The 57671-nt window shown below is 44.3% G+C and carries 42 protein-coding genes and 1 tRNA gene (2 of these 43 cut by a window edge); 35 read left to right on the forward strand and 8 right to left on the reverse strand.

The genetic code is table 11. From position 1 onward, the window contains the following. The 6 genes from UQ64_RS01400 to UQ64_RS01425 form a co-directional block, all read left to right on the forward strand. Positions 1-815, forward strand: the 3' portion of a protein-coding gene (locus UQ64_RS01400; protein ID WP_060621763.1) for a sugar kinase. 202 nt of this gene lie to the left of the window's left edge; 815 of the gene's 1017 nt are visible here — the last part of the coding sequence; its start codon lies off the left edge, out of view; the stop codon is at positions 813-815. An 8-nt stretch (positions 816-823) separates the two neighbouring features. After that, entirely contained in the window at positions 824-1537 is a 714-nt protein-coding gene (locus UQ64_RS01405; RefSeq protein WP_060621764.1) for a GntR family transcriptional regulator, read from the forward strand. 246 nt (positions 1538-1783) lie between these two features. Further along, positions 1784-2776: an ABC transporter substrate-binding protein gene (locus UQ64_RS01410; RefSeq protein ID WP_156417417.1), complete on the forward strand. Its 993-nt coding sequence runs from the start codon at positions 1784-1786 to the stop codon at positions 2774-2776. After that, positions 2757-3533 (forward strand): ABC transporter ATP-binding protein, encoded by a 777-nt coding sequence (locus tag UQ64_RS01415; RefSeq protein WP_060621765.1) that lies wholly within the window; start codon positions 2757-2759, stop codon positions 3531-3533. The genes UQ64_RS01410 and UQ64_RS01415 overlap by 20 nt, the downstream gene beginning before the upstream one ends. 50 nt (positions 3534-3583) lie before the next feature. Beyond that, entirely contained in the window at positions 3584-4288 is a 705-nt protein-coding gene (locus UQ64_RS01420; RefSeq protein WP_245237827.1) for an ABC transporter permease, read from the forward strand. Then, positions 4285-5415, forward strand: coding sequence for a low temperature requirement protein A (locus tag UQ64_RS01425; protein WP_060621767.1), 1131 nt, complete (start codon positions 4285-4287; stop codon positions 5413-5415). The genes UQ64_RS01420 and UQ64_RS01425 overlap by 4 nt, the downstream gene beginning before the upstream one ends. 96 nt (positions 5416-5511) lie before the next feature. Here the strand turns inward: UQ64_RS01425 and UQ64_RS01430 are convergent, their stop codons facing one another. Beyond that, on the reverse strand, positions 5512-6459 hold the full coding sequence (locus tag UQ64_RS01430) for a serine hydrolase domain-containing protein (RefSeq protein WP_060621768.1): 948 nt from the start codon (positions 6457-6459) through the stop codon (positions 5512-5514). A gap of 169 nt (positions 6460-6628) precedes the next feature. Between UQ64_RS01430 and UQ64_RS01435 the strand changes: the two genes are divergently transcribed. Further along, positions 6629-8992 carry a YcdB/YcdC domain-containing protein gene (locus UQ64_RS01435; RefSeq protein WP_060621769.1) on the forward strand — a complete coding sequence of 788 codons (2364 nt, stop codon included), beginning with the start codon at positions 6629-6631 and terminating at the stop codon, positions 8990-8992. A gap of 96 nt (positions 8993-9088) precedes the next feature. Here UQ64_RS01435 and UQ64_RS01440 read toward each other — a convergent pair whose 3' ends face one another. After that, positions 9089-9910, reverse strand: coding sequence for a TerC family protein (locus UQ64_RS01440; protein ID WP_060621770.1), 822 nt, complete (start codon positions 9908-9910; stop codon positions 9089-9091). Between the two features lie 352 nt (positions 9911-10262). Then, complete coding sequence (locus UQ64_RS30600; RefSeq protein WP_060621771.1) at positions 10263-10460, reverse strand: ABC transporter permease family protein; 198 nt, start codon at positions 10458-10460, stop codon at positions 10263-10265. Between the two features lies 1 nt (position 10461). Here UQ64_RS30600 and UQ64_RS01450 point away from each other — a divergent pair, with 1 nt between their 5' ends. The 4 genes from UQ64_RS01450 to UQ64_RS01465 all read left to right on the forward strand — a co-directional run bounded on the left by UQ64_RS01450 (position 10462) and on the right by UQ64_RS01465 (position 14435). After that, complete coding sequence (locus tag UQ64_RS01450; protein ID WP_060621772.1) at positions 10462-10701, forward strand: helix-turn-helix domain-containing protein; 240 nt, start codon at positions 10462-10464, stop codon at positions 10699-10701. 71 nt (positions 10702-10772) lie between these two features. Then, entirely contained in the window at positions 10773-12470 is a 1698-nt protein-coding gene (locus UQ64_RS01455) for a glycoside hydrolase family 13 protein (protein ID WP_060621773.1), read from the forward strand. Between the two features lie 150 nt (positions 12471-12620). Continuing rightward, positions 12621-13355, forward strand: coding sequence for a class I SAM-dependent methyltransferase (locus UQ64_RS01460; protein ID WP_060621774.1), 735 nt, complete (start codon positions 12621-12623; stop codon positions 13353-13355). A gap of 39 nt (positions 13356-13394) precedes the next feature. Beyond that, a complete protein-coding gene (locus tag UQ64_RS01465) occupies positions 13395-14435 on the forward strand; it encodes an MBL fold metallo-hydrolase (protein ID WP_060621775.1) in 1041 nt (346 codons plus the stop codon). Between the two features lie 807 nt (positions 14436-15242). Here UQ64_RS01465 and UQ64_RS01470 read toward each other — a convergent pair. Then, complete coding sequence (locus UQ64_RS01470; protein WP_060621776.1) at positions 15243-15851, reverse strand: phosphatidylglycerophosphatase A family protein; 609 nt, start codon at positions 15849-15851, stop codon at positions 15243-15245. A 272-nt stretch (positions 15852-16123) separates the two neighbouring features. Between UQ64_RS01470 and UQ64_RS01475 the strand changes: the two genes are divergently transcribed. The 3 genes from UQ64_RS01475 to UQ64_RS01485 all read left to right on the forward strand — a co-directional run bounded on the left by UQ64_RS01475 (position 16124) and on the right by UQ64_RS01485 (position 18797). Beyond that, positions 16124-17245: a GerMN domain-containing protein gene (locus tag UQ64_RS01475; RefSeq protein WP_209445692.1), complete on the forward strand. Its 1122-nt coding sequence runs from the start codon at positions 16124-16126 to the stop codon at positions 17243-17245. Positions 17246-17395: 150 nt separating this feature from the next. Continuing rightward, complete coding sequence (gene rph / locus UQ64_RS01480; RefSeq protein WP_042130710.1) at positions 17396-18154, forward strand: ribonuclease PH; 759 nt, start codon at positions 17396-17398, stop codon at positions 18152-18154. A 1-nt stretch (position 18155) separates the two neighbouring features. Continuing rightward, positions 18156-18797 (forward strand): XTP/dITP diphosphatase, encoded by a 642-nt coding sequence (locus tag UQ64_RS01485; RefSeq protein ID WP_060621778.1) that lies wholly within the window; start codon positions 18156-18158, stop codon positions 18795-18797. A gap of 118 nt (positions 18798-18915) precedes the next feature. On the opposite strand, the gene UQ64_RS01490 is transcribed toward UQ64_RS01485, so the two are convergent. Then, positions 18916-21072 (reverse strand): glycosyl hydrolase family 18 protein, encoded by a 2157-nt coding sequence (locus UQ64_RS01490; RefSeq protein ID WP_060621779.1) that lies wholly within the window; start codon positions 21070-21072, stop codon positions 18916-18918. A gap of 77 nt (positions 21073-21149) precedes the next feature. Then, positions 21150-22805 carry a glycosyl hydrolase family 18 protein gene (locus UQ64_RS01495; protein WP_060621780.1) on the reverse strand — a complete coding sequence of 552 codons (1656 nt, stop codon included), beginning with the start codon at positions 22803-22805 and terminating at the stop codon, positions 21150-21152. Between the two features lie 597 nt (positions 22806-23402). Between UQ64_RS01495 and UQ64_RS01500 the strand changes: the two genes are divergently transcribed. The 12 genes from UQ64_RS01500 (at position 23403) to UQ64_RS01555 (ending at position 41318) form a co-directional block, all read left to right on the forward strand. Further along, complete coding sequence (locus tag UQ64_RS01500) at positions 23403-23831, forward strand: NfeD family protein (RefSeq protein WP_060621781.1); 429 nt, start codon at positions 23403-23405, stop codon at positions 23829-23831. Then, positions 23831-24766, forward strand: a complete 936-nt coding sequence (locus UQ64_RS01505; protein ID WP_060621782.1) for an SPFH domain-containing protein — start codon at positions 23831-23833, stop codon at positions 24764-24766. The genes UQ64_RS01500 and UQ64_RS01505 overlap by 1 nt, the downstream gene beginning before the upstream one ends. A gap of 102 nt (positions 24767-24868) precedes the next feature. Further along, positions 24869-25324 (forward strand): cupin domain-containing protein, encoded by a 456-nt coding sequence (locus tag UQ64_RS01510; RefSeq protein ID WP_060621783.1) that lies wholly within the window; start codon positions 24869-24871, stop codon positions 25322-25324. Between the two features lie 233 nt (positions 25325-25557). Next, a complete protein-coding gene (locus tag UQ64_RS01515; protein ID WP_060621784.1) occupies positions 25558-26508 on the forward strand; it encodes a carbohydrate ABC transporter permease in 951 nt (316 codons plus the stop codon). Further along, on the forward strand, positions 26509-27324 hold the full coding sequence (locus UQ64_RS01520; RefSeq protein ID WP_060621785.1) for a carbohydrate ABC transporter permease: 816 nt from the start codon (positions 26509-26511) through the stop codon (positions 27322-27324). A gap of 31 nt (positions 27325-27355) precedes the next feature. Then, positions 27356-29716 carry a glycoside hydrolase family 65 protein gene (locus UQ64_RS01525; protein WP_060621786.1) on the forward strand — a complete coding sequence of 787 codons (2361 nt, stop codon included), beginning with the start codon at positions 27356-27358 and terminating at the stop codon, positions 29714-29716. After that, positions 29700-30392 (forward strand): beta-phosphoglucomutase, encoded by a 693-nt coding sequence (pgmB, locus tag UQ64_RS01530; RefSeq protein WP_156417418.1) that lies wholly within the window; start codon positions 29700-29702, stop codon positions 30390-30392. The genes UQ64_RS01525 and pgmB overlap by 17 nt, the downstream gene beginning before the upstream one ends. A 152-nt stretch (positions 30393-30544) precedes the next feature. After that, positions 30545-32341, forward strand: coding sequence for a sensor histidine kinase (locus tag UQ64_RS01535; RefSeq protein WP_060621788.1), 1797 nt, complete (start codon positions 30545-30547; stop codon positions 32339-32341). Continuing rightward, the gene (locus UQ64_RS01540) at positions 32338-33942 is read left to right on the forward strand and encodes a response regulator (RefSeq protein ID WP_060621789.1); all 1605 of its coding nucleotides are present in this window, start codon (positions 32338-32340) and stop codon (positions 33940-33942) included. The genes UQ64_RS01535 and UQ64_RS01540 overlap by 4 nt, the downstream gene beginning before the upstream one ends. 111 nt (positions 33943-34053) lie before the next feature. Next, positions 34054-35328: an extracellular solute-binding protein gene (locus UQ64_RS01545; protein ID WP_060621790.1), complete on the forward strand. Its 1275-nt coding sequence runs from the start codon at positions 34054-34056 to the stop codon at positions 35326-35328. A gap of 78 nt (positions 35329-35406) precedes the next feature. Further along, the gene (locus tag UQ64_RS01550; RefSeq protein ID WP_060621791.1) at positions 35407-40248 is read left to right on the forward strand and encodes an S-layer homology domain-containing protein; all 4842 of its coding nucleotides are present in this window, start codon (positions 35407-35409) and stop codon (positions 40246-40248) included. A gap of 233 nt (positions 40249-40481) precedes the next feature. After that, a complete protein-coding gene (locus UQ64_RS01555; protein WP_060621792.1) occupies positions 40482-41318 on the forward strand; it encodes an aldo/keto reductase in 837 nt (278 codons plus the stop codon). A gap of 88 nt (positions 41319-41406) precedes the next feature. Here the strand turns inward: UQ64_RS01555 and asnB are convergent, their stop codons facing one another. Beyond that, positions 41407-43251, reverse strand: a complete 1845-nt coding sequence (asnB, locus tag UQ64_RS01560; protein ID WP_060621793.1) for an asparagine synthase (glutamine-hydrolyzing) — start codon at positions 43249-43251, stop codon at positions 41407-41409. 145 nt (positions 43252-43396) lie between these two features. On the opposite strand from asnB, the gene UQ64_RS01565 reads away from it, so the two are divergent. The 5 genes from UQ64_RS01565 (at position 43397) to UQ64_RS01585 (ending at position 51305) form a co-directional block, all read left to right on the forward strand. Beyond that, positions 43397-43753, forward strand: a complete 357-nt coding sequence (locus UQ64_RS01565) for a hypothetical protein (protein ID WP_060621794.1) — start codon at positions 43397-43399, stop codon at positions 43751-43753. Positions 43754-43923: 170 nt separating this feature from the next. Further along, positions 43924-43997 (forward strand) — tRNA-Arg (locus UQ64_RS01570). 179 nt (positions 43998-44176) lie between these two features. Further along, entirely contained in the window at positions 44177-44602 is a 426-nt protein-coding gene (locus UQ64_RS32505) for an integrase core domain-containing protein (RefSeq protein WP_060621795.1), read from the forward strand. Positions 44603-44927: 325 nt separating this feature from the next. Beyond that, positions 44928-45164 carry a hypothetical protein gene (locus UQ64_RS01580; protein WP_060621796.1) on the forward strand — a complete coding sequence of 79 codons (237 nt, stop codon included), beginning with the start codon at positions 44928-44930 and terminating at the stop codon, positions 45162-45164. Between the two features lie 189 nt (positions 45165-45353). Then, complete coding sequence (locus UQ64_RS01585; protein ID WP_060621797.1) at positions 45354-51305, forward strand: endo-beta-N-acetylglucosaminidase; 5952 nt, start codon at positions 45354-45356, stop codon at positions 51303-51305. Between the two features lie 294 nt (positions 51306-51599). Here the strand turns inward: UQ64_RS01585 and UQ64_RS01590 are convergent, their stop codons facing one another. Further along, on the reverse strand, positions 51600-52505 hold the full coding sequence (locus UQ64_RS01590; RefSeq protein ID WP_060621798.1) for a serine hydrolase domain-containing protein: 906 nt from the start codon (positions 52503-52505) through the stop codon (positions 51600-51602). Positions 52506-52908: 403 nt separating this feature from the next. Between UQ64_RS01590 and UQ64_RS01595 the strand changes: the two genes are divergently transcribed. The 4 genes from UQ64_RS01595 to UQ64_RS01610 form a co-directional block, all read left to right on the forward strand. Beyond that, positions 52909-53928: a LacI family DNA-binding transcriptional regulator gene (locus UQ64_RS01595; protein WP_042191311.1), complete on the forward strand. Its 1020-nt coding sequence runs from the start codon at positions 52909-52911 to the stop codon at positions 53926-53928. A 118-nt stretch (positions 53929-54046) separates the two neighbouring features. Then, complete coding sequence (locus UQ64_RS01600) at positions 54047-54796, forward strand: alpha/beta hydrolase (protein WP_060621799.1); 750 nt, start codon at positions 54047-54049, stop codon at positions 54794-54796. A 44-nt stretch (positions 54797-54840) separates the two neighbouring features. Next, positions 54841-57009 (forward strand): beta-glucosidase BglX, encoded by a 2169-nt coding sequence (gene bglX, locus UQ64_RS01605; RefSeq protein ID WP_060621800.1) that lies wholly within the window; start codon positions 54841-54843, stop codon positions 57007-57009. A gap of 47 nt (positions 57010-57056) precedes the next feature. Beyond that, on the forward strand, positions 57057-57671 hold the start of the coding sequence (locus tag UQ64_RS01610) for a GH36-type glycosyl hydrolase domain-containing protein (RefSeq protein ID WP_060621801.1). It continues 2730 nt past the right edge of the window; only the first 615 of its 3345 coding nucleotides appear in the window; its start codon is at positions 57057-57059; the stop codon falls past the right edge of the window.

A 57671-nucleotide genomic window follows, 5' to 3' on the forward strand; every position in this document is an offset into this window, starting at 1 on the left:
CGTATTTGCGAAAGCTGGGGATTTCTTCTAGCTTCGTTATACGAGGAGGAGAATATCTAGGCTTGTATTTCTTGGAGAATGGATTTGGTGCACGTCCAAGCAAGGTGACTTATAGTAATCGTCTGGAGAGTAGCTTCAATACGGCTCCTGAGGAAACTTATAATTATGAAGTGATTGCGCGAAGTCTGGATGTGATCCATTTCTGCGGCATTACGCTGGCTATGAACGATAGTGTACGTCATCATATGAAATCCTTGGCTAGAGCTGTCAAGCAGCAGGGTGGGACTGTGATCTTTGATTGCAACTATCGTCCGTCCTTGTGGGGAACGGAAGGCTATACACTAGCGAAGCCACATTACGAGGAGATGCTGGAGCTTGCTGATATCGTAATGATGAATGAGAAGGATGCGATCTTTATCTTGGGGATGAGCTCTGTACAAGCTGAACGTGAAGAGCAGCTGCTCGAACTTATTCCGGCAGTTGCGAAGCAGTTCGATATCTCGGTGATCGCAGGCACCCATCGCAGTATTCATGGCGACAATTCACATTCACTGCGCGGGTTTCTTTATAAGAATCAGAGCTTCTTCTTTTCGGATACGCTGAGATTTCTCGTCTATGATAGAATAGGGGCTGGAGATGCCTATACGAGCGGAATTGTGCATGGCGAGCTAACAGGATTTACACCTGAGCAGACAGTACGGTTTGCCGCTGCCGCTAGTATGCTAGCCCATACTGTCGAGGGCGACACTCCCATGGCTTCAGAAGCGGATATACTTCGAGCTATGACTCTATCCGTAGGCGATGTAGAAAGGTAGTGAACCTCTTGAGTTTGTCCCGAAAAGATAAGCCCTTATATGTGCAAATTGCAAATATTATAAAGGATCGGATTCTACACGGAGTCTATCCTATTGGATTGAATATTCCTTCCGAGCCTCAGCTGGAGCAGGAATTCAATGTCAGCAAGATCACTGTGCGCGGTGCCATTCAGGAGCTCGTCCAAGAAGGATTTCTGGAGAAGGGGAGCGGCAAGGGGACGAAGGTGATCCGTAATACCTCATCATCCAAGCTGTCCAAGTGGAAAAAGTTCACGGAAATTCTAGTGGATGAAGGGCATCAAATTCGGAAGCAATGGCTGAAGGCGGAGCGAGTATATAATGAAGCCGAAAGTGAAGCCTATCGTTTATTCGGCGAACGTTGTATACGCTTGGAACGCATATACAGTCTCAATGATATTCCATACGTTCATTACACGCATTATTTAGTAAATGGTATGGATGATTTGGATCTACTAGACTTAAATGCCCAGTCCTTATATGAACTGCTTGAAGAGCGGAGCGTTTCCTTAGAGAAACTGCGTGATGAATTTTCCGTTGCCGTTCCTCCGCCTGATGTAGAGGAGATATTGCTCCTTGATAAGAAGTGTCCCTTGTTGAAGCGAACTCGTTATTCTTATGATGAGCTGGGCAAGGTAACTGAATATAGTATCGGCTTTTACAATACAGAGCTGCAGAATTATGTAGTGAACTATGAGGTGTAGTTAGAGAAAATCCGGAGCAGTTTGCAGGGTGGATTCCTTGCAGGATGGTTCGGATTTTTTGCATCTTAGCATGTGATAAATATAACTATTTAAATTTATGAATATACAAGATGTGATGACTGATGTAAAATTACAATACCTGAAGCGTCCTGGAACAGCTTAAGGGCTTTTTGCATGCTCTTTTGCAGATTGCAAAGAATAGGGGCATGTCTACTATAGAAAGATTAATGGAGGTAGGAGAGTTTCATGAAGAAAAAAGCACTAAAAAGAATGTTGATGTTGTCGATGATGGTCGTTGTCATCGCTGTACTTACAGTAGGTTGTGGTTCAAAGAATAACACGAATACAGCAACGACAGAGGGAAACGCAGCAGAGGCCTCAAAAGAAGCTGTTACTTTGTCGCTTGGCTTACTGCCTTCGATTGATGCGATTCCTTTTGTAATTGCTCATGAACAAGGTTTTGATAAGAAACATGGAGTGAATCTAGACATCCAAACGTTCAAGAGTGCAAAAGACCGTGATGTCGCTTTTCAAGCAGGCAAGTTAGAGGGAATCAGTGCAGATTTGGTTGCGATTTCTATCTACAATGAAGCCGGACTGGATGTGAAGATCACAAGCACAACTTTTGGTGAATTCGATTTATTGACTGGGTATGATGCCGTCCAAGATGTGAAGGATCTGAAAGGCAAAACCGTGATTTTGTCCAAAAATACTTCCACACAATATACTGTGGCGATGATGCTGAAACAAGCGGGTTTGACAGAAGACGATATTACGGTAACTGAGGTTCCACAAATCCCTACCCGTTTAGAATTGCTTAAGAACAATAAGGCGGATGCAGCTATTTTGCCTGAACCATTTGTAACTATGGGTAAAGCTTCAGGCTTGCGCGTGCTTAGCTCCACGCATACAGCGGGAGTGAATCCATTTGTATTGGCCTTCCCACAAACCGCTATTGATGCTAAGGCAGATGCGATTCGCAATATGTATGCCGCTTATGACGAGGCTGTAGCGTATATGAAATCTCATGATCAATCCGAATATATCGATCTTGTGATCAAAGAAGTTGGTTATCCAGAAACGTTGAAAGATGAGATCAAGGTGCCTGATTATGTCCCTGCCAATCAAGTGGATGTGAAAGAAGTAGAAGCCGCATTTGCATGGGCACGGGAAAAAGGTTTGCTCAGCAAAAATATCTCGGCTGAAGATGTGATTTCTGATGTCCAATTCAAGAAATAAAGGACTTGTCATTAAGGACCTTAAAGTAGAGTATAAGGTGGGTCAACTGGCCTTAGGACAGATGGATCTATCTTTGCCGGAGCATGGGATTTACACGATCATCGGACCCTCTGGCAGCGGAAAATCTACTTTATTACGGGCGATTGCGGGCTTGCTGCCAAGCTATATGGGGCAAATTTTTTTTAATGAAAAATCCGTGAATGTTAAAGAAACTCTGATCGGTCTGGTACCGCAAAACTATGGTCTTCTCCCTTGGAAGACTGTACATGATAATATTCAAATTGCAATGAAGATCTCGCATACTGCGAGCATATCTAAGCAAGAACGGGAGAACCAGATTAATCAGTGGCTTTCATCGATGGGAATCTCTGATTTAGCTGATCGTTACCCTCTATCTCTCAGTGGGGGCCAGCAACAACGAGTGGCAATCGCCAGAGCATTCGCCATTTTGCCCACTATTTTACTGCTGGACGAGCCATTCTCTGCACTGGATGCGATTACGCGGGAAACGCTGCAGATTCTCTTTTTGGATAACTGGTTGGCGCATCCGGCGACTACCTTATTTGTTACCCATGATGTGGAAGAAGCTATTCTGCTGGGGCAGAAAATTATTGTTATGCCATCTAATAAAGAAGAAACTCCGGAAATGATCGATAATGAATTGGTATTTCAGATGAAGCATGAAGATAAGCGGGACAGTGTAGATTTCTTTGAGCAGACTAAGCGAATCAGAAAGGTAATGCAGGAGATATGGTGAGAAAAAATCGGATTCATCACATAATAAGACTGTTGTTTGTGTTCTTTTGTATGAATGTGGTTTGGTATATTGCCTATTTACTTATGAATCATTCGATTTTGCCGAGTCCATTCGCTGTATATAACGCTATGTTTCACTTAGGTGGGCAGGAGATTGTTTTAAATGTTGGGTATAGTTTGTTTAGAATTTTTGCAGGGGTAGTGCTGGCGTTAATCATTGGACTGCTCATTGGTCTTCTGATGGGACGTTCGCTGACTTGGAATAAGCTGCTGGACCCTGTCGTCTATTTAACCTATCCTGTCCCAAAAATCGCTCTGCTTCCCGTTGTAATGCTATTCTTCGGGCTTGGTGAAACGTCTAAAATCTTAATGATCATGCTCATTCTCTTGTTCCAGATTATCATCTCCGTTAGGGATGGTGTGAAGGCTATCCCTGAGAATACCTATGATGTCTTAACGAGTATAGGGGCAAGTACAGTGCAGAAATTCTGGCATGTTACACTGCCGGGTGCACTATCCGTCATTCTGAGTACGATTCGTATTTCGCTTGGAACAGCGATATCTGTACTCTTTTTCACGGAGATTTATGGAACTGAGCATGGCATGGGCTTCTTCATTATGGATGCTTGGTTAAGACTGGATTATCCGGAGATGTATGCGGGAATTATGCTGTTTAGCTTGGTGGGGTTTGTCCTTTTCTTGCTTGTTGATTTCCTTGATTACAAGTTTATGAAGTGGCGGGGAGTACAACGATGAATAAGCGCACATCGGGATTTGAACAAGGCACAGCATCCTTTGCTGAGAAGAAGGTTACCTGGCTGGAACTATTTTATGATCTGCTTTTTGTGGCTGCCGTTTCAAAAGCGAGTCATGTCTTGTTGCATGTAGAGGCGGGTACAATTCCACTTGAATATTTATCTAAATTTATCTTAATATTCATTCCGATCTGGTGGGCCTGGGTGGGGCAATCGCTTTTTGTAAATCGGTTTGGACAAGACATCTTTTCACACCGAATATTCCTGATTCTACAATTATTTTTTGTATTAATAATGACGGCCAGCTTATCGGTTAACTTTGATCAATACTATATGCCATTTTTAATAGGTTATGTTGGCTTAAGAGCAATGACTGCCATTCAATATCTTACGGTAAATAAGAATGAAGCAGCTGATAGAAAGGGCACTGCCCGGTATTTGGGAAGTCGGTTTTGGATTGGATTAGTGATCTCTGCTTTATCACTTTTCTTTGACTCTTGGATACGTTATGTAGTTTTGTATGCGGGAATTACTGTAGACATCTTGCTTCCATTAATCGGGCGGAAATACTTGGTGAAAAGCCCGATAAATACTCATCATTTATTAGAACGTTTCTCGTTGTTTACCCTCATTCTACTTGGCGAATCAGTGGTCAGTATACTTGCAGTCTTACAGTCTAGCCACTGGACATGGCAATCTATTTTATTTGCATTATTAACTTTTCTATTAATTATAGCTATGTGGTGGCAATACTTTGATAATGTTGAGAAGAAAGTGGACAAGGCCATAGAGACTGCCGGGCAAACCATAATTTATGGGCATTTATTTATTTATGTATCCTTAAGTATGATTGCAGCTTCAATTCAACTGCTATTTTTAGAACAATTAAATTACACATTTATGGTATGTTTTATTTTTGGATCGGTCCTGCTCTACTTCTTCTCTACCTCGTTGGTCTTCCATAAATACAGACGTTTACAGCAAAGATTAGGGATGTTCCATTTAGCGTTGTTATTAGGTTTACTTGGAGTTTTTTTCGCAGTAGATTTGTTGTTCCTTATACCCAATTACCTGATCATTGGAGAAATGATGTTATTTTTCGTTGTGTATGCAAAATTAACGACTTGAGCTTCGTTGTGTCGAAGCTGAATAAGAAGAAGGAAGCCGGGTCAGTGCAACCGGCTTCCTTCTTTCATAATGGGAGTGTGTGGTATCCCCCTATCGTTACTGCCCAAGAAGCGCTGGCACGATAAATCGACCGAACACATTAGCTGGTGAGCCTTTCTTGTATTTATCCGCAGTGATGACTGCGACCAGCTCGTAGGAAGGAACCACAATAATATGCTGGCCCATGAAGCCAAGCGCAAAATAATAAGGGATCTCATTTGGCTGCTGCTCTGTACCTGCATTGAATGAGGATACCCACCAGTGCCATCCGTAGAAGCCCTTCTGAGGAAGCGTGGCTGCAACATAAGGGCGAGTGGACTTCTGAACAGTACCCGAATGAATGAGCTGCTGATCCTTCCAGCGCCCCTCTTGCAAATAAAGGAGACCGAATTTCAGCATATCCTCAGGCTTCATATAAAGGCCAAAACCACCGGTATGTATGCCTTGCGGATCACTGTCCCAGCGGTAGCTCTCGATGCCAAGCGGCTGAAATAGCTGATCTTCAGCAAATGCTGCAACGTCTTGTCCAGAACATTCACGCAGGATAGCGGATAAGAGCTGAGAGCAACCGGAGTTATAGTTCATCACAGTACCTGGCGTATGAGATAGCGGCTGGGCGAGCACAAACTTTATCCAGTCTGCGGTTCTAGTCATGGTCGGAAAGGAATTCTGCCCCCCAAACTCCGTCCAGTTAAAGCCAGCAGTCATTGTTAATAAGTGACTGATTGTGATCTCTCTTTTTCTTGGATCCTGATCCTCCTTTAATAAAGGGAAAAATAGAGAAATTGGTGTATCAGGTGGTGGAATGATTTGTTTATCTATGGCTATGCTGACTAGGGCGGCGAGCACGCTTTTGGTGCATGAGTTAATTTTACCTAGTTCCTTAGCGATTTCATGCTCGCGATAATGCTCCATTATGGGTTTTCCATGTTGAACGATTAGACAACTGCGAATTTCTAGGCCAGTAATACCGTCTATAAGCGGCTGAAGGTTCCAATCAGTGATGTGAATGGCCCCCTTTCATAGATGATTAAGCTGTAGCTGCCTACCATTATAGCTTATATAGCATACATTACATAAACCTTGTAATTTCCTGTCGTTAAATAAATATGGAAAATATAAGGAGATATCTGTATAATGTTATGAATCACGTGTTAGAGGAGGATGAATTCTTTTGAAAAGCAATAATACTCACTTTGTTCATCAAACAGTTAAAACGGTATTGATCACTTCAGTGGCACTCGCGTTATTGTTACCTCCAAGCTTGGCCGCAGCCGATCCTACATCTGTTAGTAGCAACACTTCTGTAACACAGGTTAGCGCACAAGCCCCGACTACTACTACGACCTCCGAGGCTGATCCGACAAAAGTAAAATTTACGCAGGAGCAAGCGGTTGCGAAGCTAAGAGAACTATTCCCATCTTTAAAAGATGCAACTGTAAACAATGTTCAACTGGGATCTAACCAAAGCTACCCCGTTCCAACCAATCAAATGATCTGGAATATTCAGTGGCAGATTCAAGAGGGGAATATGGGACATGGCTTTAGCAGTGAGATAGATGCCATTAATGGAGATATCATCAATACGTACATTTCATACCCTCGTGAGAACAACGAATCCTATTATCCACCGAAAGTATCGCAGCCTCAGGCACTGGAGATCGCTAAGGCTTTTGTGGCTAAAGCAGCCTCATCGGTTAAGAGCAGTGATCTGCAATTAAATGAGAATGCTGGTTATAATTACTTTTCGAACGCTTTATTCGGTCCTGTTCAATATGGCTATTACTTCAGTGTCATGAAGAATGGTATTCCTTCTGGATCGGATAACATTAACATAATTGTGGATGGCAACGGAAATGTAACGCAATTCTCTAAGTTTTCTCAAGGACTTGAATACCCGTCTGCGCAGCCCAAGATTACCCTGGAGCAAGCACAGAAGCAATTTGCGGAACAGTTTGATGTAGGTCTTTTTTACACTCCTATTTATAAGAACGGAAAACCTAACAACTGGATTGTAGGCTGGCGTCCAATAGATCAATCTCTATATCCTATCGATGCATTGACCGGCAAGAGAATAGATTTAGAAGGAAAAGAATCCGTATCCACTGCAGTCGTGTATTCAGATTTAACCAAGACAAAGGATGTCTTTCAAGCAAGAAGCTCAACTACAGAGCTCTCTGCAAAAGAAGCAGAGCAGCTTGTAAAGAAGGTTGCTTATATTCCAGCAGATCGTAAATTGATCTCTCAAAGCTTGAGAAATGACTATCAGGATACGGATCGGAAGATCTGGCAGTTAAACTGGGGTGGTAATGGAAATGAACGTTTCATGGGTGCTGGCTTCCCAGAACAATCCTCTGCCGAGATCGATGCAAAGACTGGTGAAATATTGCAGTACCAAGCTCAAACTTATGGTGTTACTCAGGATAAGAAGGAAGAGCCGGCTCCTGCTGGAGGGAAGAAGCTTAGTGAGACTGAAGCTAAGACCAAAGCGCTTAGTATAATTAATAGTCTATATCCTCAGGCGAGTCAGAAGCTAAAGCTTGTAGAATATGGAGCTAACTCAAGCGTGACTTCAGACGGATCAGGATACAGATATCAGTTTATTAGAGTTCATCAAGGGATTCCTGTGAGTGACAGTACCATTTCGGTAAGCTTGGATCTTTACGGCAGACTGATTTCTTACATGGGGAATCGGATAAAAGGTATCGATGAAATCACATTATCGCCTGATGCAACAATTTCCAAGAAGGAAGCGCTCGAAACCTATAAACCTAAATATCAAACTAAGCTAAGATACACTCAGGTTGGTGGATACAATGCTTATAATAGCTATGCAGCACCAAAGGTGAAACTGATATATGATACAACCATTGCTGAATTTAATGGATTGTCTCAGGTTTTAGATGCAGCCACTGGAAAATGGGTTGCGGTCTATGATTACCTTGGTCAGCAAGATGCTCAAATATCTGCGACGGATATCAAAGGCCACGCAGCGGAACAACCTTTATCAGAATTAGTAAAATACCATGTGATTACTCCGGATGCCGATGGCAAAGTGAACCCGGATCAAGAAATATCTGTTGGCGATTGGTTAACCTATCTTGCCAAGGCTTCTAATCCGAATTTCAGCAATTATTATAATAATAATGAACGAAAAACTGTGGCAGGCGTGAAGCCTGAAAATTCTTATTATGATGCTGTTACTTATGCAGCAGATCGTAAGTGGATCAACAAGGATGAGAGTCTGCAAATAGATAGTAAGTTAACCCGGGAACAGCTTGCTGTTCAGCTGGCTAATTTTTTGAAATACAACAAACTCACAGCCTATCTTGATAAAGATGTAACTGTAAGTCAATTTAGCGATAGTTCATCTATAAACAATAAGGGTGCAGTGGCTCTTGTTGTGAAATTGGGACTCTTAAAGGATGACAACGGCAAGTTTAATCCACAGCAGACAGTAACGAAAGCACTGGCGGCTTCGGTGATTATGAAGCTAGTGGAACTGCAAGGAAAGACTGATCAGATCATTGGTCAATAAGAATATATAGGGATAAAAGAAAATAACCCGAAAGACAAACACCTTTACTGAAAGGGTACGTCTTTCGGGTTATATTTTTTTGCTATGCAAATAGAATTAATGGAGTTGCTTATCTACTTCTTTAATTGGATTCTCGTTAACGTTCTCTTCAACTTTGCTGCTCATAAACCAACCAATTGCAGCGATGAGTACGAGCACAACATAGAAGGTGAGCTTCCACCAAGTGCTATGTGCGAAATCTTCGGAAAGAACACCAAGTGAAGGGTGTGCCAATGTAATGACTGCTAGCTTAACTCCGACCCAACCTACGATGAAGAAGGCTGCAATTTCAAGACCTGGACGGGTGTGGAGCAATTTAACGAAGAAGGAAGCTGCGAAACGCATAATGACCAGTCCGATAAATCCACCGGCAAAGATGACGAGGAATTGACCGCCGTCAAGTCCACCGATTTTTGGAAGCCCACTTGCAGGAAGAGCAACCGCGAGGGCTACTGCTGCAAGAATGGAATCGACTGCGAAGGCGATGTCAGCAACTTCTACTTTAAAGACAGTAAACCAAAAGCTGGATTTCTTTTTGTTGACTGCAGCACCAGTACCACTTTCAGCTGCTTCATCCGTAACTGGCTTCTTGAACAATAGTTTTCGGAAGATATGATTCCCCGCGATAAATAATAAATAAATCGCGCCGATGGCTTGTACTTGCCAGATATCAACCAGGTAAGAGATGACAAATAGTGATCCGAAGCGGAACACGAAGGCTCCGGCTAATCCGTAAAATAGTGCTTTTTTTCTTTCCTCATCAGGAAGGTGCTTAACCATAATTGCTAATACTAATGCGTTATCTGCGGCTAGTAGTCCTTCAAGTGCTACAAGAACGAGTAATACCCAGCCATATTCTAATAATAATCCCCAATCCATTACTGTTGTCCTCCCTTTTCTAATGCAAATATCTACTAAAAGATACTTACTATACCATTTTAACCAACTTTATATAAAAAAGACCTTTACCAAACAGATTAGCCTTTGGAATAAAGGTCTAACCTGATTGGTAAAGGTCTCGCTAACAATGTTGAATTGCCAATAAAGCCGGAGAATATCCTCATATTCTCGTATTGACGACTTTATTTAACAGCTACTCCCCTTTACGGGATATATTAAATTTTCGATTTAATTCGTTGTGATTTTGCCTAAGGTGATCATATACGAGTTGAAAGTTAATGTCAATAAAATGTTGGAGAAGTAAAGCTAGAGTTATCTTTTCCTTTTTGTGTTAGCCCTTAATCGCCCCGGCGGTAATTCCTTTGGTCATCTGTTCTGTGAAGAGCAGATAGATCAGGATGGTTGGGATGGCAATGATCGTCATAACAGCGAACTGAGCACCGTAATTGCACGAATATTCACCGGCGAATTTCATAATGGAGAACGGAATGGTCTTGAGATCCTCCGAGGTGAGGAAGGTGTTCGCCATAATGAATTCATTCCAGGTGCTTATGAAATTAAGCACACAGATGGTAGCGAGTGCGGGTTTCGTAATGGGCAGGATGATGCGGAAGATCACAGAAGAAGCCAAAAAGCTGCTCCGCCAAAATCTTAAGCTGTACGCCGTTGCCAAATTAGTGGGGTACGGTGAAGAGCGTCACTTCAGTGCTACTTTTAAAAAATGGACTGGACTTACACCGTCACAATACCAAAAGGGATTAGGGAAGTAGGGGGAAATTGTTATCTACTTGGCTCTGTGTGGTTAAACTCTACATATAGCTAAATAGGAGGTAACCGAGAGATGAACCCCAAATGGTGGAAAGAAAGCGTCGTGTATCAGATTTATCCGATTAGCTTCATGGACAGTAACGGAGATGGAATCGGAGACTTACGTGGCATTATATCCAGACTGGAATATTTACAGGATCTAGGTGTAGATGTGATCTGGGTCTGTCCTATTTATAAATCACCTAACCATGATAACGGGTATGATATCAGTGATTATTGTGACATTATGAAGGAATTCGGTACGATGGATGATTTTGACGAGTTGCTCAGGGAACTGCACGCACGTGGAATGAAGCTGATGATGGATTTGGTTCTGAACCATACGTCACATGAGCACCCATGGTTTGTTGAATCCAGATCGTCGAAGGATAATCCGAAACGGGACTTCTATATTTGGCGAAAAGGTAAAAATGGCGGTCCCCCGAACAACTGGGAGTCTTATTTCAGTGGCTCGGTGTGGGAGCTTGATCCGCGGACGGATGAATATTATCTTCATCTCTACTCCAAATACCAGCCCGATCTAAACTGGGAGAATCCGGTGGTCATTGATAAACTGCATGAGATGGTGGAGTGGTGGCTGAAGAAGGGCGTGGATGGATTTCGTTTTGATGCGATTGCACATATCGTGAAGACGAAGGGGTATCCAGATGCAGATAACCCGAACAGAACACCTACTGTAAGGGCCTATGGTATGTTCTCCAATCTGGAGGATGTGCATACCCTGCTACAGAATCTATACGATAAGGTGCTATATTTCTACGATATTATGACGGTAGGAGAGACCTCAGGACTTGGACCTGAGCAGGCGCTGGATTATGTAGGTGATGGACGTCGGGAGCTGAATATGACCTTTCAGTTTGAGCATATGTTTCTAGATGCCGCTTCGCCGGGTAGCGGAAAATGGGATGTGGTTCCATGGAATCTTCTAGAGTTGAAAAAGATCATGAGTAACTGGCAGACGGTTCTACATGACAGAGGCTGGAATGCGAACTATCTTTGCAACCATGATCAGCCGCGCTCGGTGTCCCGGTTTGGGAACGATCTCTTTTACCGGATTCCTTCGGCCAAAATGCTGGCGACATTCATTCATATGCTGGAAGGCACACCTTACATTTATCAAGGAGAAGAAATCGGGATGACGAATGTCTGTTTCGATTCCATTGATGAATACCGGGATGTGGAGACACTTAATTATTATGAAGAGAAGCGAAGAAACGGTGTTCCTGAAGCTGACATTATGTCTGCGATTCACCACAAAAGCCGGGACAATGCCCGTACCCCTATGCAGTGGGACGATGGACATGCAGGTGGTTTTACAACAGGAACGCCCTGGATTGAAGTGAATTCCAACCATATGGAGATTAACGCTGGCAATGCGGTTAAAGATCCGGATTCCATTTATAACTACTATAAACAGCTGATTGCGTTAAGAAAAAAATACAAGGTGATCGTGTACGGATCGTATGAGCTACAGCTTGCAGAGCATACTGAGATTTATGCGTATACCCGAACTTTAGAGGATCAACGATTGTTGGTTATTTTGAATTTTTTTGATGGAGAGCCTGAATTCGAATGGTCAGCGGGGTTCGATGCAGATCCAGATCAGCTGGAGCTAATAATCAGTAATTATCCGCAGTCAAAAGATAAGGATATTCGTTCTTTCAAGCTTCGTCCTTATGAGGCAAGGGTCTATTTGCAGCAGCTTGTGTAAAAGAAGTTACAATAAGAGTTGTCATTAAGAGCCGAGAGGTCACGATGATGACTCTTCTTTGAGTTTGTCAGCAAAAGACTGTACAATGGCGTTACATTAGCATACATAGATTGGAGTCGCAGGAAGACGCCTATTGGAGGGAGAGACAACATGACTGAATGGTATGAAAAGAGCTTCGGAGAGGATTATCTGATCGTATATAAACACCGGGATTTCGGTGGCGCACGTAAAGAAGTGGATCAGATGATCGCCTGGCTGGGACTGCCTCCAGGTTCGAAAGTGCTGGATTTATGTTGTGGGATGGGTCGTCATTCTCTGGCACTTGCGGAGGAAGGATACGAGGTTACCGGAGTAGATTTGTCGGAGGTGTTGTTGCGTGAAGCACAATCTCAAATCGGGGCAGAGAAGGTAACGTGGATCCGTTCCGACATGCGTGAATTACCATTAGATGGAGGATTCGATGCCGTAGTTAATCTGTTCACTTCTTTTGGTTATTTTGAAAAAGATGAGGAGCAAGTAAAGGTTTTGCGTGAAATTTATCGTCTGCTGAAGCCGGGTGGCAAGTTCGTTATTGATTTTTTGAATCCTGCGTATGTGATTCGTCATCTGGTGCCGCATTCTGCACGTGAGGATGCTGAGAATTTGATTGATGAGTCACGCCGGATCGAGGATGGTTATGTGAAGAAGGACATCATTCTAACCACTAAGAATGATCCTACGCCTCGTCAATATCATGAGCGTGTGAAGCTATATTCATTGGAGGAGTTCAGGGAGATGATTGAGGAAGCGGGCTTGCAGCTCGAAGCTGTACATGGCAGCTATGAAGATGAGGTTTATGATGCAGAAAGGTCCACACGGATGATCTTTAGTGGAATACGTCCCTAAATGGTTTCCGGAAAAAGATTCAGAGGTGGTGAACGCTCCATGTCTAAGGCAGAGATTACTTCATGGGACAAGAACATTCTCCAGGTCTCGGTACCCATGGACTCGCCTCTTCGTCAAGTGAACAGCTATATCCTTACGGATGAAAAGGGCAGAGTGACTATTATCGATCCGGGTCCGCGTAGCCCGGATACAGAGAATTGCTGGCTCGGGATCCTGCAGGAGTTGAACTTGTCGTGGATGGATGTACGGGATATCGTCGTTACGCATCATCATCCCGATCATTACGGATTAGCAGGCTGGCTGCAGTCGCAGAGTGGCTGTAAGGTGTGGATGACGGAGCGTGCACATGCAGAGGCTAGACTGATGTGGGGCGATGGTTTTGGTGATGATGCGGGAAATGGCAATGGCAAAGACATTAATGACTTTTTACCGGTTTATTTCTCTCGGCATGGGATGACAGATGAGTGGTCGAACGGGATTAAAGCCCACTTGGAAAGCTTTAATTCCCAAGTGGAGCCGCAGCCTGTCGTGTCTTATTTGAATCTTGCGGAGCCCTTCAGGATGGGCGGGCGCGAATGGCAGCTCATTGTTACCGGTGGGCATGCACCGGGGCATGTGAGCCTGTATCATGCTGACAGCGGGCTTATGATCTGCGGGGATGCTGTGCTCCCGCAGATCTCGCCCAATGTCAGCCTGCTGCCAGGGAGCGATCCGCAGCCGCTGGAGACATTCCTTCAAGGGCTGCGGGAACTGGGCAGCTACCCGGTCAGTATGGCGTTCCCGGGGCACCGTGAGCCCTTTGCTGGCTTCACGCACCGGGTAAACAGCCTGCTCGCTCATCATGAGGAGCGGCTGGATACAGCGGCGGCCCTGCTCACCAGCGGTCCGCTAAGCGGATTCGCGGTGTGCGAAGTTCTGTTTCGCAGCCGAGTAACCAGCGTTCATCAGATGCGCTTTGCGATGAGTGAGACCCTGGCACATTTGGCGGAGTTGGTGCGCCGGGAGCGGGCAGTAATGCTGGAGGCAGACGGCGGTTTTTTATTCGCCTCAGCTGAAAGAGTCAGAGAGCATATCAGTTAGAGTATCAGAGAGTCTTGCAAGATCGAAGTGTACTGGAAAGTATAACTTGTTAATGAGCAGTCCTGTTTCGTTGGGACTGCTCTTTTTTGTGTTTGAGTAACTTAGTCTCTCAGTCCCTCATGCCATCCTTCGATCGCTTCCATAATCATTCATTAGCGTAAGTATTCGGAATCAGATGATGCTATTCGGTTGATTTTAGAACTTTTGAGGTTAGTAGCGGACCGTAAAGGCGTTATTACTAGTGCAGAGTAGTGTTTCAGGTCATTTTTGAGCGAATAGAGTTTCTGGAGTCCAAAAGTGTTCAAATCAAGGGTGATTTATGAGTATAGCGCCTCCTATTCCGACAACGTGAGTGAAACGCTTCTAATGTAGAGTAACTAAATGATGGCAGTAATTATAGGGAATTTCACCCTATAATTTTGGATTTAATGATTCTAGAGCTGTTTATAGGGAATTTCTCCTTATAATTCTACTGATTTGGCTATAGATTGAGATTTTCATAGAGATTATAGGGAAGAATTCCGTATAATCATTAGATTTAAGCCGAAATCGTTATTTTATAGGGAGGATTTCCCTATAGCCCAACGAACCCAACGAACCCAACGAACCCAGCGAACCCAACGAACCCAACGAACCCAACGAACCCAACGAACCCAGCGAACCCAACGAACCCAACGAAACCCTCAAAAAAGCGATTGCTTCAGCAGCCCGCAGGGGGATACGAAACAATCGCTTTTTCCTCAGAGTTTCATCTGGTGTATCTAAAAGTCCCTACTCTGGAGTTTCATTTGGTGCATCTAGAACTCCTCACTCCGGAGTTTCATCATATTCCGCAAGTTTTCTAGCGGCCTCTTCGCGATCCTCTGGTGTATGAGGCAGATCAAGCTCAATTTCACGTTCCGCTTGTTTACGGTGTGCGATTCGGCTACTGGCTGCAGCAGCCACGGCTCCGACGATGTCGTCGAGGTAGGTGTGGATCTGCCCAGTGGTTTTGTCATTTAACCTTTGAAGAACGCCTGGCTTCAGCTTGTCCACATAGCCATAGTTGGTAAAGCCGATACTGCCGTATACGTTCACGATAGAGAAGGCAAGAATCTCATCTACGCCGTACAATCCCTCATCATTTTCGATCATATCCTGAAGTGGGGAGAACAACTTACCCTCTTCTGCCATTACATCTAACTGAATGCCTGTTAGTACTGCATTTTGTACTTCCCGCTTGCTGAGTACCATCTCTACATTATGGATACATTCATCCATCGTTAAATTTGGATAGTATTTCTGTTGCAGAAATATAACGAGCTCTGCGATTTCCTCCAGGGTTACTCCACGCTTGTTCAGCCAGTATTTGGTCGCATCTGCGACCGCCTTGCTGTTCAGACTGTAAGGTATTTTTTCGATTTTTTCATCAGCCATGTTCAGTCACCTCGTTGTTTAGTAAGTCATTTCATTACAGCAAACGTTAGTAGGATGTTAAGGACTGTTGTTATCTCAGATTGTACGTTTACCGGACGTAATTGTCCAGCGAGGGGAGTTTCAGTGAACTGAAATCCAGATCCTACTAGACATGAAAAAGTAGCCCACAGGCTTTTCCAACAATTTAGGATAAGCTGTTGTTATTTTTTGGACAAAGGTCTCGTATACATAGCAGTACAAATGATATCTAACCTTGAAAGGGGTAATAAATGATGAAACCTATGCAACAAATCCGCGGGATCTCCGCAGTCTGCCTGCTCGCAGTTCCACTGGCACTGTCCGGCTGTGGCCTGTTTGGTTCAGAATCGGCATCGATTGATGCTCCGCCACCAGAGGTTGAAGCGCAAATGTTACAGACTAGTGGGGATACTACTTTGGATTCAGGTGTATTTGGTCCGGTGACACAAGATGATACACAGACAGCGGTTAAAGGCAGCACCAAAACTTCACAGGGCAATGCTTCCGGAGACCGGACAACTGTATTTTTGGAAGATGGTAATGGATTACTCGCTCCGGTATCTCTAAGCCTGTCAAAGAGTAAAGATTCCACCGCACTCAAAAACTCGTTAATGGCATTAGTGAGCAAGGGAGAATATGCCTCATCAGTTCCTGCAGGATTTCAAGGCATTCTGCCAGCTGGAACGGAAGTGAAAAGTGTTACGGTAGACAAGTCGAATTTAGCGGTTGTCGAATTTAATTCAGAATTCAATAACTATGATCCTTTAGAGGAACGCAAAATCCTCGAAGCTATCACTTGGACGCTGACCGGTCAAGATAACATTAAAAGCGTACAGCTCTGGGTAGATGGTAAAAAGCTCACAGAGATGCCTCTTCAAAGCACTCCGCTGGATCGTCCGTTGTCCCGCACAATGGGCATTAACTTGCCGAAGCAAGGTCCACTGCTGATGAACTCCAGCGCGGTTACTGTTTATTTTTCCACAACATCTCCTGACGGTATCCAATATTATGTACCTGTAACCCGCTTTGTACCCGCCGGACAAGAACAGCTGACTGCGGCTTTAAACGAATTGATTGCAGGACCTGAATCCGGAAATGGGCTGGAAATGGTCATGACGCAGGGAACGATACTAGAATCTGTTGATGCTGGGCAGAACGGTGTAGTTACCGTATCCTTGACTGATGATATGTTCGCAGACGGTAAGGGTGTGCCGGCCGAAATGCTGGAATCGGTTGTGCTGACTGTTGCGCAAAATTCGGACGATGCCCTAGTGCAAATTCGCTTGAATGGCAAGGAGTCAATTACAGATACGGATAATGTAGATTACAGCAAACCCGTTTCCGCACCAGAATATTTGAACGAGCTCCCGTTATAGAATGACCCCCTAGGGTTAAAAAGATGCTTTTGTGCCTCCTCTTTGGTAGAATAAAAGTTGCTCAAAAAGACGTTATGTCCCAAGCATTGTGCTATGGGTAAATGGGACTCACGCTAAACTTTTAGCTATACGATGTAGGAGGCAGAAAAGATGAGATCAAACGGGCGAAACGACGACCAATTACGGCCGCTGACAATAACGACCCAAACGAATAAATATGCTGAGGGCTCCGTGATCATTGAAATGGGAGATACCAAAGTCATTTGTACGGCTACTGTGGAGGAAAAAGTGCCACCGTTTCTTAAAGGGCAAGGAAAAGGCTGGGTGACCGCTGAATATTCGATGCTTCCTCGGGCAACCCAATCCCGTAATCAGCGTGAAGCTGCACGCGGTAAGCTTACTGGACGCACCATGGAGATCCAACGGCTGATCGGAAGAGCGCTTCGTTCCGTAGTGAATTTACAGGCTTTAGGCGAGCGTAGTATTACGCTGGACTGTGATGTGATTCAGGCGGATGGTGGTACGCGGACCGCTTCGATTACAGGTGCTTTTGTTGCTATGGCTTTTGCTATTAACAAAATTGCACTTCAGCATAAGCTGCCTGTGTTTCCTATAACTGATTTTTTGGGGGCAATCAGTGTCGGTGTTGTAGGGGATAAAACGCTGCTGGATTTGAATTATGAAGAAGATTCCAAAGCAAAAGTGGATATGAATGTAGTTATGACTGGTGGCGGTGCCTTTGTTGAACTACAAGGGACTGGCGAAGAAAGACCGTTCACACGTCAAGAGCTGGATCTTTTGCTTGGTCTAGGTGAGAAGGGAATCTATGAACTGATTGCTGCGCAGAAAGAAGCGCTGGGAGCAATTGCTCTCAAAATCCCTTCCGGCCAGCCAGGCCAAGAGGTGTAGCATGAGGTCTGACGGCGGTATTCTTATTGTTGCGACGAAGAATAAGGGGAAAGTACGCGAATTCGAGCATGCTTTTGCCCCGCTGGGGCTGACAGTAAAAAGTATGTACGATTATCCGGATCTGCCCGATGTGGTAGAAGACGGAGCCACTTTTGCCGAGAACGCCTTTAAAAAATCCAAAGCCGTAGGCGACGCTCTAGGAATCCCGGTACTTGCCGATGATTCGGGTCTTTGTGTAGACGCTTTGGATGGCGGACCGGGTGTGTACTCTGCGCGTTATGCAGGGGAAAACGCGGGAGATGACGAGAACAACCTGAAGCTGCTTAGCGAGCTGGAGAAGCTAAAACAGGGTGAGGACACCGGACAGCCTTTGCTAAGTACAGCTCGGTTTGTCTGTACATTGTCCTTATACGATCCAAGTTCGGGACGGGAATTAACCGCCGAAGGTACAGTAGAAGGATGGATCACATCCGAACCTGCTGGTGGTGGAGGCTTCGGCTACGATCCGTTGTTTTACTTGGCAGAATTTGAAAAGACAATGGCCGAGCTAACGCTCGAAGAGAAGCAGCGGATTAGCCACCGGGGAACTGCGTTGCGATTGCTGACGGAGAAGCTAGCAGCTGCAGATGACTTGAATTTCTAATCCAAATGCTCCATGCTGTCACTTGAGAGATGAAATAAAAAAGCTTGCAAATCCAAGGTGTGTACCTTGATTTGCAAGCTTTTTTGGTTTGTAAGGCTAAGCTTATAATTTTATTGAATTAGTTCAGCTTCCATAGTGCGGGGGCTGCTGTCGGTTCCCAGCCCAGGAGTGAAGTGTGGGGCTGTAGACATGTGTATGTTATACCATTGTAGCTAACCGTATCACCCGCTTTGTACGCGACTCCCGCTGCCCAGGCAGATATTCCCGGATTTGGCGTTGCGGTTGGCGTTGGAGTAGGTATCGTGGTTGCTGTTGGCGTTGGTGCAACGGTCGGCGTTGGAGTTACAGTAGGCATCGGTGTCGGCGTTGGTGTTACGGTAGACACAGGTGTTGGTGTTGCTGTCGCTGTCGCTGTTGCTGTTGCTGTTGGAGTAGGTGTTGCCGTTGCTGTAGGTGTAGGAGTTGGCGTGATGCCTCCATACAGTTTGTCGTATTCTTGCTGGGACGAGCTTCCGTTCAGCGTAATTCGCTGCGGACCCCCCGAGAAATTCAGTTTCATCATGCCCGGAATTTCCAGTGTGGCTCCGTTTGCAATCGTTTGGGATGCCGTACCGGTAATACGGTAGCGGTTAAAGTCCCAATCCGTGGAGACTTGCTCTACTGTACCAGCGCCCCATGCAGAGGTCAGGGTTGTTGTAGTCGGAAGATCGAACTCTAGCTTCCAGCCACCGGAAATATCCGCGCCAGTGTTATTTGTTATTTTCAGGGAGTAAGTGTAATTTGGATGATCGTACGCCCCACTGAAGCTAAGAATGAAGTTCGTGGGCGCAGGTAGTTGTGGCTTTGGAAGTCCACCTGGAAGAGAGGCAGACTTAAGCTGGTCATAGGCAAAATCGGTCAACGAGTTGCCATACGTATAGGTCCCATCACTCTTTTCAGAGTAATCGCCTGTCAACTCCCAGAACATCATCCCTCCCAATCCCTTTTGCTTAATGTAATCCAGTTTGTAGCCGAGCGATTCCTTATCTTCATACGTAAGAAAAACCTTCTTGTCTGCGTTGTACAAGTATGGGGTTTTGGTAACAGGATCGAAGTAACGTTTGTTCGCTGGGTCTTTGAGCAGATTCAGCACATGCCAGATTGGATTTGCGCCAGCCGGCTGCTCTGGTGCAGGATCATTCCAGATTCCGTATACGCCGTCGGCTCCACCTCCGATTGTAGGAGCTGTACCATAAAGACCGGTGTTATTGATGCCTCCATTTACATTCTTCCAGCCACGTGAGTAATAAGGAACTCCGATGACGATTTTTTCCGGAGGAAGCGTACCCAAATAATATCGAACGGCCCAGTCGGTATTCAGAACCGGAGTGCCCAGCGCAGCTGTTTCAGTATCACGAGAATCCGGGTACAGGGCGGAATGCGGCCCTACGTATCCATTCCACGCGCCGTGGAAATCATAGGTCATAAGGTTCGCCCAGTCCAAATACTGGTTAGCTTCCCCTAGCTTCATCCCGCCCAGAATCCAGGAAGAGGCGGTTGCAGCGATGGTTAAATCATATTTTTGATTGTCCTGAGCGCCTGCCTGATCTAGCTTTTCGCGAAGCTTTTTCATGAGGAGAACATAGTTATTGTAGTTCACCGTGCGCAGCGGCTCCGCCACACCGAAGTCATTCGGGTTACCTGATTGGCCAGTACCAGATGGGTACTCCCAATCAATGTCCACCCCGTTGAACTGGTAGGTACGTAGAAAATCTACAACGCTATTCGCAAACGTCTCGCGGCCAGCTTCTGAATTGGCCATGTTATAAAAACCACCAGAACCCGACCAGCCGCCAACCGAAATCAGGGTGCGGACATCGGGGTATAACTGTTTATACTTTACGAGTTGATTAAAATGTCCTTTATACGGCAAATTAGTTAATTGGTCAGGGTAGTCTTTTTCGATAGCGGCTGTACGGTCCATCAGATCAATCATGTTCGTTTGAGGGTTTACCTTGGCGAACGCATAGTTAATGTGAGTGATTTTGCCCCACGGTATTTTATCGACAGTATAAAATCCTTTATTCTCCTGATCTCCCCACTCCGGGAAGTAAGCAACAATTTTACGCGGATGATCTGCAGCCGGAGCGGGAGCAGTTGGCGTTGTTCCTGCTGCTAAGGCTACTTGCGACGATCCACCTGTACTTGTGTAAAGCGGAAGCAGAATGATGGCGCTCATTAAGGCCGCAATGTAGCGTGCCGATTTACTTCGCCTATTACGTGTACTTATATTCATTTAACATTCCTCCAAAAGGGATAATATGACTGCGGGTGTAAATAGGAACGGTGATCCTTACGTGCAAATCGGAAGTCTTAATTCAGCTTCCAAAGTGCGGGTGTGGTCGCCGGTTCCCAGCCTTGAAGTGAAGTATGGGGCTGGAGGCAAGTATACGTTTTGGCATTATAGCTAACGATATCGCCAGTTTTGTACGCGATTCCTGTAACCCAGCTAGAACCCCCAGGAGTTGGTGCTACTGTTGCGGTTGGTGTTGGAGTTGCCGTCGGTGTTGGAGTTACCGTAGGAGTCGGAGTCGCCGTTGGAGTTACTGTTGCCGTCGGCGATGGTGTTGGAGTTGCCGTTGGAGTTGCAGTTGGTGTCGGTGTCGGCTGTACCACTCCTCCGCCAAGGTCGGTGTTTAGTTTATTGGTTAGTGTTTTGTTCCGGTCACCACTTGTCTCCCAGAACATGGCTCCCGCTAGGCCTTTTGATTTGAGATAACTGATCTTATGGTCAAAGGATTCTACATCGTCATAGCTGATGTAAGTTTGGTTCGTTGGATTATAGAGATAAGGCACTTTAGAAATGTCATTCCAATAACGGGTATAGCCGTTTTTGTTAATATAATTAGCTTCGAGGTCGTAGAAATCATAACTGCCCTTCTCCCATGTACCCGTGGGCGAAATGCCAGCAGACAATTGATATTGGCCATTTCCTGCTACAGGAGCGCCTCCCCAACCACGGCCGTAGAATCCCATGCCAAGCACTAACTTGTTCGCAGGTACGCCATTAGCTAAATAGCTGGTTACCGCTTTGTCGATGTTGAAGTTTTGCGGTTCGGTCAGGCCTGATGCAGAAGCGGCTGGATCATAGTACAAAGGAGCATTGTGACCTGTAGTCTTATTCCAGCTTCCGTTGAAGTCATAGGTCATAATATTGATCCAATCGACAATGGAAGCAATACCTGCAAGATTATTGTTATTGACGTATGTCGGGCCTGCCCCGGAAGCAATGGTTAGCAGGTAGGTTTTGCCGTCGGTCTGACCCGCAGCATTTAGCTTCTCACGGATTTTTTGCAGAAGAAGGACGTAGTTCTCCTTGTCTTGGGGACGGTAGCTGTTGCCTGCGAGCCCTCCGCTAACTGGGTACTCCCAGTCGAGATCGACTCCGTCCATTTTATATTTACGAATGAAGTCTACCGCAGAGTCGGCAAAAACTTCACGGGTCACAGCAGTGGCCGCCACATCCGAGAAACGGTTCGACCAGGTCCAGCCTCCAACGGAGATCATCGTTTTTAGGTTGGGGTTCTTTTCTTTCAGCTTCCACAGTTGCTTCAGGTTACCTTTGATGGGGTCATCCCATTTGTCATCCCCGAAGCTCTTTCCGGTGTCAATCCACGGGTCACCCAGCACAATCGTACCGTTCGGAACGTTAATGGTTTGTGCTTGCTCATTTTGACAGCTCCAGGTTACTGGATTCGGGCCAGTAGGGTCGGGGTTGCCGTGAATGCCATTCCAACAAATATCTGCGAAGGCGTAGTTAATGACATTCATTTTGGTAGGATCGATATCTGTTACATTGTAAGCCCGACCATAAGCGGCCCAAGAAGCGTAATAACCAACCAGTTTATAATCCTGTGCAGCGTTGGCCGTTTTGGCACTACTACCCAGGGCTGAAAAAAGTGTAAGAACAAGCGCAGCGATCATCGCGATCGCAAAGGTTTTGCGTGAACTTTTTTTCATAAATATCATTGATTTTCTACCTCCAAGGTTCAATGTGTAGTTCGAAATTCTTTTCGGCAAGAAACCCCAACCTTCACCTCCCATAGTTTGAAATTCACCTGTACCTTCACCCTTGTAAATCTCTCATTCTACTGACACCCGATTCATAGATTTTGCAGCAAAAAAAAGCGGTCTACATAAAGCCCACACAATAAGTAAGCGCTTTCTAAATTGCTGTTTTAAGGATTCCTTTTTGATAAACTTGTAGATGTACATTGTTGAAGGGGTGTAGGGTGAGTAGAAAAGCGGGTTTGAGTTCAATAATTAGGATGAATTTCTTATTTATGGGTGTAGGCATTTCTTATTTTCAAGCATAGAGAGCGATTATGCTAGGGATAAAATTCGGTAATGTAGGGGGACATTTTTCTAATTACTGGATGCTGATGAAGAAAACTTTAATAGAAATGGTGCCTGACCTCTTTTTCAGGAAACTCATGCAGAACACATAACCTCAGATGTAATGAATATAAATGATATACATGCCTGCAATATTTTTACGGAACTACGCAACGCATCGCTGTTTCTTTTCGTTATAGTAGTATCATAAGGAAGGTGGTGGGTTCACCGATGGTTGTGTTTTGGTTGATCGCAGCCGGTGTCCTGTTTGTTGTAGAGATGATGACGCTCACTTTTTATCTGCTATGGCTCAGTATTGGTGCGTTGGCCGCAGGTTTGGTGTCGTTGATTGTACCTGAAGCCATTTTGTTTCAGGTGATCCTTGGATCACTGGTCGCACTTGGTCTGACTATATTCTCGAAACCACTGGTTTCTAAATTTCGCAGTTCACGTGGGTTCAAGGATACAGGCACAGAAATCGTCGGCAGGCAAGGAATCGTCATTGAGCCGATTGAGCAGGGGCGCTACGGGCAAGTAAAGGTAGGCGGAGATACGTGGAGCGCGAGCTCTGACCAATCTCTGGGCAAGGACGAAGTGGTCAGAGTAGTGAAGAGAGGCACGACAATTATTGAGGTAGAACGATGGGGGGACATGAACTAATGGAATGGGCAATTATTTCAATTATTCTAGTGGTTGTTGTAGTTTTTGTGGCATTAACGATCAAAATCGTACCGCAACAACGGGTAGGCGTTGTAGAACGTCTGGGTAAATTCAACCGTCTACTTACACCGGGTCTGAACATTCTGATTCCTGTGATTGATCAGGTGCGTACGTACCATGACCTACGAATTCAACAAGCGAATGTGCCTCCGCAAACGGTAATCACGAAGGATAACGTGCAGGTGCAGATCGATACGATTATTTTCTATCAGGTCGTTGGACCAGAGGAAGCTACGTACGGCATTTCTGATTATGTATATGGGGTAAGAAACATTTCGACGGCAACGATGCGGCAAATTATCGGTAAGCTGGAATTGGATGAAACACTTTCTGGGCGGGAAAAGATTTCGACTGATATTCGGTTGGCGCTTGATGAGGCTACAGAGAAGTGGGGCGTAAGGATCGAGCGTGTGGAAGTCATCGATATCAAGCCGCCGCTCGATATTCAAGAAGCAATGGATAAGCAGATGAAAGCGGAGCGGAGCAAACGTGCGATTGTTTTGGAAGCGGAAGCTGCCAAGCAGGATATGATCCTTCGTGCTGAAGGGGATAAGCAGAGCAAGATTCTGAAAGCAGAAGGCGACAAGGAAGCACGTATCCGCCAAGCAGAGGGTTCACGCCAAGCACAGGAGCTGGAAGCTCATGGTGAAGCGAAAGCGATTCAAGCGGTGGCTGAAGCGGAAAAATCACGCATTGAGCTGATTCGCTCAGCAGGTCTGGATGAGCAGGTGCTCGCTTATCGCTCCTTCGAGGCTCTGGCTGAAATCGCCAAAGGTCCCGCGAATAAAGTATTCCTGCCAACAAGTGCTGTTGAAACGCTGGGAAGTCTTGGCGCGATTGCTGAAGTATTCAAAGCGAGTAAGGATAGTAAATAGATTTTACAATTCGCGCTTCTTCCGTTAAAGTAAATAGCAAAAACAACCTTATGCATACGAAGCTATTGTTGCTTATGCAAACTTTGAAGGAGAGAAGCTACCGTGACACAAAAAGAAATCTCACCGCTAGTTGAACTGCTCGGACTACAACCCCACGTTGAGGGCGGTTGGTACAAAAGAGTTTGGAACTCCGAATTTGAAATTCCGCAGGAAGTGCTTGGGGATAGCTATTCCGGACCGCGCCATTCGGCATCTTCAATTTATTTTCTACTTCACGAGGGTGAACAATCTGATTGGCATACTGTTTTGTCCGATGAAGTTTGGTTCTGGCATTCCGGTAGTCCAATAGTGCTTAGTCTCGGAGGTAACGGAGATAAGCCTGAGAATGTGAAGGAAGTTATCTTAGGTCTCGATATTACTGCGGGTCAGCAGCCGCAGGTAGTTGTACCAGCGGGAGTATGGCAGGCGGCTCGTCCGTTAGGATCAGAACCAGTGCTGGTATCCTGTATCGTTTCTCCTGAATTCCATTTTGATGATTTTAAACTAATTGAGAAATAAAGCGGTTCTTCTTTCAAAAAGGTAAAAAAATAAAGTAGCGAGTCTCCTATCTTGGGAGGCTCGCTACTTTTTGTTTCACCCCAAATATTAAGTCCTCTTCTACCATAAATGCACAATGTAAAAATCCTCGGAGTCTTGTAAATATCCTCTATTCCAGTAGAACCGGGCAATTCATATGATGGAGTTACTAAAAACATACGAACAAGGGGTTCGTAAGTGGAAGGAGTAACACCATGAAGCCAAATTTAGAAACTAATCTCTCTCTACACAAGTCAAAACGCGGATTCGGGTCAAGATTGTCCGAATTGGGAAGTTCATCAAATTTCGTAGGCTACTTGTTTGTCGCCCCCATCTTAATCTTGATGGGAATCTGGTTTTATTACCCACTGGTTCAATCATTAATTTACAGCTTCCAGGACATCAGCTTCCTAAATCCGGATGCGGCAAAATTTATCGGATTGGGAAACTATGTGGAAATTGTCCAGGATAAGGACTTCTGGACGGCTTTGAGCCATTCCTTATTGCTGACCGTAGTAGCGGTACCGCTGCAGGCGATTATCGCCTTGGTGATTGCAGTGAACCTGAACAAGGTGATGCACCTTAAGGGTGTGTTCCGCACACTGTATTACATGCCATATATTACCTCAACCATTGCGGTGACGACTGTATTTATGTATTTGTTCATGCAGAATGACGGAATTGCAACACAATTGCTGACCTGGTTTGGTTTTCCCGACGTTTCATGGTACGCCAACGTCAAGTATGCACTTCCATTCTTGATGATCCTTACCGTTTGGACGTATGTGGGATTCTACATGGTAGTGTACTTGGGTGGATTGCAAACCATTCCAAACGATATTTATGAAGCGGGTCGTGTGGACGGAGCAAATGGATGGCAGCAGTTCTGGAAGCTTACGGTTCCTATGTTGAAACCAGTGACCTTCCTTGTCATAATGTCCGGGATTATTAACGTCATGCAACTGTTTGACCAGCCTTATGCCTTGGCGAGAAACGGCTCGCTCGGAAGTCCGGCCGGTGCAACGAGTACAATAGTAACTTATTTCTACAGCCAGGCATTCAGCTTCAACCGTTCCGGTTACGGTAGTGCTGCAGCATTTATTATTTTCGCCCTTATTATTGCGCTGTCTATGCTTCAAAAACGCTTTCTTAAGGAGGAGATTTAGATGATGCTTAACCGGAAAACTCATATTTTACGCTATGTACTACTGTTCGCATTCTCCATATTCTTCGTCGTACCGTTTGGTTATGCCATCTATACTTCGCTTTTGTCCAAAGCTGACATCGGGCATCTTGTACTGCCAAGCCAGTGGACATTTGAGAACTACAGGGATATCTTCGAAACCTCCGATATATTGATCTGGTATAAGAACTCGATCATCGTAACGTTCGGTATTTTGATTGGTAACTTGTTTGTTAATACGACGGCTGCCTACTCCTTGGCTCGTATTAATTTTCGGGGCAGAGGCGTAGTGTTTTTCCTAGTGATCGGGATGATGATGGTGCCTTACCAAGTAATGATTATTCCGATTTTCTCCATGATCGTTGATATGAAATGGCTTAACAGCTATCAAGGTCTCATTATTCCATTTCTGTTCCAGGGCTTCCTTGTCTTTCTGATGCGTCAATTCTTCTTGACCGTGCCGAAGGAGCTTGAAGAGGCAGCGGAGGTTGACGGATTAAGCAAGATCGGTATTTTCTACCGGATTATGCTTCCGCTATCCAAAGGTGCGATCGGGACACAGATTATATTCAGTTTTACCGGTACATGGAACTCTTTCGTTTGGCCGGTGACCTTGGTGAATGACAGTCGTTGGTATGTAATGACTGTTGGTCTGAACACACTTAAGAATCGTTATTTTGAATGGCCAAACCTCACGATGACTGGTGTTGTACTCTTGACCCTGCCAATCATTATCGTCTTTTTGATGTTCCAGCGCCATATGGTGCAAGGAATTGCGACTACAGGACTGAAAGGTTAATACAGAATACGTTCAGACAGGAGGATGTAAAGTGATTGAATATACAGGATTGAATGCGCTCGATGACGGATGGGTGATTGCGGAAACAGAGTTTGACGCTAGATTTTTAGGGAAGTTTGAAACGATTTTTTGTCAGGGTAACGGATATCTTGGGCTAAGAGCTGCTACAGAGGAGTCCTATCCGGGTGAACGCCGCAACTTGTTTGTTGCAGGAGCGTTTAACCGCTTTGCCAATCAGGAGGTTACTGAGCTTCCGAATGCCGCAGATATGGTGCAGCTCGAAATCCGTCTGAACGGTAAACCATTTCATTTAGAAAAAGGGAAAATTCACAGCTACCGTCGGGAGCTGGATTTACGGCAAGGAGAGCTCCGGCGTGACATCCTCTGGGAGGACGAGCACGGCGATCAGTTTAAGATGACTTTCCTGCGGTTCGTATCGCTACAGGACCGGCATCTAATGGGTATGCGGGTGGAAATTACCCCGCTGACGAAATCCGCGGAAATTTCTATTTCTTCCGGTATCAACGGGCAGATGACAAATTCGGGCGCACAGCATTTTATAGAAGGTGAGCGGCGGGTGTTTGATAAAGAGCTGCTCCAGCTTACCGCAACGACATCGGAGTCGAATATTGAATTTGTACATACCTGTGTCCATCAGATGTATGAGGGGGGTGTACGTCTTACAACTGCGCCAGCTCCGAGCATGGATCGCAGAAGAGTTTCACTGACTTACAAGCTTAAAGCGGAAGTCGGCAAGTGCATTACGCTGGATAAGGTGGCTTCGGTGCATACGAGTCATGATAAGGAGTGGAGAGATCGGGGGGCCGCGCATCAAGCTTTGCAGGATACCGCCCGGGAATATCTCAGCAAGAAGGCAGAAAAAGGCTTTGATGTACTTGTTAATGAAAACGAGCAGGCCTGGATAAACGTATGGGCCAAAGCCAACATTGAGATCAAGAGCAACGATGTCTTTGATCAGTTGGCCATCCGTTTTTCACAGTATCATCTGCTTCTGATGACACCTGCTCATGACAGTCGTTTCTCTGTAGGAGCCAAGGGACTGACAGGAGAGGGATACAAGGGACATGTATTCTGGGACACAGAAATTTTCATTCTGCCATACTTTTTGTATATGGACCCGCAAACAGCCCGTAAGCTGGTGGAATATCGTTATCACACCTTGAACGGTGCGAGAACAAAAGCGCGTGACAATGGTTATCGCGGCGCGATGTACCCTTGGGAATCCGCAGCAACCGGCGAGGAAGAGACTCCTGAGTGGGGCCCTGTAGATATCGTTACCGGAAAGCCAACCTTTATTTGGACAGGCAAAATCGAACAGCATATTACAGCGGACGTGGCATATGGCGTGTGGCATTATTATCAGGCTACCGGTGATCAGGAATATATGGACCGGTACGGATATGAGATTATATTCGAAACAGCGACCTTCTGGGCAAGCCGGCTGGAGTGGAGCGATAAGGAACAGAAGTATCATATCTGTGATGTGATTGGTCCGGACGAATATAAGGAACATGTCTCTAACAATGCATTTACCAACTATATGGCCTACTGGAATATGACAAAAGCAATCGAATGCACCCGCAAGCTTATGCAAGCGCAAAGCGATGTTTATTTGACTTTGGAAAGTAAGTTGGCTCTAACCGAGCGATTGAAGGAATGGGAGGATAAATCCAAGCAGATCTATCTGCCGCAGCCGGATATGCATTCGTTCATCATTCCGCAGGACGATACTTATTTGAACAAGCAAATTATTGATCTGGAGAAGTACCGTGATCAGGATCAGGTGGCTTCCATTCTTGCTGACTACAGCATGACCCAGCTCAGTGAAATACAGGTTTCGAAGCAGGCGGATATTCTCGTTTTGTTTTACTTACTGGAGGACTGGTTCTCTAAAGAGACTAAAGCAGCGAATTGGCATTATTATGAGCCGAAAACGTTGCATGACTCTTCGCTCAGCTTATCCACGCACAGTATGCTGGCTAGCGATGTCAATGAACTGGAATTGGCTTACGATATGTTTGCCAAGGCAGCCCGCATTGATTTGGGTACAAACATGCATAGCTGCGATGAAGGTATTCATTCAGCTTCGATTGGCGGCATTTGGAAGGCAGCGATCATGGGTTTTGGCGGGGTTCGTTCCTGGGAGGGCTCTCTTCGCCTGAATCCGAAACTTCCACAGGCCTGGGAGCGCTTGTCTTTCCCGCTTGCCTGGCAGGGTGAGCGTCTGCAGGTGACGGTTACCCGTGGCAAGCTGGAGGTGGAGCGCCTAACTTCAGGATTGGGTGAGCTTACCTTGCTCATTCATGGCCGGGAATACGTGTTGAAGGATCGTATCGTTACAGACTTGAAGGAGGCTGAGCGAAGTGAATAAAGAACAACAGGAGATTCAAGCCTTTATTTTTGATCTGGACGGAGTGATAACCGATACGGCGAAATATCATTATGAAGCCTGGAAGCAGTTGGCGGAGGAACTGGGTATTCACTTTGACCTAGAATTTAATGAGCAGCTCAAGGGTATCGACCGCATGGCTTCTCTGGAAAAAATACTGAGTCAACTATCGGACGGCGGTTCATCCTTCACTTTGGAACAAAAACAGGAATGGGCAGATCGGAAGAACAACAATTATAAACGATTGATTCGGACTGTGGATGAATCTGAAATATTGCCAGGCATCCTGGAATTGTTCCATGATCTCAAGCAGGCTGGAATACCGATCGGGCTGGCTTCGGCCAGCCGCAATGCCGGAACACTGCTGCGGCAGTTGAAGGTAGAGTCTTATATTAATGTGATCGCCGATCCGGAAAGCGTGGCTCATGGAAAACCTGCACCGGATATTTTTCTGAAGGCGGCGGAGGCGCTAGGGGTTGACCCCCGTTATTGTGTTGGAGTAGAAGATGCTGAGGCTGGAGTTCAGGCGATAAAAAGTGCAGGAATGTTTGCCGTTGGGGTTGGTGATGCTGAGATTCTGTCGAAAGCGGACTATATTGTCTCGGAAACATCGAAGCTATCTTTGTCCGAGATTCAGCATTATATGACCGGTCGCTAATTTAAAAGTTAAACCTCAAAATACTATGTAAGCTTAACGAATTTGTATGATCCGTTAAGCTTACATAGTTTGCTATTGAAGAAAAAGAGGATATAGCATAAGATTAATTCGTCAAAATACAACAAATTATTACAAAAGGAGAGGATCTCATCATGCTGAAGTGGAGTAGGTTTCGGGATCGCAACATACGGCAAAAACTTTTTTTGACCTACACGCTGTTGATGATTGTTCCTCTTGTGGTGATTAGTATTTACTTCTACATATACGCCATGTCCGTCTTTGAATCCCGCATTGTGAAATCGTTTCAGGAGACGAATCAGCAGATGGTATCCACTGCGGACTCGTTTGTTAGCAGTATGTTCAAATCCTCGGAGCAGCCTTTTTATGATGAAAGACTGATGCAAATTTTGTCGAAGGATTATTCTGCTGAAACCTATGAGACGTTTGAAAAAAGTATGGATTTTCGCTACATAAGTGATAACGTTTTCAAAGAGTTGATGTCATTTAATCCGGATATTGATTCCATTCTGATCTACCCTGTAAATAGTTCATTAATCTACCGTAGGGGTTATGATACGACTTTCAATTATAGATATAGTCCGGTACATGAACCATGGTACCGGACCATTGTGAATAATGCGGAGAGGCCAATTCTGGTCGGCATGCACGAGGAGAAACAGATGTATGCCAAGCCCCGCCCTGTACTATCTGTAGGCCGTGTACTGGTGGATGTGGGTACCTATCAGAAGCTTGGTGTGCTGCTCGTTAATTTCCGGATGGATAAGCTTGAGAAGCTATTCAGCGGACTGGGTGACAAACAGGACGTAAACCAGTTCATCGTGGATGATAAAGGGATGGTTGTGTTCAGTTCAGATCCGGCCATGAATGGGATGGAATATAGTCAGGTCATGGCAAAAATGAAGCCGGACAAAGAAAACTACTATGTTGTTCACGATAATTCCAATGTGTCAGGATGGCAATTCTACAGCATCGTTCTTCGTGACAAGCTGCTCGCCGAAATTAACCAGATACGCAATTTTTCTACACTGCTGCTTCTTTTGTTGATTATGTTGGGTTTCGTAACAGCATACCTTGTATCCGGCAGTATCACCAATCCGATTCGAAGGCTCAATCGGCTGATGCGCAAGGTAGAGAAGGGGGACTTTGATGTTACCGCTCAGCAGGATAGTCTGGATGAAGTAGGACATTTGTCGCGCACCTTTAACCGAATGACTGTCGAAATCAAAGATTTGATTAAGCAAACCAAGATTGAAGAGAAAAAGAAGCGGAGTGCAGAACTTAATGCGCTGCAAAATCAAATTAATCCGCATTTCATTTATAATACGCTCTCTGTGATTAAGTGGATGGCACAGGCTCAAAGGGCGGACAACATTACGGAAACGGTAGATGACATGATCAAGGTGTTGTCCTTCTCCACACGTAATACTCAGGAGTATGTTTCTATTGAGGAAGAAGTGGCCTTTATCCACAGCTATCTGGAACTGCTTCAGCTCAGGTATTTTAATGTTTTTGATTTTGAAATCGATGTTGCGCCGAATGTTCTGGAATGCAGAACGTTAAAATTTATGGTGCAGCCTTTTGTGGAGAATGCGGTGTTTCACGGCTTTGCAGAAGATTCTCGGCAATATAACTTGAGTATACGTGTGCAAAGAAAAGGCAGCGATATTCAGTTTACGATCTCGGACAACGGGATGGGGATCTCGGAAGAACAGCTAAGCAGGCTCTTGCAACAGGAAATGTCGGACGGGCAAACGATGAATTCCATTGGTGTGGGCAATGTCTCCAGAAGATTGAAGCTTCATTTTGGAGAAAAGTACGGGGTGACTATAAATAGTATAAAAGGGGAAGGAACTACCGTTCTTATCCTGATTCCTGCTATGGAGTATCATCAGAACCACGCTGGAACGAGAAAAGAGGGATCCGCATGAAAATCATGATTGTGGACGATGAGTCCTTTATCCGAATGAATTTTAAGACCTTTGTGGACTGGAAACAACATGGCTATTACCTAGTAGGCGAAGCTGCAAACGGCAAAGAGGCTTTGGAGAAAATGGATGAGCTTCATCCGGATGTGGTCTTTTTGGATATCCGAATGCCACTGATGGATGGGCTTGAGGTTCTAAGGCAGCTCCGGCATACCAAACATTCCTGCAAAGTCATTATTCTCAGCAGTCATAATGAGTTTGAGTATGCCCAAGAGGCGCTTAGGCTAGGTGCATGCGATTATATTCATAAACCGAATCTGACCCAGTCCGCTGTATTTGAAGCGTTGGAGCGTGTCCGGACACAGGTGAATCATCAGCCTGTGGGAGATCATCTTGTTTCCTTACAGCAAAATGTGGAGAAGAACCGGAATGAGTTGAAAACGCTTTTTTTACGGGATTTAGCGGTCGGTGTTGTTCGTCATGAGTGGGAAATTGAGCAAAAGACAAAGCTGTACGATTTGAAGCTGAAACAGCCTAATGTGCTCTGTATCGTCATGTTGATTGATCAATATGACAAGGTGAAGGAACGTTACAATAAGGGAATGGAGCATTTACTCGGGTTCTCGATCCTGAATATTTTGCAAGAAGTGCTTAATCGGTACAGCGAGCTAGAGCTGTTTCTGATGAGTCCGAACGAGCTGGTTATTATAAAAACGTATTCCGGCATCAGAAGTATGAATGAGATTCTGGAAGAACGCTGGGGACTCATCCGTAAAATTGAAAAGACATTGAAGCAGTTTCTGAACATACAAGTTAGTTTTCTTATCAGCGGGCTGCATGCCCGTCTGCTTGATATTCCTAAAGCTTATCATGAAGCTCAGGAATCGGCTGAAATACTATTCTATGAAGATCGAAGCAACGTTGTTGTCTACGAACCAGGCAGCATCAAGGAATTGAATGATAAGGCATCGTTCACTCTGTTTGAACAGCGCATCCGCAAGGAAATGGACGAAAAGAACGTATCTTCTGCTATCTCCATCGTTCATGAGATGTTTGCCGCGATCAAGGAGAAGAGATCTTTGGGACGTCATGCCACTTTGGAAATGTGCGTGAATTTGCACTGCCAGATTCAGTCCCACATGAAGGAGGACAGCGGCGAGGAAGACTATAACGGGATGCAGGAAATCATGTCCGCCGAGCGTTTGGAGCATCTTCACCTGCTGCTGATCCAGGAGCTGGAGAGTCTGCAAGAGAGTTATACGGATGCGGCCACATCTACGAACTACAAGATTAAGAGGGTCATTGATTATATTCACCAGAATTACAATCAAGATTTGACACTGAATGAGCTAGCCGGTTATGTCAGTCTGAACAACAGCTATCTGAGCCGTATTTTTAAGGAGCAAACCGGTTCTATGCTGATTCCATATATCAACGGCTATCGTGTGAAAAAGTCTCTAGAGCTACTTAAAGAAGGAAAACTGAAAACGTATGAGATCGCGGAAAAGGTAGGGTTTAACAGTATTGACAACTACTATATCAGCTTTAAGAAGATCTATGGGCTCCCTCCGAACGAATACCGAAAGACTAGCATGGGAAAGTAAAAAATCACAAAGATATGTAAAGATCCTCTGTTTGCTCTCGAATGCTGTATAGCTAAGATGAAGATAACACCACTTACGGTGAATCTTCTTAAATAAAAGGGGTAGTGACAAATGAGAAAGAAGTCAGTCCTGTTATTGTGCTCTCTGATGTTGATGCTGTCTACGGCAGCATGTGGAAACAAATCCAATACTGGTAACTCTGGCAACGGAGCTTCAGACAACGCTGGAGCGGCAAAGACGGAGAAGCAAGAAACGGTTGAAGTCACGATGGCATACTGGGCAAATGCGTCCGAGCAAAAGAACTTCGAATTTATGGTAGATGGCATTGATAAAGAATATCCAAACATTAAAGTTAAGATGCAAATGTACCCAACCAGTGATGAGTTTTGGAAAGCGGTTCCAACGGCAATTGCTGCCGGGGTAGGGCCTGATATCATTGCTATGTCGGATGAAGGAAACTATGAGTATATTAAGAAAGGCGTACTCTCTCCACTGGATGAGTTGATCGACAAAGTGGGGTTTGACAAAGACCGAATTACTGGATCGCTGTATAAAGGCTGGACAGATAATAATAAACTTTACGGAATTCCCTATGATTCTTCTACTTCTATGCTGGCGATCAACAAAGAGATGTTTGAAAAATCAGGAATTACTAAATATCCGGAAACGATGGATGAGGTCGTTGAGCTGGCCAAAACCATGACTAAGGATGGTGTGAAAGGTATTATCGGCAGTATCGATCCATTTCACATCACTCAATATGTTCACGCTTTCGGCGGAGACTGGGGCTTCGGAAAAACGATCAATTCTAAAGAAAACGTAGCTGGCGTGCAGTTCTTCGTGGACCTTTTCCTCAAAAATAAGGTTGCTATTGCTCCGATCGAAGTAGGGGCTCCATGGGATGGCGAAGTATTCAGTCAAGAAAAAGGTGCTATGTCCACAGCTGGTCCATGGTATGTAGGTCATTTGAAAGAAGCCAACCCTGACATGGGATTGATTGCTTTGCCGATGCCTAAAGGTACGGTAGAAGCACAAAGCGCTTACTCTCATGGCTTGTCGATTCTGGATGGCAGCAAGCATAAGGAAGAAGCTATGCAAGTGATCAAATATGCGCTGCGTGAGGAAGCACAATTGAATGCGATTGAGGCGGTTGGATATTCGCCGTCAGTATCTTCTCTGCTTCCTAAATATTTGGAGAAGAATCCTGAATTGAAAGCAGTATTCGACAATATGGAAAAAGTCGGTATGCCATTTGCTTATCCTGAACAAACCAAAGCGTTTCATGCCGATCTGCTTAAAGGCGTAGAGGAAATCATCTTTAAGCAAGACGGATTGACGGTTGAAAAGTTGCTGAATGATCTCCAAAGTAAATACGGAGAAAACTAGTTATCGAGCGGTTGGACTTTGCCATAACCAAAGTCCAGCCATTTTTTTCACAATCATATAAGGAGGTCAAAGGGAAAAATGAAAAGGTCGCTTAACAGTGTCATTTCAAAGATTGTACTCATGTGCTTGTTCATCACATCCATTGGTCCGGTATACTCTATTCAGGCAGCATCCGCCCCCAAGATTAATGAAGGTGTGGTCAATGGCGAATTTCCACTGAATTTGACGCAAACGGGGGATATCGACTGGCTGCATTTTAAAGCGGATAACCTGAATCAGCTTCAACGAATTCAGAAGGCAGGCCCCAATTCGGTTACCTTCAGTGTATATGGGGATACAGCAACTGAGGGCAAATTGAACAGAGGCAGTGATGCCGATTATATGTCCTATACCTGGAACAATGGAATGCCAGGATTTGAATATGGTTTAAAAGACACGGGAACAGGTCTATTTTATCCAAAGTCCAGCCGAGACAAAGGGAGCTATAACAATGTTGGCTGGGACATTGAAGTGGCAGCGCAGCCGCAGGATTCTACCCTCGTATTTGGTCTTGGGTTGTGGCAAGCGGATGTAGATCTCAATATCTATACTGATGATGTACTTTCGGTAACCCGAAACGTCTACGGCGATTCTGTTTCCAAGAACTATAAGTATCAAGTCAACGTACCTGCTAATGTGAAGCTGAAAATTGAAGGGCGTTTGACAAAGGTTGTAGCGAAGAACGGAAATATTTCATTTTCCGGATTGGCTTTAAGCAGTAAGGCACTTGCGGATAAATTGGCGCTGCAAAATGAATACAACAGAGTTAGCAATATGACGCAAGGTCTTTATACAAATGAGACGTGGCAAGTCCTTGTGAATACGCTGGCTGCTGCCAAGCTTGTTCTTAATAGAACAGAGGCAACCCAGCCGGAAGTTGATAGCGCTATCAATGCATTGGTAGCCGCGCAGGTTGGACTGGTGAAGAGAGAATCGAACATTGTAATCGATTTTACGGATAAAGCGTTCAAGGAGTATACTTTCGGTGCTAAAACCGATCAACAGGACAGATATCAAACCTTTACAGTTAAGGAAGCTGTTGATATGAAGTATGTGCAGGTGAATGTCAAAAGATATAAAGAGCCTGTGAGCGACTTGATTATCAAATTGTATGCAGCAAACAGTGAAGGGCTGCCGACTGGAGATCCGCTAGTCCAAACGACAGTGGACAAAAACCGGATTGTAGACGGAGGACTCACTACTGCGGAGTTGAGCTACAGTCTCCTTAAGGATACGCGGTATGCGCTCGTTCTGACTCAACAAGAGCGGGGCTCGGGGGAATACCGCTGGGTCATCATGTCCAAAAACTTTGAATCTCAAAAGGAGTCCTTTGGCAAATCGACGTCAGGTGTCTTTAAAGCAGAAGCGAGTCTGGGCACGGGCATCATGAGAATTGTGAAAGAAGGCAACGTGGATAGAGCCCCACTGCAAGGTCTGATTGAAGAGCTTAAGCAATATAACAGACAGCTTTACACGCTCCAGAGCTGGTCTTCCTTGGAGATAGCTTTGAGCAGCGCTCATGAGCGCTTGAACGATGTGGATGTTAAACAGGAAGAGCTTGATACGGCATTAAATCAGGTGCAAACAGCCTTTAAAAATCTGGTGCTGAGTACGAATCTGGATGTAATGGCCAAGCAGATGGAGACCATCAGCCAAGCGGCCCTGATTGGCTACACCAGCCAGTCGGCAGAAGGTTTGCAACAAGCGATCCAGGAGGCAAAAGCCTTGAATCCCGGCGCAACCGAGCACGAACGGATCAAGGCATATTCAAAAGTGCTGAATGCCTTGGACGGATTGCAGCTGGAACTGAAATATCAGTATGAATTGAACCCTAAAATGACGGCTGGTTTTGGTTTTGAGGGTGACAAGAACGCCACTTTGGCTTTCCTCGATGGATCCTATCAGATTGGCGGAACCCGCCCTATGCAGAATGGGTTTGTGGCAACGAAGCAAATCGTTACGTTCGGTGCGACAAATACGTCGGGCATCAAATGGTATAACGCCGAAGGCTATCTGCCGGTATTTATAAATGAGTTTGCCAAAGACAATATGGACTATAAAATTGAATCGTTTGGCAACAAGCAGACGGTAGAAAGCAAAGACTACGTTATTAACTATTCCAGAATGACGGTTACCAATCATTCGGATGAGACTCGCCTGCTGCCGGTTGTATCTGTCAATCTGGTTCCGATGAATCAGGCTGCAAACGAAGTTTATACGATCAAACCTGGTGAGACTGTTATCAGAGAGTTTGCCATCGAAGGGGATAAGTATGAATATTTCGATGCGGGAAAAACGAGCTTTACATCTCTAACGAGGGAGCAAGTATCGAAACTAGGTACATTTGACGGCAACTACAGTGAGATGAAATCATACTGGAATAACCGTCTGTCCACAGTAGTTGATATCGATCTGCCGAATAAAGAGCTAGTCAATGCTTTTAAAGCGGGCTACATTTACAACATGATCATTAAAGACGGCAATTATCTGCATGTGGGTGAGAATGGTTATGCCAGACTTTACTCTCACGATACCATCGGGATTGTTGTTCAATTGATTCAGAGCGGCGACTTTGCACACGCAAAAGAGTATCTGAAAAGCATACCTCTTACCGGAGGAATCAACATCGAGACTGGTCAAGTGGATCCGAACCTGTTCTGGGATGCCAACTGGAAGCTTCCGTGGACTTATGCCGTATATTTGAGTAAAACAGGTGACACGTCCATATTTGATGAAATGATGAAAGCGGATGACGGATCAGAGGGTTCCGTTTTCGATAAGAGAGTGAAATTTGGGGCAAGAAGTATTGAAAGCGATCGCGCTGGAGACGGCCGAATTATGAAAGAAACGAAAGCTATAGATTCATTGGGGTATTGGACGATTGACAATTACTCCGCACTGACTGGCTTGGCATCTTATGAATATATCGCGCGTGAGCTGTATAAGGTGAAAGGCCATGAAAGTTATCTGGCAGAGGCGGAATGGGCCAAGGCTCAATACGAAGATCTGCTGGCTGCTTTCACAGCCAAATTGCAAAAAACAATCACTGACAAAGCTCTGAACTATATTCCGGCATCTGTCGTGCAAAGTAATGATGAGAACCGGATGAAAGACTCCCGGGATGCCAACTGGGCTTCTATGTTCCTGTTTGGAAGATGGCTGTGGGATGGATATTTGTTTGGAGCGAACCAGCCAGAGGACAATATCAACCTGACGATGCTCGACGACACATACACCTATGGTATGGAGCGACGTGTTAACGAAGGGACAACAGATTCTCCGTATAACTTCGGAGGTTATCCTCATGGTTTCTACTCCAGTGCTTATAATGCCGGTTACGGAAGCTCCGCGCTTCGCGGTGAGAAGTACAGAGACATGGGAATTAAAGCTTACGAGTTTATGATTGAAAATTCCATGAGTGGACCGTTCAGCTGGTGGGAAGGTGTTGCTTACCCTGCTGCAGAATCCAGCCCTTGGACGGCAGTCAATGATGAACTTGGTGTTCGTAATACGCCTGGCGGTGGCGGATCGGCCCAGCATATGTGGGGGCAGGCCGTTAACTCGAAGGTATTGGTGGACTCGCTGATCACTGAGCGTATCTATGATCAGAACACAAAATACGAAATTATTGTGGGCCGTGGTATTCCTAAAGAGTGGGTTACGGATGCCGATAAGAACAACAATGTGGTAGCAGATGTTCAGAACTATCCTGCATTCCAAGGCGGAAGAGTAGGATACAATGTGGTAAGAACAGCAAACCAGCTTGTGTTTACATTTACGACCAGTCTGAAGCAGGCCAAAGCTGATACGAGCAATGCACAAATCAGCATTCAATTGCCTAGTATGGTTAATAACATTCTGAAGGCTTCCGAGGGTGTTGTAGACAATGTCAAAGGTATCGTTACCGTTCCGCTCAATACAAAAACGGTGGCCATAACTTTGAGTGATCTGCCTAAGCCTGCCGATGTCGACCTTGATAGGGAGGATCTTGCCATTGGATTCGCTACCGGCGACTCTAGTGAATCGGTAACCCAAAACGTGGTGTTGCCAACGGAAGGAAAGCGCGGTAGCTTAATTACTTGGTCCTCAAGTGAGACGAATATAATTTCGAATACCGGTAAGGTGAAACGCCCATCCGTTTCTACTCAAGTGACGTTGAAAGCAACTTTGGAAAAAGACGGCGTTCAGGTTCAGAAGACGTTTGTCTTAACGGTAATCAAGGCAAATGACGATTCGGGCAATAACGAAAAAGACGGAAACAATGGTAACAACGGTAACAACGGAAACAATGGTAACAACGGTAACAATAACAACAACGGTAACAATGGTAACAACGGAAATTCGGTTAACCCGCCGAAGTTTACGGACATCTCTAATCACTGGGCACTCGATTCTATTGTTACCGCAGTAGAACGTGGAATTATCAAGGGTTATGAAGACGGAACATTCCGTCCGAATGCTGTGGTGAACCGCAGTGAGCTGATGGTTATGCTTGGCCGTGCGTTGAAACTCCCGCAGGCGGACACAACTCTTCCGTTTGAAGATGCATCTAGCATTCCGGCATGGGCGAAATCTTACATCTCCAGTGCAGTCAAATCCGGACTTATTAAGGGATATGAGGATAATTCTTTCCGCCCTGACGGTAAAGTGACCCGGATTGAATTCGTAGCGCTGGTTGCGCGGGCACTCGATTTGAAGAGCGGTACGAAGGCAACCTTGCCTTTTACTGATGCTGATCAAATTCCTGCCTGGGGAAAAGATTATGCAGTAGCGGCATATGAGGCAGGTCTGATCCAAGGCAAAGGTAATGACCGATTTGCTCCAAATGATCCGGTGACGAGAGCGGAAGCGGTGACCCTGCTTTTGAGAATGTCTAAATAAGAACAGATGGTAACAATCTTGGATTAGAATATAAAAACAGAGGTTTTGCGCATAATACGCAAGGCCTCTGTTTTTTTATGTCAATACACATAGGGGAGATGCCAAATTATGGAGTGCCCATTTTGGTATGCCTGGATAGTCTGCTATACTTTCTGTGGTAGCGCTTGCTTCTGAAGTGTGAATTTTGGTTAAGTAAGGTTAACGAAATAACAATAAGCTTGGAGGGTTAAGCAATGAGTGAATTGAATGCACCGTTCTCGGGAGGTCCGACTTTAAATGATGGAGTGACCATGCCGTGGCTAGGCCTTGGCGTGTATCAGACTAAAGATGGGGAAGAGGTTATTCACGCGGTCAAGACCGCAGTGGAGCTTGGATATCGCAGTATTGATACAGCTGCTGGTTACAATAACGAAGAAGGTGTAGGTCAGGCTATTCGTGAATGTGGAGTGGCCCGTGATGAACTGTTTATTACGACGAAAGTGCGCAACCCTGATCAAGGCTATGAATCAACTCTGAAAGCGTTCGAAGTTAGCCGGCGAAAGCTGGGGCTGGAATATATAGATTTGTATCTCATACATTGGCCGGTGGCAGGAAAGTATCGGGAGACATGGAAAGCGCTGATTCATCTGCAAAAGGAAGGTCTCATCAAATCTATCGGTGTGAGCAATTTTCAGATTCATCATCTGAAGGATATCATCGAGGACACTAGCGTGGTTCCAGTGGTGAATCAGGTGGAATTCCATCCGCTATTGACTCAGCGCGAGTTGCTGAAGTATGCCAATGAGCAAGGAATCCAGCTTGAAGCTTGGAGTCCGCTAATGCAAGGAAACTTAGATCTACCCCTCCTTAAAGAGCTGGCTGGAAAGTATGGTAAGACCCCTGCTCAAATTGTACTGCGCTGGGATTTGCAGCAAGGCGTCATTACGATTCCAAAATCGGTACATGCGGATCGAATCAAGGAGAATGCGGGTTTCTTTGACTTCACGTTAAGTGATGAGGATGTTAAAGCCATCGAAGATTTAAATAGAGACTATCGTTTCGGTCCAGATCCGGACAACTTCAATTTTTAAATCATTGCAAATACAACCAAACAGCAAGCCACCGATGTGGGGACTTGCTGTTTGGCTTGTCGCTTACCACTTATTTTTGTCTAAGCGCTTATTGAATAGAGACATTGTATTTACGTAGCCAGAGATCTACTTGGGCGAGATAAGCAAACAGCTGAGGACCGGACATGAGCTGGCCAAACCAAGGCAAATTGGTGGAGGATTCTGGAGAAGCGGCGATTTCACGGATTTTGGCAGCATCAATTAAAGGAAGTATAGGCGAATTAGTGTCATCTAGAATGTTCAATACTTGTGTTCGTACTGCGTTTAAATAGGCTGGATTGTGGGTTTTGGGGTAAGGACTTTTTTTACGATATAGCACATCGTCGGGAAGAATGCCTTCCAGTGCTTTGCGCAAAATCCCTTTTTCACGACCGTTCAAGTTCTTGATTTCCCAAGGAATATTAAAGACATATTGAACGAGGCGATGATCACAATAAGGAACACGTACCTCTAATCCAGCGCCCATGCTCATTCGGTCCTTACGATCGAGGAGAGTAGGCATGAAGCGGGTGATGTTTAGATAGGACATTACGCGCATTTGTGCTTGTTTGTCTGTCTCCCCATCCAATTTTGGAACTTCTGCTACTGCATCACTGTATCTGTCACCCAAATATTCCAGCGGCCGAATCCATTCATTAACTTCAGGGGATAATAGACTCGCACGCATCTTAGGAGCAACTGACCAAGGGAAAGTGCCTGAGGAGAGCAACTCCTCCCGATGAAACCAAGGATATCCGCCAAAAATCTCATCGGCAGCTTCGCCGGAAATGGCTACAGTAGCATTCTTTTTAATCTCGCGGCAAAATAAATACAAAGAAGAGTCTACATCGGTCATCCCAGGTAAATCTCGTGTATACAGCGCATTATCAAGTGCTTCTACAAGCTCCGGCGTATCAAATGAGATATACTGGTGGTTCGTATTTAATTCATCGACCATTCGCTTAATCCACGGTCCGTCTGCTCCGGGCTGAAAAGTATGGCTCTTAAAGTGCTTGTCGTTATCGACATAATCGACAGAATACGTATCCACTCGTCCCTGACCATTTCGGTTGTAGTAATCGACGGCAAGTGCCGTTAGCGCACTGGAATCCAGCCCTCCCGACAAGAGTGAGCAGACAGGAACATCTGAGACCAGTTGACGTTCGAGCGTATCCTGCAGCAGTTCACGAACCTTAGCGGCTGTCTCTGCTTCATTGTCAGTGTGTTTTGCACTTTCCAGCTTCCAGTAAGCGTAACTGCGTAAACCTTCGCGGCTATAGATCATGGCATGCCCCGGACGAAGCTCCTGCATATCTTTGTAAACACCGTGTCCGGGTGTACGAGCTGGACCGATAATAAAGATTTCCGCTAGTCCTTCGGGACCTACGACTGGCTGTACCTTGGGGTGCTGCAGCAGCGCCTTAGGCTCTGAGCCGAAAACTAAGACATCATCCACCTTACTATAGAATAGGGGCTTCACACCTAAGCGGTCACGTGCAAAAAAGACCTGATCCCGAAGACCGTCCCACACAGCAAAGGCAAAGATTCCATTGAGCTTCTCTGCACAATCCGGTCCCCATTCGATATAGGCATGCAGCAGAACCTCGGTGTCACATTGGGTACGAAATTGATGCCCCCGCTGCTTAAGTTCTTGTTTAAGCTCGGGTGCGTTATATAATTCGCCGTTGTAGACAATCGCATATACCTGTTCCTCATGGCGGGTGATCATAGGCTGCGCGCCGTTTTCTGGATCGATAACGCTAAGTCTGCGGTGACCGAATGCGCAGGGACCTGAAATCCAAGTTCCAGCTGCATCGGGTCCGCGGTTTGCTAAAGTTTCAGTCATTTTGACCAGCAACTGCGAGTGCTGCGTGAGATCTCCGCGCCACTGGATAAATCCGGTTATTCCGCACATGATGGTTCATCCTCTCTTATTGTGCGATTGTTGTCCTTACTTTTTTGCCAAGTAATACAGATATATGCCGAAGGAAGGCATAAAATGTATGTCCTTATCCGAACACTAGGGGAGAGAGGAATTTGCCAGGAGGGAAGGATGACAGGTGTATTATATTAAAGATGCCAAGATTCGCAGAATGATGGAGTATGACGGTGCACCTTGTGCAGAAGTAGGTGTGTTGCCAGGTGCTGTTAGTGATCCTGCGCTTTTGGTGTATATCGTAGAAGATCAACGCGAGGAAGGATATGATATTGTCCGTATTCTCACTAACGACGCTGATACTTCTACCGATTGGTTTGATAACAATATGCATGATGCCTTTAAAGATGTGACTTCGAGCGCGTTTACAGGCAGTATGATTATGACACCAGAAGATGAACGTTCTAAATTTCAGAGAGAATTAATGACATACGGAGATTTAAAAAAGCAGCTGGAGCAGCATTTTCGGAATCTGGAGTAGAATAGAGTAGAAACGAGGGTATCCTTACGCATGAAAATAGCTAGGACACCCTCGTTATTATTAAAACAGGATTATGCTTACTTTTTTTCCAAAATGTTTGATCTTGAAAATTCTGCTGAATAAGGTATAATAAATATCGTTGCGTCAATACATATCATTAATTCTTATATGTCCCGGTAGCTCAGCTGGATAGAGCATGCGCCTTCTAAGCGCACGGTCAGGGGTTCGAATCCCTTCCGGGACGTCAAGTAACAGCCTTCCTTCGGGAGGCTGTTTTTGCGTACAGGGGAAGAGAAGCCCGGGTGGTTCGTCGGAGCAAAAGCATCGAAAGGATCAGCTTCGCAGTCAGCCCGAAAGGGCTGCATCCCGCCCGGGACAAGTAACAGCCTTCCTTCGGGAGGGCTACTGAAAAACTAGCCTTTCTTGGTAAAGGCACGAACACATATCAAAAAAACGACTTTCATTCGGAAGAAACTGAATGAAAGTCGTTTTTTTTCTCACTATTTACTTAGCTTTGGACTACTCCATCAACTTCAAAATTCGTTTTATATTAACAGCGAATGTAGCCATGACTCCCTGAATTTCCATGCCAACCACTCGCATCTCAAAACGGAAGGACTCTATCCTTATGATATCCGAAATATGGATGAGGCACAAAGGAAAATTGAAGATTACATTCGATTTTATAACCAACATCGGCCACAACGAAAGCTAAATAATCTGCCTTGTCTAGCAGTACATGACGGGGCGAAAGCGACAGCAAGCAAAGCCCAAGACAAAAAGCATCTGTTTACAAACTATCTCTTTTGTGCCGACTTAAGCTCGGCTGTCAAATCGTTTCGTTTATAAGCCATTTGTTTATGCATGGCAAGGCAATGGGCACTGGTTTGCTTCAGGGTTAGCTTCCGACATTACTTCACGCGAAATCGTGACCGTTATAAGGCTGGAATATTAGTTGAATGCAACCGCAATCGGTTGAACTAATTATTCAAGCACTGATTTTGATGTTAAGCCCAATAAATAAGTGAGTATACCAGCGAAAACTAATGTTTTTAGACTACAATCTTGAGTTTTATGACTAGAACATAATAAAGCGCTTTCATTAAGATTATGATGTACATGTTCGGTGCTATTCAACAAACGAAAGGGGTGAAGGCATGGACAATAATGCCCGATGATCCTCGTTAATGAGTTGGTGCAAGCAGGATTCGGTTCCCTCTACACCAAGACCATCAGCAAGGATCGGAGGTATATTGTATGTAAAATAGAAACAACAACTGTTGACTGCTACCCTGCAACTGTTATTTTTTTGCTAATTAAGATGGGTAAGTCGATCTCGAAGGTGAAGAAATCATTTACGGAAGACCTTACGGTAATGGTCAATATTAAACTTGTATGGATTATTGAGTAAGTGTTGTGATGTTTAATCGGGTAAATATTCTACTTAGTAAACTTGTTGAGTACGGAAGCCTATTTTTTGGCTGATAGTATTGGTGATATTACCAAGTGCAAGATGCAAAATTAAATGGTGATTGTAAATCACCGAAGGGTAGATAACCAAAGAGAACTATCAAAAAAGACAACAGAGGGAGAGGCGACAATGAAGAAAAAAATGATTAGTAAGGCAATGTGTTGTGTGCTTGGCGCAAGTATGCTTTCTAATGTACTGCTTGTAGGACAACCAGTACATGCATCCTTGGGGTATTTTCCTGAGCCGTTACCGATATCGAATGAGTACTATTATCAAAACGAAACACTGCAACCATACGGGGCAAGTTTCCATATTGATGAGTTAAAGAACTGGAATCCCGACAATGACCCAGATGCACGTTATAATAGGAGTTCGGTTCCACTAGCAAAAAGATGGATGGGTGCATCTGTAAATCCAGACGCATCACGTGATGCAAGAATGATACCTCTTAGTGGTACAAGCTCACGTGCAAGTCAGGCACCGTCACAAGGTGGAGAGGGTTCATATGCTTATACACCCACATTTTTTCAATACATGGATATTAACAACTATTGGGGTGGTTCATCAGCTGAAGGACCGATTGCTATACCAACACCTGAGCATATCGATTCTTCTCATAGAAATGGCGTAAAGGCAACTGGAACTATTTTTATTCCTTGGGGAGATGCTCAATTTGGCGGTAAGTTTATTGATCAACTAATTGAGCAGGACACTAAAGGTAATTTTATTGCCGCAGATAAATTAATTGAAATCGCCCAATACTATGGATTTGATGGATATACTATTAACCAAGAGTCAAGTTCAAGTCCTGCAAGCATGGCAAAATTTAAGGAAATGCTTGCTTATATTGAGAAGAAAAAGCCACAGAATTTCGTAATGACTTGGTATAATGGTAAGGGTCGGTTAGGTGATTCTGATGTGAAAACTTGGTTACAAGACGGAGAAGTAAGACTGAATGACGACTGGTGGCTTGACATGAGTTGGGGTAATATCGATGAAACAATCAAGACAACTGTAAATGCAGGTAGAAGTCCTTTTGATATACATGCTACATGGGAGAACTTCCCTTATACTGACAAAGGGGCTAACGTTTCCTATTTGCTTGGAGCGGATAATAAATTAAAAGTTTCTCTTGGTATCTTAGGTTCTAATTCAACACTTATAAGTTCTAAGACAATAGATGATTTTATGAATAAGGAAGATCCACGCCTATGGACAGGACCAACAGCTGATCCGAGAAGTGCACGCACTAAAGGAGCTTTTCCAGGGTTTTCAAGTCTTATTGCAGACCAGACACCGATTATAGGGGATGAATTTGTAACTAACTTCACAGTTGGTAACGGTAAGAAATTCTACGAAGACGGTGTTGTTACTGGTAAAGAAAACGGTTGGTATAACCGTTCACTAACGGATATAATGCCAACATGGCGTTGGATTGTGGATAGTGAAGGTTCTAAACTAACTCCAAAATTTGATTATGCGGATGCTTGGTGGGGTGGTACTTCACTAAATCTATCGGGTAATCTAGATGCAGATAAAGCAAATCACATAAAATTATACAGCTCACAGCTAGAAATTAAAGATAACAGTAAGGTAAGCATAACGTATAAAACACCTAAAGACGGTGTAGATATGTCTATCGGTTTAGCCTTTGGTGATAACTATGACGATAGTAATTTTGAATTTTTCACTGTCCCTGTTGGGGTGGAGAAGAATGGTTGGACAACTGCTACTATCGATTTACCAAAACACGATAAAAAAGCAATTGCGATATCCTTGAAACTAAATGCAACTACGGATGTTACGGGTTATTCTATTAATATCGGTAAACTTGCATTTACAACAAATGAAGTTGTTCCTTCAGCACCATCTGCAATCACACTAGATGATTCAGTATACGTAAATGATTCAACAGCAGAAGCAAGAATTTATTGGGAAAAATCTGCTAATGCGTCTTTATATACCATTCATCGTGTGCATGCTGACGGTAAAAAAGAGTTTATAGGTGCAACATCAAGTGATGCTTTCTATTTAGGAAGATTTATAAAAGATGGTGAGGAAAAGCAGTCTAGTTTTGCAGTTACAGCTTACAATTCAAATGGAACAGTGGGTGGAGTAAAAACATTCAATTTTAACTGGCTTGATGTTACTAATGGTTTCGAAGACGCAGGGGTTGAAGGTGCAAATATTGCATTGAACGTTCCAGTGGTTGATGATGGATCTTTTGATCCAGGTGGTAAGATTGACAAGCTTAACGATGGAATTATCCCAAGCAGTAAATGGGCTTCCCTTAAAACAAATGCATCAGCTTACTTAGACTTAGGCAAGGATATGGATATAAGCCGTTGGGTTGTTAAGCATGCTAACGTTGCAGGAGCGGGAGAAGGAGTAGATTTCAACACGGATACCTTCGACTTACAGTATGCAACAGATGACGGTAATGAAATTTTAAACCCTGCAGACCCTACTAGTAAGAGTAGAATTATAAATTTAAAGTATACAAAAATTGACGAGGTAATTGGAAACCGCCAAGACGTTACAGATCGTGTTCTTGATACACCAATTAAAGCACGATATATTAGACTTCATGTTACGAAAAGTGACAACTGTCCTTGGCATGCAATTCGTATTTATGAATTTGAGTTGTATGAGAATGCTTATACCCCTCATACTGAACCATTGCTAGACCGTAATGTTACAGTAAAAAATAATATCGGTGCAAAAGATACTGTAGTAATTGATAATGTTTCGCTACCAGTAGGTGCCACTGGTAAACCTGCTGAGGATACAGGTTTAATTAAACTATATGATAGCCTAACAGCAGAAACTCCAATTGCACAAGTAAAAGCAGTACAGCCAGATGAAAGATACAAACAACTTAGACGAGGTGTAGCTTCTTTTGACGGCTTAGAGTTAAAAACTGAAAGTGGCAGATTATATTACACAACACAAGAAAACGGAATGGTAAGTTTACGTTATAGTGTTGAGTACGCTCCTGAGACAGGGATAGAAATTAAAGCACCAACATCAATTAATTTGGAACATTCTTTAAAGGGTAATCAAACACGTAGCAAATACGGTATTCTTACTTTGAAAGGATTAGATGTTGGAACTCATATGAAGATTTTTGAATCCGCTGATTCAAAATCACCGATTTTACATTCCAGTCTAGTCCAAGAAGGTGAAGATTCCATTAAGCAGGAAAGAGTTCCATTATCCGAAGACGGTGGCACAATCTATTACGAACTGAAACAATCAGGAAAACCTGATTCAGGAAGATTAGAGTTTGTCTACGGGATAACTGATGCTCTTAATGTTGACCAGTCTTCATTAAAAGACTTAGTAAATCGTTATAGCAATTTTAAAGAATCAGATTATATTTCCGCTACATGGGTGCAATTTTCAAAAGCTTTAAATGCTGTAAAAGCATTGATTTCAACAGAAGTTAAAGCGAGTGATGCGGAAGTTAAGAGAGTCGCTTTAGAAGATTCAGTTTTAGCACTTCGTAGTGTTGGAAATATTCAAAGACTTAAAGAAGTAACTAATGAGTATGAAACAAAGTATACTGAAGACCTATATTCAGTTAATAGCTTCAAACGCTTTAGTGACGTTTTGGAGCATACTAAAAAAGTTGTCAGTGATGTAGAATCAGCAACAAGGTTTTTTACAGCTATCGAAATCGAGAAAGCAAGATTTAACCTTGATTATGCTGTACGTTACTTGGTGAATAAGGGAGATCAACAAGTAGATTCTGTATCTATCACACCTAACGATGTTGATGGTAGTATCGGAACTTCAGTAACATTTAAAGCTGAAGTAACAGGTAATGCAGATGATACAGTTATTTGGGATGTTTATGGTAATACAAGTGCTGATACTACTATCAGTAATGGGGTACTAACTATTTCTGTTGACGAAACACTTAACGGTGTATTAACAGTTAAGGCAACTTCTACTATTGATCCGACAAAATCAGGATCAGCAAACGTGTTAGTGGTAGATGAGCTACACCCAACAGTAGTTAGCGTTACAATACCAGACCAAGTGGACTCTGTTAAACGTGGAACTATCAAACAGTTTTCCTCTAATGTAGTAGTAAAAAATGATGCGTCAACAACAGTTATATGGAGTGTTTATGGTGCTGAAAATGTAGACACTAAAATTAACAACGGGTTGTTAATGGTTAACGAAAACGAAACAGCAGAACAAGTTGTAATTAAAGCAACATCTGTAGTCGACCCAACAAAGTTCGCTACTAAAACGATCAAAATAATAAAAGATGTTACAGAACTTGTGAGCGTAGCTGCACCTACTGCAGTAATTGGGGTGCCAAACGGAGCAACAAAAACCGCAGATGATCTTAAATTACCGGCTACAGTTGAGGTAGTAACTGATAGCGGTACTATGAATGCGTATGTGGAATGGGATTTAGACTCAGTAAGTTACGATCCTAGTGTAAAGACAGAACAGACATTTACAGTAAACGGAACAGTAACACTTCCTGAATGGGTATTAAATACAACTAATATTTCATTAACTATAAGTGTTCAGGTGACAGTAGATGCTACAACCATAGTTGCAATCGCTGATAAAACAGCACTTGTAGCCAAGATAGCGTCAGCAAACACATTGATTTCGACAAGCTATACTCAAGCATCATGGGGTATCATGCAGAATGCATTGTTAGAAGCTAAAAAAGTTAATAATGATGCAAAAGCAACACAGGCAGAGGTTGATTCATCTTTAAATGTATTAACAAGAGCTATTGATAGTCTTGTAACAGTACAATCACCGAAACCTGACCCAGATCCAACACCAACACAAACGCCCAAACCAGACCCAACACCAACGCAAACGCCCAAACCAGACCCAGTTTATGAAATAACAGTTTCAGGATCTCAGGTAACAGCTATTGTTCCTGTTAAAGCTGAAGTTGGAGCAAATGGATCAGCTATTGCAACAATTACTGAAAATCAGTTAGTTGAAGCTATAACAAAGGCAATGAACGAAGTTGCTAAACATGGTGCAAATGCATTCGTAGCAATCAAACTAGATGTAAATGCTCCTGCAAATACTAACGTAGTTGGACTTACTTTATCAAATGAAGCCTTAACAAAGTTCATATCTAGTAAAGCTAATCTTCTGAACATATCTACGACAAATGGGACAATGACCATTGATGCAAAAACAGTATCGAGCATTTCCAAACAGGCAACAGGAACTATTACTATAACTTTGTCGAAGATTGAAGTATCAACATTATCCGCAGAAGTTCAGCGCAAGATTGGAGACAGACCTGTTGTTAATTTTGAAATTAACAGTGGTGGTGAGACTATCTCACAATTTGACGGAAATGTAATAGTAACAATACCTTATAGACTTAAGGTAGGAGAAAATCCAAATGCAATCGTGGTATACGATATTAATACTACGGATAAGCATGAAACGCTTAGAAATTACAAGTATGATGCAACAAGCAAGGCTTTAGCATTCAAGACACCTTATTCCTCAACGTATGCTATAGGGTACAACAAGGTGGACTTTAACGATGTAGCCGAAAATTCATGGTACAACAACGCAGTAACCTTTGTATCTGCAAGGGGTATAACAAACGGATTAGGTGATGGAAATTTTGGTTCCGAAAGCAAAATAACCAGAGCACAAAGTTTGGTTATGCTAATGAGAGCTTTTGGTATCAGTCCTGATGAAAACTCTGAAAACAATTTCAGTGACGCAGGAAACACATATTATTCTGGCTACCTATCAGCGGCAAAGAGATTGGGAATCACAAACGGATTGGGTAACAATGTATTTGCACCTGACAAACAAGTTACAAGACAGGAATTGTCTGTATTGACGTACAATACTCTTAAGAACATTAATGAATTGCCGACTGTAACTGGTAAAAAAGAATTAAAAAACTTTAAGGATGCAGAAATTGTTTCTACTTATGCAACTGATGCAATGACATTGTTTGTAAAGACTGGTGTTGTATCGGGGTCAAACGGTAAACTCTTACCTAATGATAAAGCAACCAGAGCAGAATTTGTTCAGATTATTTATAATATTATGACTAAGTAAAGTGTAAAGATGTTATAGAATAATCGCATAAAAGTTAACCAAAATTGTACGCCCGAGTCTTCAGGGGGTACAATTTTTATATTCACGTATCACTCAGGAAGGGTCCTCACCAATATGAAGTGAAGCTCTGTTGGAAATTGGGGGATTTCTTCCTGAAATTTAGCTGATTCGTAGGCAAATATGGATATTGCCCTGATTTTTAAAGAGAAATTCCTTAATTTCATTCGTATGGAGCGATTATTGGATAAAATCAGGGAGATTTCCCCTAATAAACGTACCCTAATGAGAAGAAGCCTAAAGAAGCGGCCAGATTTCCTCCCAGACGGTGTCTAGAATAGCTTGCATATTATCCTCCATACTGTTAATGGCAATCACCACTTGAGCATCCGGGGCAACAACGCAGAATTGACCGTGAGCGCCATCGGCACGATAAGCATCATGAGTACACAGCCAGAATTGACAGCCGTACCCTTGGCCCCAATCGCCATCCCCATCGTTTTCGATCTGCTTTTGCGTGACAAATTCGATCCAAGCTGCGGGAATAAGCTGCTGCCCCTGCCACATTCCTTTTTGCAAAAGAAGCTGTCCAAATCGGCTTAGTTCCTCCGTGTTGATCTGAAGTCCTGCACAACCGAGGGTGATCCCATGCGGAGTCGTTTCCCAATCAACATTTTCTATACCTAGTGGCGCAAAGAGACGAGGAACGAGATAATCTCTTACGGTTTGTCCGACACTGGCCTGTATCATTGCAGAGATCATGATGGTATCCCCGCTGCTGTACGTAAACTGTTCCCCTGGAGGTCTGTCTAAAGGCAGAGATAGATAATGTTGTATCCAGTTTACATCCTTCAAGGCCAATCTCTCTTCAGCCCAAAATGGAGGAGAATCATGCCCTGTACTCATACGTAATAAATCGAACAAGGTCAATTCCCCAGGTTGCATGGAGGGAAGGGCCTCTTGTGTAAATGCGTAATCCGGAAACACTTCCCTAAGTGTTGTATCCGGTGTTAGCTTTCCTTCTTCGATGGCCAGGCCCACGGCCATGCATGTAAAAGATTTGCTTACCGAATGCTGCAAGCGCCGAATATCCTCTGCGAGATCCGATTTCCCCACTAGAGTTCCATTTTGAAGCACACGAACATTGAACACATTCAATCCACGTTCACGGATCTGGGTTTCGAAGCGAGTCATGTTTATCATTAAATGCAGCCCTCTCTCTCTAAGATTCCAAGCGGGATTAGAAAATTTGGTGGTCAAAATCATTGAAAACGTAGTGGAAACGTTTCCTGTGACTAAATATTAAATAGCTAAATCGATGGTATTCTATTCTTATTTTAAAGTCAATAAAGGCAAAGTAACTACCATTTGTGACCAATCTCCATAAAATTTAAAGCGATTTTAAAATTGAGAATCATTTTTAGTCAAAAATCATAGGTTGACTTCTAAAAAATATCTGTCCATAATGAACGTATTAAGCAATTTAGATACGAAAACAGTCAAAATGATGTCATGGGAAACGTTTCCCATTATTTCATGCGTTTCCACTAAGCTGATTTTTATCAGGTGAACGGGAGCTCATTATAGGGGTGAAACAGGGGGAATTATGAATATCAAGGATATTGCAAGGCTATCAGGCGTTGGTATCGCCACGGTCTCCAGGGTAATTAATAACTCCGGTGTCGTAAGTGATGCAACCAGAGCTAAAGTAATGGCTGTTGTAAGAGAACATAATTATATTCCAAATGGAAATGCGAGCAATCTTAAGAAAACGCGTTCTAATACGATAGCGCTTATGGTTAAGGGAATTGCAAACCCGTTTTTTGCAGACATGATCAAAGAAGTAGAGCGTCAAGTGAATCTGCGCGGGTGCCCACTTCTAATCCAGCATGTAGAAGATGGAGTGGACGAGATCAATGCTGCTCTTCAGCTCGTGAAGGAGAAGAATTTGTACGGGGTAATCTTTATGGGTGGTACATATGACCATTCCGAAGAAAAATTCAAACAATTGCCAATCCCATTTGTTTTGACTACCATCACAACTACGAAGGATGTTGATCCTGCCGTATTCTCCAGTGTGATCATTGATGATATGCAAGAGTCCTATAAAGCTGTGAGCTATCTGATCTCACTCGGACACCGGAACATATGCTTTTTGGCCAGATTTCCTTTGGTTCAGCATACTACCGGAAACCGTCGTCTTATGGGTTATATCAAGGCGCTAGAGGATCATGGGATTGAGTATGATGCTTCCTTGGTAGAGGATTGTGAATACAGTCCAAGTTCTGGCTTTACAGCTACGAAAAGACTGCTCAATAAGAAAAAAGACATCACCGCTGTATTTGCCGCATCAGATACTATTGCTATCGGAGCTGCTAAAGCTCTATTGTCTTTGGGTCTATCGATTCCAAATGATATTTCGATCATCGGATTTGACGGTATAGAGATGGCAGAATACTATCACCCATCGCTGGATACGATTAGCCAACCTGGGGTGGATATGGCGAAAGCCAGTGTTGAAATTCTGTTTGACTTGATTTCGGGCCAATCGGAGAACAAACATGTGGTATTCGAGTCTGTTTTGGTTAAGCGGGGATCTTGTAAGAAGATTAATAAACAAGCATAAACGCCTTCGGCGTCCTTATAAGGACGGTAAGCGTTTGAGCGAGAAATAGAAGGATAATTTATAGCGTAAGCATATACTTTTTTATATTTTGAAAAAAGGTTTCGCAAGGAGATGACATATGGCACTTCTAACCGTTGAGACTGGTTCTCCTACCTTAAGAATGACAACGTCCATCAGTATAATCTCCCCCGTCGATTCGGGCAACACCACCGGAGGAACGCTCTATCTGTTACATGGTGCTGGCGACAATGCTAGTACATGGTACAGGCTGACTACCATTGAGCAATATGCTAACAAGTATGGCTGCACAGTCATAATGCCTCAGGTTGGCAGAAGCTATTATACAGATATGGAGTACGGACTGGATTACTTCCACTATGTTACGCAAGAGCTTCCTGAGCTTTGTGGCCGAATGATGAGACTGGATGATGATCCGCAGAAGACGTTTGTTGCCGGTCTATCGATGGGCGGATATGGGGCACTAAAATGTGCGCTTACCTATCCCGAGCGGTACAGCAAAGTAGTTTCCTTGTCAGGCGTTACAGATATTCAGAAAAGATTGAAGGACCCGCAAATGTCTACGGATATGGCGAGGGAGATGGCAGGCACTTTCGGAAAACGCTTACAAATTAAGCCGGATCAAGATCTGTATGCTTTAGCAGCTAAATTGGTCGACGATGAACGTAAGTTGCCTTCGATTCTGACCTGCTGTGGTTCCGAAGATCCATTTGTGGAGATGAACCGGGAATTTGCTTCTCATATGCAAGCGAGTCTCTATACATTTCAATATGTTGAGACTCCAGGAACACATGAATGGAGATTCTGGGAGGAACATCTGAAGACAACTTTCGATTTCTTGTACAACTAAGAGCAATGAGCAATTGCAGAAAGAGATATTATGGAGGATTTGAGATGAAAGACCAGCAACTGACGTCCCTGTTAAACCAGATGACGCTTGAAGAGAAAATAGCACAATTGCAGCAGCTAGCTGCTAATTTCTATGAAGGAGCGGAAGAAGGAGGGCAAATCACTGGCCCTATGGCATCCATGGGGATTACGGATCACATGATTGAGAATAGTGGTTCAGTACTTGGACTTTCGGGCGCAGAGCAAGTCATTGCCGTCCAGGAAGCACACTTACGTAAAAATAGATTGGGTATTCCACTGCTGATGATGGCGGATATCGTGCATGGCTTTAAGACGATTTTTCCGGTGCCATTGGCGATTGGTTGCTCTTGGGATATGGAACGAGCGGAGCTAAGCGCCGAGATTGCTGCTAAAGAAGCGGCAGTATCAGGTGTACACGTTACTTTTGCACCTATGGCGGATCTTGTTCGGGACCCGCGTTGGGGAAGAGTGATGGAGTCTACCGGCGAAGATCCTTATTTGAATGGTAGGTTTGCCCGTGCATTTGTACGCGGGTTTCAGGGGAATGACTTGACGGATGATGTAAGTCGCCTGGCGGCTTGCGTTAAGCACTTTGCAGCCTATGGTCTATCCGAAGGCGGACGGGATTATAATACGGTCGATTTATCAGAACGTCAGCTACGGGAATATTATCTGCCAGCCTATCGTGCAGCACTGGATGAGGGTGCAGAAATGGTTATGACTTCGTTCAACACGATTGACGGGATTCCGATAAGCGGGAACGTTAAGCTGCTTCGTCAACTGCTACGTGAGGAATGGGGCTTTGACGGCGTGTTGATCTCGGATTGGGGCGCGGTGAAGGAACTGATCCCGCATGGTGTGGCCGAGGATGAGGCTGAAGCAGCTCTTAAAGCTATCAAAGCTAGCGTGGATATCGAGATGATGACAGAGTGTTATGTGCACCAATTGCCAGCGCTTGTAGCGGATGGGCAAGTGGATGAAAGCATCATTGATGAAGCCGTACTTCGTATTTTGAAATTGAAGCAAAGACTGGGCTTGTTTGAGAATCCGTTACGTGGGGCAGATATAGAGAAGGAGCGCGAGGTGATTTTCTGTGAGGCTCACCGGACAGCAGCGAGAGAATTAGCGGTTAAATCCTGCGTACTGCTGAAGAATGATCAGGTTCTGCCGCTTACGACAGAGCAGCGGATTGCGCTAATCGGACCGTTTGCTAATAACGGAGATATTCTTGGACCATGGTCCTGGTTAGGTTCAACAGAAGAAGCTAGCCGTCTTGCTCCAGCTCTTGAAGCTCGTGCAGCTGCAGGTAAGGTTACTGTTGCAGAAGGCTCCGGGATTGAGAGCTTTACAGAAGAGCAATGGCTGGAAGCGAAAGCGGTAGCGCTGGAAGCCGATGTGATTGTGCTGGCACTTGGCGAACATTCGGATATGAGCGGAGAAGCTGGAAGTCGTTCAGATATCTGCTTACCGGAAGCGCAGCGTGAGCTTTTGCAACGTATGAAGACGCTGGGTAAGCCTATTGTGGTGGTGTTGTTTAACGGACGCCCACTGGATCTTAGTGGTGTGATCGAGAACGCGGATGCCATTCTGGAAGCCTGGTTCCCAGGAAGCGAGGGCGGTGCGGCTATTACAAGCCTTCTATATGGGGACGAGAATCCGTCCGGAAGATTGACGATGTCGTTCCCTGTATCTGTAGGACAAATTCCTGTCTATTACAATCATTTCAACACTGGACGTCCTCTACATGCACCGGGTGCGGACAAACGTTATGTCTCACAATATCTGGACATTCCTAATGAGCCGTTTCTGCCATTTGGCTTTGGTCTTAGTTATACGACATTTAGCTATAGTGAACCGAACCTTTCCGGTGAAATAATGACGAAGGATCAGCCCATTAAGGTTACTGTTACGGTGACTAATACGGGTAATGTACAAGGAGAAGAGGTAGTACAGCTCTATATCCGAGACATTTCAGGAGAAGTTGTCAGACCGATGAAGGAACTGAAAGACTTTGCCAAGATCAGCCTCTCCCCGGGAGAATGCAAGGAAGTGAGCTTTACACTTACGGAAGCTCAGCTTCGTTACTATCATAGCGATTTAAGCTTTAGCAGTGATCCGGGACAATTCAAATTGTTTGTGGGTCCAAATAGCCAAGAGGTTAAAGAACGCGATTTTCGCTTAACATTAGCTTAAGTAGAATATATACGACACAGACTGTCGTAATAGAGGAGTGCAAGAATATGACTACTAATATGAATTCTAACATCCATTTAAACGCTGGAGACTTATCATTCACTTTTACAAACAGTGGGGACTTGTTCCAAGTTCTCCATGAACGGACAATGATCAATCAATTGCTGCCTAATATTGTGGATGGCTCATTATCCAATCTATATTTACGTATTCATAGTAATGGAAGCATTCAAGCTGTTCCTTTGCTGGGCATTCATTCCTCAAGCACTGTACGCAAGGCTGGGAACCGCTTGGTTTGGGAAGGTACAGCGGAAAATATCGAGTATCAGGTTATTTTTACTCCGACGGCTCAAGGCGCTTGGTTCTGGGACGTCAAGCTTACAGGGCAAGATGCAGATGTGGATCTCGTGTACGGACAAGATGTGGGTATTGCCGATATCGGTGCTGTTCGCAGTAATGAAGCCTACCTGTCACAGTATATTGACCATGCCGTATTCGAGGATCAGTCAAAGGGATATGTCGTATGCTCCAGACAGAACCAACCGCAAGGCGGCAAATTTCCATATCTACAACAGGGTGCAATCACTAAGGCAGCAAGCTTCTCAACAGATGGTTTCCAATTCTTTGGATTGTCTTATAAAGAGACCAATCAACCAGAAAGC

It is taken from the genome of Paenibacillus etheri (assembly GCF_001012825.1).
Lineage (GTDB): Bacteria > Bacillota > Bacilli > Paenibacillales > Paenibacillaceae > Paenibacillus_AQ > Paenibacillus_AQ etheri.

Excerpts from the sequence above, each read along its gene's own strand:
- UQ64_RS01410 (WP_156417417.1), top strand. The coding sequence starts at position 1,784 with ATGAAGAAAAAAGCACTAAAAAGAATGTTGATGTTGTCGATGATGGTC.
- UQ64_RS01415 (WP_060621765.1), top strand. The coding sequence starts at position 2,757 with ATGTCCAATTCAAGAAATAAAGGACTTGTCATTAAGGACCTTAAAGTA.
- UQ64_RS01420 (WP_245237827.1), top strand. The coding sequence starts at position 3,584 with ATGAATGTGGTTTGGTATATTGCCTATTTACTTATGAATCATTCGATT.
- UQ64_RS01425 (WP_060621767.1), top strand. The coding sequence starts at position 4,285 with ATGAATAAGCGCACATCGGGATTTGAACAAGGCACAGCATCCTTTGCT.
- UQ64_RS01440 (WP_060621770.1), bottom strand. The coding sequence starts at position 9,910 with ATGGATTGGGGATTATTATTAGAATATGGCTGGGTATTACTCGTTCTT.
- UQ64_RS30600 (WP_060621771.1), bottom strand. The coding sequence starts at position 10,460 with ATGGCGAACACCTTCCTCACCTCGGAGGATCTCAAGACCATTCCGTTC.
- UQ64_RS01450 (WP_060621772.1), top strand. The coding sequence starts at position 10,462 with ATGAATTCATTCCAGGTGCTTATGAAATTAAGCACACAGATGGTAGCG.
- UQ64_RS01455 (WP_060621773.1), top strand. The coding sequence starts at position 10,773 with ATGAACCCCAAATGGTGGAAAGAAAGCGTCGTGTATCAGATTTATCCG.
- UQ64_RS01460 (WP_060621774.1), top strand. The coding sequence starts at position 12,621 with ATGACTGAATGGTATGAAAAGAGCTTCGGAGAGGATTATCTGATCGTA.
- UQ64_RS01465 (WP_060621775.1), top strand. The coding sequence starts at position 13,395 with ATGTCTAAGGCAGAGATTACTTCATGGGACAAGAACATTCTCCAGGTC.
- UQ64_RS01470 (WP_060621776.1), bottom strand. The coding sequence starts at position 15,851 with ATGGCTGATGAAAAAATCGAAAAAATACCTTACAGTCTGAACAGCAAG.
- UQ64_RS01475 (WP_209445692.1), top strand. The coding sequence starts at position 16,124 with ATGAAACCTATGCAACAAATCCGCGGGATCTCCGCAGTCTGCCTGCTC.
- rph (WP_042130710.1), top strand. The coding sequence starts at position 17,396 with ATGAGATCAAACGGGCGAAACGACGACCAATTACGGCCGCTGACAATA.
- UQ64_RS01485 (WP_060621778.1), top strand. The coding sequence starts at position 18,156 with ATGAGGTCTGACGGCGGTATTCTTATTGTTGCGACGAAGAATAAGGGG.
- UQ64_RS01490 (WP_060621779.1), bottom strand. The coding sequence starts at position 21,072 with ATGAATATAAGTACACGTAATAGGCGAAGTAAATCGGCACGCTACATT.
- UQ64_RS01495 (WP_060621780.1), bottom strand. The coding sequence starts at position 22,805 with ATGATATTTATGAAAAAAAGTTCACGCAAAACCTTTGCGATCGCGATG.
- UQ64_RS01500 (WP_060621781.1), top strand. The coding sequence starts at position 23,403 with ATGGTTGTGTTTTGGTTGATCGCAGCCGGTGTCCTGTTTGTTGTAGAG.
- UQ64_RS01505 (WP_060621782.1), top strand. The coding sequence starts at position 23,831 with ATGGAATGGGCAATTATTTCAATTATTCTAGTGGTTGTTGTAGTTTTT.
- UQ64_RS01515 (WP_060621784.1), top strand. The coding sequence starts at position 25,558 with ATGAAGCCAAATTTAGAAACTAATCTCTCTCTACACAAGTCAAAACGC.
- UQ64_RS01520 (WP_060621785.1), top strand. The coding sequence starts at position 26,509 with ATGATGCTTAACCGGAAAACTCATATTTTACGCTATGTACTACTGTTC.
- UQ64_RS01535 (WP_060621788.1), top strand. The coding sequence starts at position 30,545 with ATGCTGAAGTGGAGTAGGTTTCGGGATCGCAACATACGGCAAAAACTT.
- UQ64_RS01540 (WP_060621789.1), top strand. The coding sequence starts at position 32,338 with ATGAAAATCATGATTGTGGACGATGAGTCCTTTATCCGAATGAATTTT.
- UQ64_RS01545 (WP_060621790.1), top strand. The coding sequence starts at position 34,054 with ATGAGAAAGAAGTCAGTCCTGTTATTGTGCTCTCTGATGTTGATGCTG.
- UQ64_RS01550 (WP_060621791.1), top strand. The coding sequence starts at position 35,407 with ATGAAAAGGTCGCTTAACAGTGTCATTTCAAAGATTGTACTCATGTGC.
- UQ64_RS01555 (WP_060621792.1), top strand. The coding sequence starts at position 40,482 with ATGAGTGAATTGAATGCACCGTTCTCGGGAGGTCCGACTTTAAATGAT.
- asnB (WP_060621793.1), bottom strand. The coding sequence starts at position 43,251 with ATGTGCGGAATAACCGGATTTATCCAGTGGCGCGGAGATCTCACGCAG.
- UQ64_RS01580 (WP_060621796.1), top strand. The coding sequence starts at position 44,928 with ATGATCCTCGTTAATGAGTTGGTGCAAGCAGGATTCGGTTCCCTCTAC.
- UQ64_RS01585 (WP_060621797.1), top strand. The coding sequence starts at position 45,354 with ATGAAGAAAAAAATGATTAGTAAGGCAATGTGTTGTGTGCTTGGCGCA.
- UQ64_RS01590 (WP_060621798.1), bottom strand. The coding sequence starts at position 52,505 with ATGATAAACATGACTCGCTTCGAAACCCAGATCCGTGAACGTGGATTG.
- UQ64_RS01595 (WP_042191311.1), top strand. The coding sequence starts at position 52,909 with ATGAATATCAAGGATATTGCAAGGCTATCAGGCGTTGGTATCGCCACG.
- UQ64_RS01600 (WP_060621799.1), top strand. The coding sequence starts at position 54,047 with ATGGCACTTCTAACCGTTGAGACTGGTTCTCCTACCTTAAGAATGACA.
- bglX (WP_060621800.1), top strand. The coding sequence starts at position 54,841 with ATGAAAGACCAGCAACTGACGTCCCTGTTAAACCAGATGACGCTTGAA.